The sequence below is a fragment of the Belliella aquatica genome (genome assembly GCF_014637795.1).
In the GTDB taxonomy this organism is placed as follows: domain Bacteria; phylum Bacteroidota; class Bacteroidia; order Cytophagales; family Cyclobacteriaceae; genus Belliella; species Belliella aquatica.
In genome coordinates this window covers 156,189-213,859 of the sequence record NZ_BMFD01000001.1, presented here as the reverse complement: position 1 = coordinate 213,859, position 57,671 = coordinate 156,189, and the positions used below count along the sequence as shown (strand labels likewise).

54 protein-coding genes (1 of these 54 only partly in view) are annotated in these 57,671 nt (G+C 37.1%); 38 read left to right on the top strand and 16 right to left on the bottom strand.

Annotated elements, in window-relative coordinates; translation table 11 throughout:
• Window positions 1-64: 64 nt before the first annotated feature.
• Together IEV57_RS00935 and IEV57_RS00930 are read right to left on the bottom strand one after the other, a co-directional pair.
• Entirely contained in the window at window positions 65-1,429 is a 1,365-nt protein-coding gene (locus IEV57_RS00935) for a fasciclin domain-containing protein (RefSeq protein ID WP_188438686.1), read from the bottom strand.
• 138 nt (window positions 1,430-1,567) lie between these two features.
• Entirely contained in the window at window positions 1,568-2,533 is a 966-nt protein-coding gene (locus IEV57_RS00930) for a fasciclin domain-containing protein (protein ID WP_188438684.1), read from the bottom strand.
• 459 nt (window positions 2,534-2,992) lie between these two features.
• Here IEV57_RS00930 and gldB point away from each other — a divergent pair, with 459 nt between their 5' ends.
• Complete coding sequence (gldB, locus tag IEV57_RS00925; RefSeq protein WP_188438682.1) at window positions 2,993-4,003, top strand: gliding motility lipoprotein GldB; 1,011 nt, start codon at window positions 2,993-2,995, stop codon at window positions 4,001-4,003.
• On the opposite strand, the gene IEV57_RS00920 is transcribed toward gldB, so the two are convergent.
• The 3 genes from IEV57_RS00920 to nth are packed head-to-tail and all read right to left on the bottom strand — an operon-like array spanning window position 3,972 to window position 7,654.
• Window positions 3,972-5,192 (bottom strand): glycosyltransferase family 4 protein, encoded by a 1,221-nt coding sequence (locus IEV57_RS00920; RefSeq protein WP_188438680.1) that lies wholly within the window; start codon window positions 5,190-5,192, stop codon window positions 3,972-3,974. The genes gldB and IEV57_RS00920 overlap by 32 nt on opposite strands.
• Window positions 5,189-6,979, bottom strand: coding sequence for an asparagine synthase (glutamine-hydrolyzing) (gene asnB / locus IEV57_RS00915; protein ID WP_188438678.1), 1,791 nt, complete (start codon window positions 6,977-6,979; stop codon window positions 5,189-5,191). Before asnB ends, IEV57_RS00920 begins: the two co-directional genes overlap by 4 nt.
• 3 nt (window positions 6,980-6,982) lie before the next feature.
• Window positions 6,983-7,654: an endonuclease III gene (gene nth, locus IEV57_RS00910; RefSeq protein WP_188438677.1), complete on the bottom strand. Its 672-nt coding sequence runs from the start codon at window positions 7,652-7,654 to the stop codon at window positions 6,983-6,985.
• A gap of 396 nt (window positions 7,655-8,050) precedes the next feature.
• Between nth and IEV57_RS00905 the strand changes: the two genes are divergently transcribed.
• Window positions 8,051-8,929, top strand: a complete 879-nt coding sequence (locus tag IEV57_RS00905; RefSeq protein WP_188438674.1) for an alpha/beta hydrolase — start codon at window positions 8,051-8,053, stop codon at window positions 8,927-8,929.
• A gap of 71 nt (window positions 8,930-9,000) precedes the next feature.
• Here IEV57_RS00905 and IEV57_RS00900 read toward each other — a convergent pair whose 3' ends face one another.
• Entirely contained in the window at window positions 9,001-9,234 is a 234-nt protein-coding gene (locus IEV57_RS00900) for a hypothetical protein (protein WP_188438672.1), read from the bottom strand.
• Complete coding sequence (locus IEV57_RS00895) at window positions 9,209-9,811, bottom strand: RNA polymerase sigma factor (RefSeq protein WP_188438670.1); 603 nt, start codon at window positions 9,809-9,811, stop codon at window positions 9,209-9,211. Before IEV57_RS00895 ends, IEV57_RS00900 begins: the two co-directional genes overlap by 26 nt.
• A gap of 454 nt (window positions 9,812-10,265) precedes the next feature.
• Here IEV57_RS00895 and IEV57_RS00890 point away from each other — a divergent pair, with 454 nt between their 5' ends.
• Together IEV57_RS00890 and IEV57_RS00885 are read left to right on the top strand one after the other, a co-directional pair.
• Window positions 10,266-10,625 (top strand): DUF3127 domain-containing protein, encoded by a 360-nt coding sequence (locus tag IEV57_RS00890; protein WP_188438668.1) that lies wholly within the window; start codon window positions 10,266-10,268, stop codon window positions 10,623-10,625.
• A 99-nt stretch (window positions 10,626-10,724) separates the two neighbouring features.
• The gene (locus IEV57_RS00885) at window positions 10,725-11,180 is read left to right on the top strand and encodes a hypothetical protein (protein WP_188438666.1); all 456 of its coding nucleotides are present in this window, start codon (window positions 10,725-10,727) and stop codon (window positions 11,178-11,180) included.
• A 1-nt stretch (window position 11,181) separates the two neighbouring features.
• Here the strand turns inward: IEV57_RS00885 and IEV57_RS00880 are convergent, their stop codons facing one another.
• The 3 genes from IEV57_RS00880 to IEV57_RS00870 form a co-directional block, all read right to left on the bottom strand.
• A complete protein-coding gene (locus IEV57_RS00880; RefSeq protein ID WP_188439406.1) occupies window positions 11,182-11,379 on the bottom strand; it encodes a hypothetical protein in 198 nt (65 codons plus the stop codon).
• A gap of 158 nt (window positions 11,380-11,537) precedes the next feature.
• The gene (purE, locus tag IEV57_RS00875; RefSeq protein ID WP_188438663.1) at window positions 11,538-12,053 is read right to left on the bottom strand and encodes a 5-(carboxyamino)imidazole ribonucleotide mutase; all 516 of its coding nucleotides are present in this window, start codon (window positions 12,051-12,053) and stop codon (window positions 11,538-11,540) included.
• Between the two features lie 3 nt (window positions 12,054-12,056).
• Window positions 12,057-13,196: a 5-(carboxyamino)imidazole ribonucleotide synthase gene (locus IEV57_RS00870; protein WP_188438661.1), complete on the bottom strand. Its 1,140-nt coding sequence runs from the start codon at window positions 13,194-13,196 to the stop codon at window positions 12,057-12,059.
• A gap of 300 nt (window positions 13,197-13,496) precedes the next feature.
• On the opposite strand from IEV57_RS00870, the gene katG reads away from it, so the two are divergent.
• Both katG and IEV57_RS00860 read left to right on the top strand, forming a co-directional pair.
• Window positions 13,497-15,731, top strand: a complete 2,235-nt coding sequence (katG, locus tag IEV57_RS00865; protein WP_188438659.1) for a catalase/peroxidase HPI — start codon at window positions 13,497-13,499, stop codon at window positions 15,729-15,731.
• Window positions 15,732-15,842: 111 nt separating this feature from the next.
• Window positions 15,843-16,238, top strand: coding sequence for an STAS/SEC14 domain-containing protein (locus IEV57_RS00860; RefSeq protein ID WP_188438657.1), 396 nt, complete (start codon window positions 15,843-15,845; stop codon window positions 16,236-16,238).
• A gap of 44 nt (window positions 16,239-16,282) precedes the next feature.
• Here IEV57_RS00860 and IEV57_RS00855 read toward each other — a convergent pair whose 3' ends face one another.
• Window positions 16,283-16,435 carry a lmo0937 family membrane protein gene (locus IEV57_RS00855; protein ID WP_188438655.1) on the bottom strand — a complete coding sequence of 51 codons (153 nt, stop codon included), beginning with the start codon at window positions 16,433-16,435 and terminating at the stop codon, window positions 16,283-16,285.
• 60 nt (window positions 16,436-16,495) lie between these two features.
• Window positions 16,496-18,262, bottom strand: coding sequence for a MutS-related protein (locus IEV57_RS00850; RefSeq protein ID WP_188438653.1), 1,767 nt, complete (start codon window positions 18,260-18,262; stop codon window positions 16,496-16,498).
• Window positions 18,263-18,453: 191 nt separating this feature from the next.
• On the opposite strand from IEV57_RS00850, the gene IEV57_RS00845 reads away from it, so the two are divergent.
• A complete protein-coding gene (locus IEV57_RS00845) occupies window positions 18,454-19,617 on the top strand; it encodes an AIR synthase related protein (RefSeq protein WP_188438651.1) in 1,164 nt (387 codons plus the stop codon).
• A 52-nt stretch (window positions 19,618-19,669) separates the two neighbouring features.
• Window positions 19,670-21,001: an alkaline ceramidase gene (locus IEV57_RS00840; RefSeq protein ID WP_188438649.1), complete on the top strand. Its 1,332-nt coding sequence runs from the start codon at window positions 19,670-19,672 to the stop codon at window positions 20,999-21,001.
• Between the two features lie 59 nt (window positions 21,002-21,060).
• Here IEV57_RS00840 and hflX read toward each other — a convergent pair whose 3' ends face one another.
• Window positions 21,061-22,320 (bottom strand): GTPase HflX, encoded by a 1,260-nt coding sequence (gene hflX / locus IEV57_RS00835; RefSeq protein ID WP_188438647.1) that lies wholly within the window; start codon window positions 22,318-22,320, stop codon window positions 21,061-21,063.
• 157 nt (window positions 22,321-22,477) lie between these two features.
• Between hflX and rfbC the strand changes: the two genes are divergently transcribed.
• The 13 genes from rfbC to IEV57_RS00770 all read left to right on the top strand — a co-directional run bounded on the left by rfbC (window position 22,478) and on the right by IEV57_RS00770 (window position 37,831).
• Window positions 22,478-23,026: a dTDP-4-dehydrorhamnose 3,5-epimerase gene (gene rfbC, locus IEV57_RS00830; protein ID WP_188438645.1), complete on the top strand. Its 549-nt coding sequence runs from the start codon at window positions 22,478-22,480 to the stop codon at window positions 23,024-23,026.
• Window positions 23,027-23,779, top strand: a complete 753-nt coding sequence (locus IEV57_RS00825; RefSeq protein ID WP_188438643.1) for a tyrosine-protein phosphatase — start codon at window positions 23,027-23,029, stop codon at window positions 23,777-23,779.
• Entirely contained in the window at window positions 23,776-24,738 is a 963-nt protein-coding gene (locus IEV57_RS00820) for an SDR family NAD(P)-dependent oxidoreductase (protein ID WP_188438642.1), read from the top strand. Before IEV57_RS00825 ends, IEV57_RS00820 begins: the two co-directional genes overlap by 4 nt.
• 145 nt (window positions 24,739-24,883) lie before the next feature.
• Window positions 24,884-26,299, top strand: coding sequence for a tetratricopeptide repeat protein (locus IEV57_RS00815; RefSeq protein WP_188438640.1), 1,416 nt, complete (start codon window positions 24,884-24,886; stop codon window positions 26,297-26,299).
• Between the two features lie 31 nt (window positions 26,300-26,330).
• Window positions 26,331-27,101 (top strand): phosphosulfolactate synthase, encoded by a 771-nt coding sequence (locus IEV57_RS00810; protein ID WP_188438638.1) that lies wholly within the window; start codon window positions 26,331-26,333, stop codon window positions 27,099-27,101.
• A 50-nt stretch (window positions 27,102-27,151) separates the two neighbouring features.
• Complete coding sequence (locus IEV57_RS00805) at window positions 27,152-28,087, top strand: DUF368 domain-containing protein (protein ID WP_188438636.1); 936 nt, start codon at window positions 27,152-27,154, stop codon at window positions 28,085-28,087.
• Window positions 28,084-28,824, top strand: a complete 741-nt coding sequence (locus IEV57_RS00800) for a shikimate dehydrogenase family protein (RefSeq protein ID WP_188438634.1) — start codon at window positions 28,084-28,086, stop codon at window positions 28,822-28,824. Before IEV57_RS00805 ends, IEV57_RS00800 begins: the two co-directional genes overlap by 4 nt.
• Window positions 28,825-28,849: 25 nt before the next feature.
• Window positions 28,850-30,103 (top strand): pyridoxal-dependent decarboxylase, encoded by a 1,254-nt coding sequence (locus IEV57_RS00795; protein WP_188438632.1) that lies wholly within the window; start codon window positions 28,850-28,852, stop codon window positions 30,101-30,103.
• Window positions 30,104-30,912: 809 nt separating this feature from the next.
• Window positions 30,913-31,374: an IS200/IS605 family transposase gene (gene tnpA / locus IEV57_RS00790; RefSeq protein WP_188438630.1), complete on the top strand. Its 462-nt coding sequence runs from the start codon at window positions 30,913-30,915 to the stop codon at window positions 31,372-31,374.
• Window positions 31,375-31,642: 268 nt separating this feature from the next.
• Complete coding sequence (locus IEV57_RS00785) at window positions 31,643-32,644, top strand: radical SAM/SPASM domain-containing protein (protein WP_188438628.1); 1,002 nt, start codon at window positions 31,643-31,645, stop codon at window positions 32,642-32,644.
• 167 nt (window positions 32,645-32,811) lie between these two features.
• On the top strand, window positions 32,812-35,436 hold the full coding sequence (locus IEV57_RS00780) for an SLBB domain-containing protein (RefSeq protein WP_188438626.1): 2,625 nt from the start codon (window positions 32,812-32,814) through the stop codon (window positions 35,434-35,436).
• Window positions 35,437-35,441: 5 nt separating this feature from the next.
• Complete coding sequence (locus tag IEV57_RS00775; RefSeq protein WP_188438624.1) at window positions 35,442-36,509, top strand: GumC domain-containing protein; 1,068 nt, start codon at window positions 35,442-35,444, stop codon at window positions 36,507-36,509.
• A 14-nt stretch (window positions 36,510-36,523) separates the two neighbouring features.
• Complete coding sequence (locus IEV57_RS00770) at window positions 36,524-37,831, top strand: oligosaccharide flippase family protein (protein ID WP_188438622.1); 1,308 nt, start codon at window positions 36,524-36,526, stop codon at window positions 37,829-37,831.
• A gap of 204 nt (window positions 37,832-38,035) precedes the next feature.
• Here IEV57_RS00770 and IEV57_RS00765 read toward each other — a convergent pair whose 3' ends face one another.
• Together IEV57_RS00765 and IEV57_RS00760 are read right to left on the bottom strand one after the other, a co-directional pair.
• Window positions 38,036-39,196 carry a hypothetical protein gene (locus IEV57_RS00765; protein WP_188438620.1) on the bottom strand — a complete coding sequence of 387 codons (1,161 nt, stop codon included), beginning with the start codon at window positions 39,194-39,196 and terminating at the stop codon, window positions 38,036-38,038.
• Window positions 39,193-40,350, bottom strand: coding sequence for a DUF4221 family protein (locus IEV57_RS00760; RefSeq protein WP_188438618.1), 1,158 nt, complete (start codon window positions 40,348-40,350; stop codon window positions 39,193-39,195). The genes IEV57_RS00765 and IEV57_RS00760 overlap by 4 nt, the downstream gene beginning before the upstream one ends.
• A gap of 133 nt (window positions 40,351-40,483) precedes the next feature.
• Here IEV57_RS00760 and IEV57_RS00755 point away from each other — a divergent pair, with 133 nt between their 5' ends.
• The 12 genes from IEV57_RS00755 to IEV57_RS00700 all read left to right on the top strand — a co-directional run bounded on the left by IEV57_RS00755 (window position 40,484) and on the right by IEV57_RS00700 (window position 51,250).
• Window positions 40,484-41,278 (top strand): M57 family metalloprotease, encoded by a 795-nt coding sequence (locus IEV57_RS00755; RefSeq protein ID WP_188438615.1) that lies wholly within the window; start codon window positions 40,484-40,486, stop codon window positions 41,276-41,278.
• Between the two features lie 80 nt (window positions 41,279-41,358).
• Window positions 41,359-42,303, top strand: a complete 945-nt coding sequence (locus IEV57_RS00750) for a glycosyltransferase family 2 protein (protein ID WP_188438613.1) — start codon at window positions 41,359-41,361, stop codon at window positions 42,301-42,303.
• A 44-nt stretch (window positions 42,304-42,347) separates the two neighbouring features.
• Entirely contained in the window at window positions 42,348-43,223 is an 876-nt protein-coding gene (locus tag IEV57_RS00745) for a class I SAM-dependent methyltransferase (protein ID WP_188438611.1), read from the top strand.
• 83 nt (window positions 43,224-43,306) lie between these two features.
• Entirely contained in the window at window positions 43,307-44,695 is a 1,389-nt protein-coding gene (locus IEV57_RS00740; protein ID WP_188438609.1) for an O-antigen ligase family protein, read from the top strand.
• Window positions 44,685-45,821, top strand: coding sequence for a glycosyltransferase family 4 protein (locus tag IEV57_RS00735; protein WP_188438607.1), 1,137 nt, complete (start codon window positions 44,685-44,687; stop codon window positions 45,819-45,821). Before IEV57_RS00740 ends, IEV57_RS00735 begins: the two co-directional genes overlap by 11 nt.
• Window positions 45,814-46,521, top strand: coding sequence for an acyltransferase (locus IEV57_RS00730; RefSeq protein ID WP_188438605.1), 708 nt, complete (start codon window positions 45,814-45,816; stop codon window positions 46,519-46,521). The genes IEV57_RS00735 and IEV57_RS00730 overlap by 8 nt, the downstream gene beginning before the upstream one ends.
• Window positions 46,518-47,276, top strand: coding sequence for a class I SAM-dependent methyltransferase (locus tag IEV57_RS00725; protein ID WP_188438603.1), 759 nt, complete (start codon window positions 46,518-46,520; stop codon window positions 47,274-47,276). The genes IEV57_RS00730 and IEV57_RS00725 overlap by 4 nt, the downstream gene beginning before the upstream one ends.
• 4 nt (window positions 47,277-47,280) lie before the next feature.
• Window positions 47,281-48,444 carry a glycosyltransferase family 4 protein gene (locus IEV57_RS00720; RefSeq protein ID WP_188438600.1) on the top strand — a complete coding sequence of 388 codons (1,164 nt, stop codon included), beginning with the start codon at window positions 47,281-47,283 and terminating at the stop codon, window positions 48,442-48,444.
• Between the two features lie 54 nt (window positions 48,445-48,498).
• On the top strand, window positions 48,499-49,101 hold the full coding sequence (locus IEV57_RS00715) for a glycosyltransferase (RefSeq protein ID WP_188438598.1): 603 nt from the start codon (window positions 48,499-48,501) through the stop codon (window positions 49,099-49,101).
• A gap of 12 nt (window positions 49,102-49,113) precedes the next feature.
• Window positions 49,114-50,247: a DUF1972 domain-containing protein gene (locus IEV57_RS00710; protein ID WP_188438596.1), complete on the top strand. Its 1,134-nt coding sequence runs from the start codon at window positions 49,114-49,116 to the stop codon at window positions 50,245-50,247.
• Between the two features lie 164 nt (window positions 50,248-50,411).
• A complete protein-coding gene (locus tag IEV57_RS00705) occupies window positions 50,412-50,777 on the top strand; it encodes a GxxExxY protein (protein ID WP_188438594.1) in 366 nt (121 codons plus the stop codon).
• Window positions 50,778-50,869: 92 nt separating this feature from the next.
• On the top strand, window positions 50,870-51,250 hold the full coding sequence (locus tag IEV57_RS00700; RefSeq protein WP_188439378.1) for a RidA family protein: 381 nt from the start codon (window positions 50,870-50,872) through the stop codon (window positions 51,248-51,250).
• Between the two features lie 23 nt (window positions 51,251-51,273).
• Here the strand turns inward: IEV57_RS00700 and IEV57_RS00695 are convergent, their stop codons facing one another.
• The gene (locus IEV57_RS00695; RefSeq protein WP_188438592.1) at window positions 51,274-51,732 is read right to left on the bottom strand and encodes a DUF2867 domain-containing protein; all 459 of its coding nucleotides are present in this window, start codon (window positions 51,730-51,732) and stop codon (window positions 51,274-51,276) included.
• A 147-nt stretch (window positions 51,733-51,879) separates the two neighbouring features.
• Here IEV57_RS00695 and IEV57_RS00690 point away from each other — a divergent pair, with 147 nt between their 5' ends.
• The 5 genes from IEV57_RS00690 to IEV57_RS00670 form a co-directional block, all read left to right on the top strand.
• Entirely contained in the window at window positions 51,880-52,275 is a 396-nt protein-coding gene (locus IEV57_RS00690; protein WP_229744189.1) for a hypothetical protein, read from the top strand.
• Between the two features lie 79 nt (window positions 52,276-52,354).
• On the top strand, window positions 52,355-53,755 hold the full coding sequence (gene fumC, locus IEV57_RS00685; RefSeq protein WP_188438588.1) for a class II fumarate hydratase: 1,401 nt from the start codon (window positions 52,355-52,357) through the stop codon (window positions 53,753-53,755).
• A gap of 25 nt (window positions 53,756-53,780) precedes the next feature.
• The gene (locus IEV57_RS00680; RefSeq protein WP_188438586.1) at window positions 53,781-54,098 is read left to right on the top strand and encodes a hypothetical protein; all 318 of its coding nucleotides are present in this window, start codon (window positions 53,781-53,783) and stop codon (window positions 54,096-54,098) included.
• Window positions 54,099-54,379: 281 nt separating this feature from the next.
• On the top strand, window positions 54,380-55,216 hold the full coding sequence (locus IEV57_RS00675; protein ID WP_188438583.1) for a UbiA prenyltransferase family protein: 837 nt from the start codon (window positions 54,380-54,382) through the stop codon (window positions 55,214-55,216).
• A gap of 443 nt (window positions 55,217-55,659) precedes the next feature.
• Window positions 55,660-57,671, top strand: the 5' end (the start) of a protein-coding gene (locus IEV57_RS00670; RefSeq protein WP_188438581.1) for an ATP-binding protein. The gene runs 2,176 nt beyond the window's last position; only the first 2,012 of its 4,188 coding nucleotides appear in the window; the start codon lies at window positions 55,660-55,662; its stop codon lies beyond the right edge, outside the window.

The window sequence follows — 57,671 nt, the reverse complement described above, 5'->3', positions numbered from 1 at the left end:
AGAGGAACGCAGAGAATAATTGTGTTCATCTGTGTTTATCCGTGGTAAAAAAATTTCCGATAGTTTAATCTTCTGGGATCAGGACTTTGTTAATTCCGTGGAGGACACCATTTTGGCCATGAATATTCAGGAAATCCGAAATAAGGCCAGATTCATTGATTTGGAGTTGTGCTAAATTTACGGTGAGTGTTTGTCCGCTGATTAGCGTTGGTAATGTGGCGCCTTCCCTTAAGTCTTGGGAGAAAAGTCTTTGAGGGGATAAGTTGTATTGCAAGATTCGGCTTAAGGTTTCTGCAGGGATGTCATCAAGTCCAGATACTCCAAGTTTGACGAAAAGCGCTTCAAAGGCCTCATCAGTTGGGGCGAAAAGCGTCACATTATCTTCAAAACCTCGATTCAAACTTGCTGTCAATCCCGATTTTTCCAAGGCAGCATACAAATGCATGAATTGTGGTGATTGAGCTGTTGTAAATTCCAAAATCAATTCAGACAGGGGTTTTGTTGGGGAAAAGATGATATAATCAATGACGTGTACAAGTCCATTATCAGCACCAATGTTGGTGGAAGTTACTCGTGTATTTCCATTGATCCATATGGCTCCATTTGGTGCTATACTGATGAAAATGGGGTCTTCTGTAGCAGAAATATAGGCTCCTGATTCTAGCCCCGCGGCAGGAATTATTCCTCCCAAGAGGTGAGTTTTAAGGATGTCTCCCAAGTTTGGCAAAGCTAAAAGTTCAGCAGAAGTCAAATCATTGTCATTGAGAAATCTTGTAAAAGCGGTATTGTTTGGAGCTAAAAGTGTGAAAGGTCCTTCGTTTGCTAATTCTTCATCAAGATCTGCTTGGAATATGGCATTGAGTAAACTAGAGAAGCCATTGTTTTCTATCACATCTAATATGGAATTGGATGGTGGAAAAAGAACTTTGTCAATTTCGTGAATCATCCCATTTCTTGCCTCGATGTTTCTGGTGATAACTCTTACAGAATCATTTAAAACAATATTTCCTCCTGTTCTGCTAATATTGAGGACTATATTTTCCAAAAATGTCTCGACATCTCCTGTTGGAATTTGGTTGGAGAGGATTCTTCCGGGGATAACATGGTAAACAAGTAGCGCAGCTAGGTTGTCTCTTGGTATATTTTGAATAGAAGAGGCTCCCAAAAAGCGTAAAGTCTCTAGAAAGGCTTCATCATTAGGAGCAAAAATGGTGAAAGGCCCTTGATCAGAAAGGGCTTGTCTCAAGCCTGCATGATCGATTGCTTGTACAAACAAAGATAAATTTTCTCTTTCAGCTGCTGTTTCGATCAGTAGTTGTTCATTGCTTGGAGGAAGATCATGTACATCGTTGCAAGCTATGAACGCAACTGGAAAAATCAATATCAGAAATATATTTTTGAAAAAGGAAGCGGGTTGGAATTTCATCATGACTCAAATAAACGAACTTTTGAACTTGCTGCAGTATTTATACCAAAGTTACCAAGTAATAGTTTTCAATTAGAACTTATTGAGCATAAAAAAAGGGTTGCCATCGACAACCCTTTCTGAGAACTTATTTTTAATAAATTATTCTGGTAATAATACACTGTCAATTACGTGTATCACACCATTTGTTGCATGTACATTAAGAAGGTTTGTAACTAGACCAGATTCATTGATTTGCAGGTTAGCCAAATCAACAGTCAAGTTTGAGCCTGCTAAAAGTGTAGGAAGCGATGCACCTTCAGTTAAATCTTGAGAAAATGCCCTTGTCTCTGGCACCACATGATACCTAAGCACATTTGTTAACAATCCAATTTCAATATCATCGATACCATTAACATCTGGACCTAGTGCGTCATACAGCGCTTCAAAAGCAGCGTCAGTTGGTGCGAATACAGTAAAATTGTCATCGATTCCACCCATGAATGCGTCTACCAGGTCAGCTCTAACCAAGGCAGCAACTAATTGCGTAAATTGTGGTTCATCAGAATTTGCAAAACCAGTAGCTATTTCAGCAATGTTTTGCGTTGGGGCTACTATTACTTTGTCCAACACATGAATGATACCGTTCGAAGCTGCGATATCTGTTTGTGTAATCTCAGCGGATCCATTAATCCATATTCTTTGATCTGGATCAACACTTACATAAAAAGGAGAACCTTCAACCGTATTTACTCTGCCGGCAGCTACATCGCTTGACCCTACAGAACCACTAACTACATGGTAAGTAAGAATATCAGCGAGGTCAGGATTTGCCAATAATTGATCAGCAGTTAAGCCATTAGCGTCTAGGAAACTTCCAAAAGCCTCGTTTGTAGGAGCGAATACCGTGAATGGACCTGGGCTTGATAAAGTAGCAACTAAATCTGCTCTATCCACTGCGGCTACTAGTGTAGAGAAGTTAGCATTTCCAGAGGCAACGTCTACAATAGTGTTTGTTTCGATCATTGGGGTATCATCGTCATCATTACAAGCGACAAGACCAAATCCCAATGCAATTGCAACCGCAGTAATCTTGAGATTCCAATTGAATAAACTGTTCTTTTTCATAATTTTTGTTGGTTTAGTTAAAATTAAAAATACAATACATAAACCTAGGCGCTACTCGTTTTGTTAGTTATTATCGCAAATAAATATGGTAATTGTATTTAAAATGCCTAATTAAGTAAATGAATAGTATAAAAAAGTTTATTTATTATATTTTATTCGCAATGATTCTATGCGGTGTTATACTAAAGTTAAATACAAATAAGCATATTCATCTTATAATAATTATATTTTCTCTCTATGACACAAGTATGTGATTCTATTACAAATAATCTTTCAGATAATTGTCGAAGTGCTCGGTCAACAGTTGAAAGGCCACAGGAGCAGCAGATATAGTTTTAAGTGGCTACTTGATAGAAAGCGGATGTACCAGTTTTATTTAAGCAATTTATACCTACTCTGCCAAAAATTATGACTTTGTGTAATTTGTCTCTTACATTTGGGTTTAAATAGCTGATTAAAATGAACACCAAATCTTTACATTTTATTCTTACCCTATCTTGCGGTTTGTTTCTGCTATCATCTTGTGGTAATACTCAAGAAAAATGTGAACTAGATGAAAAAATTCTTGATGTTCCCATCGACTTATCAATCGTGAGATTGGAAAAGCAATTTTATACCGCCTCTACTGAGGAAGAGTTTTTGTTTCTCCTTGAAGAATATCCTGATTTTGCCAAAGATTACTTGGAAGTAGAACTTTACGAATCCAAAGAGCAGCTTGCTCAAGAATTGATGTTCATCAATCAGGACACTTTAATGCAGGAACTTTATGCAGAGGTTCAAGAAAACTATCCTGATCTAAATCAATTAGATCAGGATTTGAGTCATGCATTTGCTTACATCAAGTATCATTTTCCTGATTTCAATACACCGAAGGTATATACATTTCTGACTGGGTTTAGCAATGACCTTTACATCAGCGATGAGATGATTGTGATTGGACTAGATTATTTTTTACCCAAAGAGCATGAATTTCAACCGACAGATTTGCCGAGATATATTTCAGATCGGTATGATCGAGAATATATAGTTCCCATGGTGGTGACAGCCATTTCTTCCAAATACAACAAGGTAGACCCCAAGCAAAACACTCTGCTGGCAGAGATGATTTTTTATGGAAAAGCCTATCATTTTACAAAAAGTATTTTGCCTTGCACAGCAGATGATTTTATCATTGGATATACCTCTGAGGAAGTGGTAGCTTGTTTCGCCAATGAAGAATTCATTTGGTCACATTTTATAGAGAATGATTTGCTTTATGAAACGAACCCTTTTGAGATCCGAAAATATACGGGTGAGGCACCTGCAACAGATGTAATCAGTCAAGATGCGCCGGGCAGAGTTGGCAGGTGGCTTGGGTGGAATATTGTAGACGATTACCGATTCAATAATGACATTTCATTGGATGAATTGATGGAAATGGAAGATGTTGAAAAATTATTTAGGCAGTCAGGATATAAACCTCGTCAGTAAATTCATTTCCAAATTTCTTTGAATCCAAAACTGCTAATACACGTTTTACGGCCATTTCTTTTGTAAAAAATTGTAGGGCTAGGCTGCGTGCGTTTTGCTGAAATTTTGGGAGGTCCGAAGCGTTTTCAAGCATTTTTTCAATTTTATCTAGTGTTTGCTCAGGCTTGGTCGGATTGTGATAAATACCGAGTTCATATTTTTTGGTAAGCTCACATACCCAGCCTTTATGATTGACTAAAATAGCTTTGCCGGCAGCCAAGGCATCAAAAAACTTATTTGGGCTGTTGGTTTTCAATACCGGCAGGTGGTCAAAGGAAATAAAAGCCATGTCTGATAGGTTCAGCAAGTAGCGCACTTTTTCTTTGTTGCCAAAATCAAAGAATCTGAAATTATTCAAAGCTAGCTTTTCAGCTTTTCGAAGCACATTGGGCAGTTGACTTCCTTTTCCCATGACGAGAAATTGGTAATCTTTGCCTCTATCCATGGCAAGCTTTGCAATATCCAGCAACTCCTCTACAGCATTGACTTGACCGATTGCGCCTGCATAGAGTATGGTAAAACTATCTTTGAGCTTGAGTTTGTGTAATAATTGAGGGTCTTTTTTCTCTGGAGTAAAATAAGCTGTGTCTCCAAAGTTGGGGATAATGGATATCGGTGTTTCGGTCCTTTTTCTGATTTCATTTGTTATACCTGGAGAAAGGGCGATACATTTCAATGCATGTTTGTAAATCCGCTTTTCTAGTGCATAAAGTATGTTTTTCAGAATCGGATTTCTGATCGCCCCAACTTGGATGGGTGCATCAGGCCAAAGGTCCCGTACCTCAAATATATAGGGTAACGCAAACTTCCGCTTTGCCCAAAGCCCTATCAATCCGGTTGTCAGTGGCGTGGAGGTAATGTACAAATAATCTGGTCGCGGCAATTTGGCCACCCACTTTCTAGCCAAGTGGACAAAATGAATAAATGATTTGATCCTTTTCACAAATCCCCACTCTTGACTGTAAGCGACGGGAAGATAGTGTACATGAATCCCATCGATAATTCTCAGGTCATAATAAGGCTTATTGTGTGTAGTAATCATATCCACAGCAATTCCAGCCTCTACCATTCCTTTGGCAAGGTGGTAAGAGCGAATGGCGCCTCCTTCTTCGGGCGTCAAAAAATACTGATGGATATAGATGATTCTCATTGCTTATTTTTCAGCCAGGATGCTAAGATAAACATATTCCAAATCAATAGAAACTGGTCTTTTGAGGCTTTTTGAGGTTCTTTCGTTAAAGGCTGCATGGCTTGTGGAAAATATCTCCCCCAAGTGCCGTGCATATTTTTGATTTCGGAATAAACCCAATTTCTAAACTTTGGATTTTCTGAAAACCATTCTTTGAGCGGAAGGCCAAAACCGATCTTTTTCCTGTTTGCGATCTTTTTCAAACCCCGATTTTCTAATGCGGTTTTGATCAGCTTCTTTCCAGCAAAAGCAATGCTTGATGCCTCAGAAAAGCTCTTGGTCCATTGAATCAATTCAAAGTCTAGGTAAGGGGCTCGTCCTTCGATGCCGTGCGCCATGCAGGCATTGTCATGGATTTTGAGCACATCATTGATGAGGTAATATGTTCTGTCAAAGTGCAGCGCATTTTGGAAATTTGATTCCTCTTCAGGATACCAAGCTAAGAATTTTGAATATTCTTCTTCAGGGATATTTTGTAGAGAACTGAAGTTTATAAAAGTTCTTCGAGGATCTTGATCAATTCCAGATAGGAATTTTTTTAGAGATGCTGGAAGCGGAAATCCTGCTGTAATTCCTTTTAAATTTTTATAAAGTTTTGGTCTTTGAAGGTATTTCAAAAAGGCCAAATGTCTGTTGTATCCTGCGAAAAGTTCATCAGCCCCTGCGCCCGAGATCAAAACTTGAACCTCTTCTTTTGCTTCTTTGGCCAACAGCCAAGTTAGAATGCTAGCGCTGTCGCCAATAGGTTGGTCCAGGGTGTTGATATATTCCTGCCAGTTCTCCATAATCTTCTCTGGCGTGACCAAAATTTCATGATGATAGCCTTCAAATCTATTGGTCAGTTTCCGGGCAAAAGTCGGATCAGCATATTTTCCTTGCAGCTTCTTGTCAAATGCCACCGTGAAAGTCGGCATAGGCTGCCCCGTTTCTTCTAGCCAAAGTTGGTAGAGTAAACTGCTGTCTGCACCTCCGCTGAGGATCACTCCCACTGGTCTTTCGGTGTGGAAATTTTTCAGGACCGCATCCTTAAGTCTGCTTTCAAACTCAGCTTGGTTAGGGCTGGTGTTTGCTAGTTTCTGATGCGTCCAACTGAGATTTTTGAGTAGATTTCCTTCAAAATCGATCACATATCCTGTGCCAGGCAGTACTTGATGTACTCCTTTGAAGAAACTTGCATCCGGGAAGCAGTGTCTGGAATAGAAATATGGCAAAAATTGATCTTGATTGATTTTTGATTGAGAAATCAAAGCCGAATTAATTCCCCTTGCTTCAGATGAAAAAAGCCAGCTTTGATCGTTTTGGTAAAAATAAAGTGGTTTTTCACCAGACGGATCACGCGCTACAATGATTTCTTTTTTCGCTAAATTGATAAAAGTGAAAGCAAACATGCCTTGAAGCTCGGTTATTTTTTCTTCACCATAGTGCTTGAGCCAAAGTAAGAAAACCTCAGAATCTGAATTCGTTTTGAAAGTGTAGCCCAAGTCTAGTAATTGATTTCTTAGATCTTGATAATTGTAAAGTGCTCCGTTCCAAACCAAGACCGCCATACGATCATCTGACCACATGGGTTGATTAGAGGCCTCACTGAGATCAAGAATTTTGAGCCGATTTCCTGCTATCCAAACTTGATCAGTGATTTTACAGAAGTCAGAAAAATCAGGACCACGGTGTGCTGTAGAAAGCATCATTCTCTCGATTGCCTCTTTTCCATCACACTCAGGCTTGATAATCAGATTGATTCCACACATAGTTTATTCTGGTGTAGAAGTCGACACTTTGACCTTGTTGGCTTTCTCAAAATATCTGCAAAAATGAGTTATTGTACATTCTTCGCACTTAGGTCTACGCGCCAAGCAAACGTACCTGCCGTGCAGAATCAACCAATGATGTGCTTTGTGGACATATTGTGAAGGGATATTTTTGATCAATTGTTTTTCAACTTCAAGAGGGGTTTTTGCATTGAGCGGTACCAAGCCTAATCTTTTGGAAACGCGGAATACATGCGTATCCACAGCCATGTTGGGCTGATTCCAAACTACTGAGGTGATGACATTGGCAGTTTTTCTGCCCACTCCGGGCAGTCTAACCAATTCTTCAACTGTTGATGGAACTTCGCTGTTGAAGTCATTGACAAGCATTTTTCCCAATCCGATGAGGTGTTTCGTTTTGTTATTTGGATAGGAGATGCTTCTGATATAAGGAAATAGCTCATCAAATGTCGTAGCAGCTAGATGTTCCGCTGTAGGGAAATGTTGGAAAAGTGTTTTGGTGACTATATTGACGCGCTTGTCTGTACATTGGGCACTGAGGACAACGGCAACGAGCAATTGAAATGGGTTTTCATAGCTCAACTCCGTTTCTGCAACGGGCATGTTTTCCTCAAAATGATCAATGAATGTTTTATATCTTTCCTTTTTCAGCATATCTATTTTTTTTTAAATGATTATCCGAGATGACACCAATATGTGAATAATCGCCAGCTACGCCGTGGCGCAAAAGAGTCCATAGTCAAGAGATCACAGCTGATTGAAATGAACTACATACAATATTATAAATGGCTACTGGTAAGAAAGCGGATATCCAATTTTTTTTATAATTATTCTCATTGACATCAGCATATTATATTAGCACAAATCATCTTGCGGATAATTTGTCAACTAGGCACACAAGCGTCGACGGCTAACGGTCCAATGTATTCCAAATATAGGATTTAGATTATTTTAAATGGTTACTGGTGTATAAATGGAAATACATATTTATTAAATTACAACAAGAACGAGAAGAGATCGTTTAATTTGAAATTGTAAAACAGGTTAGCAATGCAAAAGATATCCAATATGTTCTCAAGAGGCTTAATTTTTTTACTTTTCACTTTTTTGATGTTAGGATGTGCTGAGCAGGAAGAAGTACCTTTAAACCTAGACCCAAGCGTAGCGGCGGAAATCATGGATGATGCTTATGGAAACCATCCAAGACAGAAAATAGATGTTTATCTTCCTGCCAATCGCTCAACTGATAAGACAAAATTATTTATTTGGGTTCATGGTGGAGCGTGGACGGATGGAGATAAATCAGAATTTGGGCAATTCAAACCCTGGTTGGAAGCGGAATTAGGAGATTATGCATTCGTCTCCGTCAACTATCGCTTGTACAACATCACTACAGGAAGCAATAAATTTCCAAATCAAGAAGAAGACATTGAAAACATGATGGAGTATGTCAAATCCCGACTAGCCGACTGGGATGTGGGTTCTGATGTGGTCCTAGCAGGAGGCAGCGCAGGAGGGCATTTGGCCTTATTGCATAGTTACAAAAACAATACGGATGGTTTGGTGAAGGCAGTGGTGGCCTTTTTTCCACCCACAGATTTCCTTACATTTTATGGGTTCAACTTTCTCACTACCGCTTTGTTAGAGGCGCTGATTGGAGGAACACCAACGAGTAATCCTTCGGGCTATGCGAATTCAAGCCCAACCAATTTCATCAATTCAAGCAGTGTTCCGACCGTATTTTTTCACGGGACGTCAGATAATGTTGTGCCTATTCAGCAAAGTCAGTTGCTGGAAAATAAATTAGAAGCTGCACGTGTTCCATTTTTGCGTGAGTATATTCAAAATGGTGCTCATGGGTTTTCACCAACTGTGAATCAGGATTTGATTTCCAAAGCTGCTGTGTTTTTGAAAACGAAGCTCGATTGATTTGGATTGGAGAAAGATCATAAAAAAAGCCTGAGTTTTTCGACTCAGGCTTACCGGTTTATTTAAAAGGTTCATACTCTTTCGAGTCCTGTAGATTTAGCTTTCCGAAGAATTGCGTTTACTACTTTTTCGGAAGGATGAAGAATGATTTCGTCCAACTTCTCAATCGTGCTCAGCATGTATAAATATTCTTCCATCAAAGACTCGTCTTGATGTAAGGCCTGCACTAGAAGTTCATTCTCACCCTCACTCATTTCTTGGTAGATATATCTAACCAAGTCATTTGGGGTAAATATTTTTGTCATAGGCAAAGTTTAATTGTTTCATTTTTTTTCTCATATTGATCAAGGCATATCGCATTCTTCCTAGGGCAGTATTGATACTGACTCCTGTTTGTTCTGCGATTTCCTGAAAGCTCAAGTCCATGTAATGCCTCATGATCAATACCTGTTTTTGTGTTTCAGGTAATTCATCAATCAATTTGCGGACAAGGTTAAGGGTATCTTCTTTAATTTGAAGATCTTCCACTGTTTCTTCCGCAAACCTTAAGGTATTGAATAAATTTGCGCCATCTTCCATAATGATGGTTGGATAGCGTTTACTTTTTCTAAAATAATCAATGGCTAGGTTATGTGCGATTCGCATTAACCATGGCTGAAATTTCCCCTCTTCGTTGTATTTATCTGAGTTGAGTGTTTGGACCACTTTGATAAATACATCTTGCAATAAATCTTCTGCAACTCCTTGATCTTTTACGATCAAATAGATGGTGGTATATACCTTTGATTGATATTTTTCCATCAACATCTCGAATGCAGCTTCGCTTCCACCTCTATACTGTGTTATTAGTTCGCTGTCTTTAGGACCAATCCTTTTACTCATACTGTTTGACTTTTAAATAACGTAGAGGTTTATGCCATATTATATTTTTTGGGGTGAAACAATAATTACGAATGCTACCAAATGTATAGATTCAAAAACACTCTTCCAAATAGATGAATTAAATTTTTTAAAGCTATCCTTTTTGTAAATACATGTTTAGAGGCATTATTCAGATGTTTAGATTAATTTTGAAAAAATTAAATTTGGTTATTTATACATGTTTTAGGTGTGGTGATCCTTCATGCAGAAAGTTGGTTTATGAATATTCAATAAAAAATTGTTGAAAATCTTGGTCTGATTATATGATTGAGTTTTAGAAAAATTTTGTGAAAATGTGATATCTTGACAAGGAATTAGTGATTTTTAACTGCACACATCAGGTTGAATAATGGTGTTTGTTGCCTGATTTTATTACCTTCGTTTTTCAGAGGAAAACAATAAAATAGCTATATATATGGAAATCAACGGAAAAATTGTTCAGGTAATGGCTGAGCAAAGTGGAAACGGCAGAAATGGTGTTTGGAGGAAAAAAGATTATATCCTTGAGACAGAGGGAAATTACCCTAAAAAAGTGGCTTTGGCTGTTTGGGGAGATAAAATTGATTCATTCAATCTTCAACAGGGTGATCAAGTCAACGCTGGAATTGAAATTGAAAGTAGAGAATATAATGGTAAATGGTACACGGACGTCAAAGTTTGGAAAGTAGATAGACAAGGTGGAGCAGCAGCAAGTCCTCAGTCTCAGAACAACTCGGCAGCGATGCCTGATGTGACTTCATTTTCAAGTGATGAAGGTGATGTTTTGCCATTCTAAAAAATAAGTAACTGTCTCTTTTCTAGAACCTTTTTAACAAATTAGAAAAGAGACAGTTCAAATTTTTGATTAATTTTTAAATTATAATTGTTTTTTGCTATGTGGGATGATTTTAATGACAATGACTTCAATGAAGAGGATGCGGAAGAGTTTCGAAATGAACGAGACAAAATGAAAAACCATCCACTACGAACCAAATCATTAGAGATTTTTGAATTGACGCATGCATTAGTCGGCTCTCTCGATGAAGCTAGGAGAGAGCTCTATGGAACATTGATGATGGAAAGTGCTGGTTTGCTTGGAGCAAAGTTTTCCGCAGCCCATGGAGTAAATGACTACATTTTAAAAATGGAGAATGCGGTCATCATGAAGGTGCATGCAAGAAGTTTGGGTAGCATGACTTATCAATTGGCATTGGAAGGAACCCATGCAGAAGAGCATTTGCAGTTGCTTCGTGATGCTATTGTAGAATTCAAGGATCTGTTCAGAGTCTGGGTAAAAGGATTTGATGCAACAGAACGCTATGATGATGGCTGGGGACTGTTTTTAGATTAAGTTATTGGAGGTTTTCGCCAAACTTAAAACCCATAAAAAGTCCACCAATAATCATTGCTAAAGTGATGCCTCCAAGAAGTAGGATAACGCCCAAAGGCATTTCCCAGTCTTCTTTTCCAATTTTGAATTTGATGATTTTATTGAAATCCATGTTGTTTTTGATGATTGTCCGCTTTGACAACAGTTGCTTATTTTTCATAAATATTCTTGCGGATAATTGTCAATAGTCCACGGTCAACAGTCTACAGCACACCAAATATAATATTTACATTATTTTAAATGGCTACTGGTATGAAAAAGTATATACTAATAGTGTAGTAACTTTTTACTAATCCCCAATATCCAATTAACTAATTATTAATCCCCAAGGCTTTCTTTCCAACCTTTGAGCTCAAGTTCTCTGGCAGAATCTTCGACTTTTTGTTTGAGGTCTTTTTTGAAGTTATCCATGTTTTCAGCAACTTTTGGATCAAAAGCTCCGATAATCGATGCGGCTAGAATGCCGGCATTTTTTCCACCGTTGAGCGCCACCGTTGCCACAGGAATTCCTGCAGGCATTTGAAGAATAGATAAAATGCTATCCCATCCATCAATAGAATTGGAAGAGAGAATTGGTACACCAATAACTGGAAGGGAAGTTAATGAAGCGACCATTCCAGGCAAATGTGCAGCACCACCTGCACCTGCGATGATGACTTTGAGGCCTCTTTTTCTGGCGGATTCAGCATAATCTATCATTCTCTGTGGCGTACGATGTGCAGAGACAACAGTCAATTCATAAGTTACTCCCAATTCTTCTAGGGCTTTGGCTGCTTCTGACATGATTGGAAGATCAGACTTACTTCCCATGATGATTCCTATTTGCTTGGTCATAATTTATGCTTTTATTTTGATCAATTCTTTGATTTCTTTGGCTCTTGCTTTTAATACATCGAGATTTTCATCCAACAAAGTCACATGTCCCATTTTTCTGAATGGCTTTGTGATTTTCTTTCCATAAAGGTGCACATAGATGCCTTTTTCTTTCATGGCATCATCCAATCCTTCTAACAATGCGTCTCCAGTATATCCTTCTTCACCCAATAAATTCACCATCGCAGCAGGCATTCTCAATTCAGGGTTGCCCAAAGGCATATTCATCACTGCTCTGAGATGCTGTTCAAATTGAGAAGTGAAATTAGCTTCAATGGTATGGTGTCCGCTGTTGTGCGGCCTTGGGGCGATTTCATTGACCAAGATTTCTCCTTCTTTGGTCACAAATAGCTCAACAGCTAGAATCCCAATCAGATCCAATGCTTTAATAACTTCAATAGCTACTTTTTTTGCTTTTTCCTCTATTTCGGAACTGACTGTAGCTGGCGCAAATAAAAATTCAACCAAGTTGGCTGTTGGATGAAAAGCGCACTCCACTGATGGATAGGCGATCAAATCACCCCTTTTGTTCCTCGCAACAATTACTGCTAATTCCTTATCGAAATCTATTAATTTCTCCAACAGACTTGGTGCTTCAAAGGCATTTTCTAAATCTGCAGCTGTTCTCAAAATCTGAACGCCACGCCCATCATAGCCTTCTTTTCCCAACTTATTAACCGCTGGTAGGAAATCTATATTAGAGGTTACATCTGCTTTATTCTCTGTCAGAATAAAATCCGCTGTTGGGATGTTATTGTCTTTGTAAAATTGCTTCTGTTCTCTTTTGTCTTGGATCAACCTGATCAAATGTGGTTGAGGATACACTTCCTTACCTTCCTCTACCAACTTTTCAAGTGCATCCGTATTTACATTCTCAATTTCGATGGTAATGACATCGCAATTTTGTCCAAATTCATAGACAGTATCATAATCTGTCAATGAACCTCGGGTAAATTTATGAGCGATAGCCTTACATGGCGCATCAGGATCGGGGTCCAAAATGTGGATATCTATATTATAATTGATGGCTGATTGGATGACCATTCTTCCTAATTGTCCACCACCAAGGATTCCTAATGTCTTTTGTTGATAATTCTGTTGCACTACGGGGTCTTTTGTTCGGTCAAAAATAAGGAAAAAAGATTTGGGATGATACTTTTCTCTGTCTTGATGTTTTTTGTGAAAAAGTAAAGTTCAAGAGTTTCTTGTTTCAGCTAGGTAAAATTTTCCTGCCGTCTATCATTTTGATCTGATGATTTATATGTTAGGTGAAACACTTTTACTAAATTGTAAGAGACATGAAAGCATAGAACACCCATAGATTTTATCAATGGAAATAATATTTCATGCTAAAATATTTTTGGTAAATTGTAAGTCTAATTGAAACAATAAATCTAAAACAATATGGAACACATCAATGAAACGGGCAATACAGCCTATAATGTAAATGGAGGGGGTAAGTGCCCTGTCATGCATGGATCCAATACACAAATCGGTAGTAGTGGTGCGATGAATAAGGATTGGTGGCCAAACCAACTTAATCTCAATATTTTGCATCAACACGCTCCAAAGTCAAACCCTTTAGGAGAGGATTTTAATTATGCGGAGGAATTCAAAAAACTTGATTTGCCGCAAGTAAAGAAAGATTTAGAAGAAGTATTGACTACTTCTCAGGATTGGTGGCCTGCGGATTATGGACATTATGGACCATTTATTATTCGATTGGCTTGGCATGCTGCGGGTACCTACCGAACAGGAGATGGTCGTGGCGGAGCAGGAACTGGCAACCAAAGATTTGCACCCTTGAATAGTTGGCCAGATAACGGAAACTTGGACAAAGGGAGAAGATTGCTTTGGCCAATCAAGCAGAAATATGGCAATAAGATTTCATGGGCTGATTTATTTATTTTAGCTGGAAATGTGGCTATTGAGTCTATGGGCTTGAAAACGTTTGGTTTCTCTGGTGGTAGAGAGGATATTTTTCAGCCTGAAGAGGATATTTATTGGGGAACAGAAGACACTTGGTTAGGAAATAAAAGATATACAGGTGATCGTAACTTGGAAAATCCATTGGCGGCTGTGCAAATGGGTTTGATTTATGTCAACCCAGAAGGTCCAGATGGCAATCCTGATCCTTTGGCATCAGCAAGAGACATTCGAGAGACCTTTAAGCGTATGGCGATGAATGACTATGAAACTGTTGCTTTGACGGCAGGTGGACATACATTTGGTAAGACGCATGGTGCGGGAGATGCGGCTTTAGTCGGTCCTGAACCAGAAGCGGCACCGATGGAACAAATGGGTTTCGGCTGGATTAGCAGTTTCAAGAGTGGAAAAGGAAGAGATACCATTACAAGTGGACTCGAAGGTGCATGGACGCCAACACCAACTACTTGGGATATGAGTTATTTCGATGTGCTTTTTGGTTACGAATGGGAATTGACAAAAAGCCCGGCAGGTGCACATCAGTGGGCGCCAAAGAATCTTGCCGACAAGGACAAAGCACCAGATGCAGAAGATTCCAATATCAAAGTGGGCATCATGATGTCTACAGCGGATATGGCGATGAAAATGGATCCTGAATACAGAAAGATTTCTGAGCATTTCCATAAGAATCCTGAAGAATTTGCAGATGCATTCAAAAGGGCTTGGTTCAAATTGACGCACAGAGACATGGGTCCAAAAACCCGTTATTTGGGTTCGGAAGTTCCTGCAGAAGACCTTATTTGGCAAGATCCTATTCCTGCCGTGAATCATGATTTGGTTGATAGCGAAGACATCGCTTCTTTGAAAGGAAAAATCCTTGCATCAGGTTTATCAGTGTCAGAGTTGGTATACACAGCTTGGTCTTCTGCTTCTACTTTCCGTGGGTCAGATAAAAAAGGTGGTGCTAATGGCGCTAGAATTCGCTTAGCTCCACAAAAAGACTGGGAAGTAAATCAGCCTGAGCAATTAGCGAAAGTGTTAAATGTTTTAGAAGGCATTCAAAACGATTTCAACAATTCTCAATCAGGAAATAAGAAAGTTTCAATTGCTGACTTAATTGTCTTGGGTGGTTGTGCCGCGATAGAAAAGGCCGCTAAAGACGGTGGTTTTGATATCACAGTGCCTTTTACTCCAGGTAGAATGGATGCAACTGAAGAGCAAACCGATGCGGAATCATTTGATTGGTTGAAACCGGAAGCTGATGGATTCAGAAATTACAGAAGAGCAGCATTTACCGTAGCGGATGAAGAGATGTTGATCGACAAAGCACAATTGCTTGAGTTGAGTGCTCCTGAGATGACTGTTTTGGTAGGAGGTATGCGTGTATTAGGAGCGAATTATAAAAATTCGAAACATGGTGTATTTACGAGCCGTCCAGGTACATTAAGTAATGATTTCTTTGTCAATTTGGTTGATATCGGAGTAGCTTGGGCACCTTCTCGCAAGGAAGCGGATACATTTGAAGCACATGATCGCAAAACAGGAGAGGTTAGAAGAACAGGTACCAGAGTAGATTTGGTGTTTGGGTCTAATTCTCAGCTGCGTGCCATAGCAGAAGTATATGCGCAGGACGATGCCAAAGAGAAATTTGTAAAAGACTTTGTCAAAGCTTGGGACAAAGTGATGAATCTTGATCGTTTTGATCTAGTTTAAACAAATCGAATACATGAATGTAAAAGGTGATCTGGAAACAGGTCACCTTTTTATTTTTCTCTAATTTAGAACAAGCTGAAAACCATTTTCTTATTGTAGGGTTTTTGAAATATGAAGAAATACGCCAGCATAGACCAAACCAGAAAACCCATTGTACAAATTACTTTTACGGGTGAGCAAAGTACAGATGAAAATTTTCAAGCATATTTAGACGAAACGAAAGCCTGCTATGCGGATCAGCAGAAGTTAGCTATGATTTTCGATGCCTCGAATGCTAGTTTGCCATCACTTCGTCACCAAAAAATGCAGGCGGCATGGCTAGATGAAAATACAAAACTAATGGAAGACTATTGCTGTGGAACGGCTTATGTGATTTCAAATTTGGCCATAAGAGCGATTCTAAAAATGATTTTTTCTTTCCAAAAGCAACCTGTTCCTTACAAAATTTGTGAGAAGCAAGAAGAAGCAGAAGATTGGGTACAGCTTCAATTGAATGCTAAGGCATAAAAAAAGCTCCCTGAGGAGCTTCTAATATAATTGAGTAAGTGTGTTTAAATTCTTCGACCGCCGATCAATCTAAGAACAATTGAAATAACAGCAAGCACTAAAAGAATGTGAATCAGTCCACCGGCGCTATACACAAAGAATCCTAAGATCCAGCCGATTATCAAGATCACTGCGATTAAATATAATAAAGAATTCATAGTATGTTGGTTTAGTAAATAATTGATTTACATACCCTTAATCAAGTACTATGCCAACAACTAATTTTCATTAAATCTGATCCCCATCAGTTCCATCAACTTATGAGCATTGAAGCTTGGGCAGGGACCTTCTTTGATAGTATAATCAAAATGAATCTCTTTGTCGGTGATTTCGCTGTGGAAACTTTTGTTCACCAGATAATTCAATTTTTCTTCCAATCCACTCAGCTCAATGTCATGGGTAGAAATGATTCCTTTGCCTCCTGCGGCATATAATTGATGAATCAGAGCTTCACTTCCCATAATTCTATCCGCAGTGTTGGTTCCTTTTAGAATTTCATCCAACAAAAAGAATACCTTCACTCCAGATTCGGCAGTGTCAAGCAAAAGCTTTATTCTCGCCAATTCTGCATAAAAGGAGCTGACACTTTCCCCTAAATTATCGGAGTTTCGCATGCTTGTGAACAGTTGAAAACTCCCCATTTCAAAAGATTTCGCAAAAGGGCTAAGGCCAAGGTTAGCCAGGACCATGTTGATTCCTAAAGTCCGCATAAAGGTGGTTTTGCCAGACATGTTTGCTCCAGTCAAAAGCACGATGTGATTGGAATCAGACATGCTAAAATTATTTCCAATAGCAATGTTTGGGTGTAGTAATGGATGACAAAGGTTTTCCACTTTTATTTCTTCCCCGTCAAGCCACTCTACTTTGCAGCTGAGCTTTTCTTCTTTGGAAAAAGATGCCAGAGAAATCAAAACTTGCCAATCTTCAAAACTCGTTTCCCATTGATTGAGGTATTTTCCGTTCTTATTTTTCCACAAAATCAGTTTCCACCATAGAAATAAATCAGTCCAGAAAAGTAAATTGAAAATCAAATACATCAAATTCAGCCTATTCTGAATCATGAATGTTTTCTGTTCCAAAGATTTCAAGACTTTTGGGGCTTCGATTTCTTCGTTTTTGAATGCATGCTGAAGGGTTTTCAAATGAGTATCTTGGAATTTTTCATTGACCAAAAGGGAAGACCAAAAAGCGAAGGTTTTCACATCTCCTTGATTGGGCATCAGCATGGCGGCTTCTTGAAGCGGCTTGAAAACAGTCGCGAGGAATACTCCTCCCAAAAGAATCCAAAGTCCAATCCATCCAAATGGCATTCCAAAATATAAGGTGCCGATCAAGAGGGCCAAACCTCCGACCGGACCAAGTACCATTGGGATAAATAGCCAGGATTTAAAAGAAATCGATGATTCTAGCCATTTGTAAAACTCATCTTTGGATTTTTCCTTCTTGATAAATGCGCGTCCCAGGGCTTCAAAGCTTTGAAGAAACTCACCTTTTGTCGAGAGTTCCCTGATACTTGCACTTCGCTCTTTGGCCGTACTTGGATTAAATTGACTTTTCATCCAAGAGACCAATTTTCCCTTACCTCCTTTATTCACAGTATGGTTGAGCATTTGGAAAAGGGAATGCTCCCCAAAAAGATCCAAGTCATTTGCAAAAGGATGGCTTTTTTCTTGAAATTCAATTCCCGAATCAAAAGCGCTCAGTTTTCTTTCTTTTCTCAGTTGAACATCCCCGCGCATGCGGATCAATTCTTTCAAAAACGCTTCCTTATCTTTTTGCTTGTTGAATTGCAGGATAAAATAGACAAAAAGCCCAATCAATATTGGCAATAAAAGTAAAAGTAACCTTACCTCACTGATGCCTACGATAGCAACGACAAAAATCCCAAAGAATAAAATAAGTCTGATAATGGAAAGTCCCGCTGCTTTTTTCTTTGTGTTGCTGAGTGTTATTTCTAGTTTACTAAAGTCTATTTGATCAATCATTCTGCAAAATTAGTGTTTATAAATGATTTCAACAGTTGACAAATCAATATCTGTTGGAATTCCTAAAAGGAAACGCGTAAATAGCCTTAGTGATTTTTTGTTTTTCTGATTTCGATATATTGGCACAGGCTACAGCAATCCACAATTAATCCTTAACTTTGTCTTCCATATAACCAACCCATCAATCCCCCATGAACGAAAGGTATATGCAGCGTGGTGTTTCTGCTTCAAAAGAAGATGTTCACCAGGCAATTTCTAAGTTGGATAAAGGACTTTTTCCCAAAGCATTTTGTAAAATCGTAGAAGATACACTTGGCAATGACCCTGAGTATTGCAACATCATGCATGCAGATGGTGCAGGTACGAAGTCCTCTCTGGCTTACATGTATTGGAAAGAAACTGGGGATCTGAGTGTTTGGAAAGGTATCGCCCAAGATGCCATCATTATGAATACCGACGATTTGCTTTGTGTGGGTGCGATCAATAATATTTTGGTGTCATCGACCATTGGTAGAAACAAAAACCTTGTACCGGGAGAAGTGATTTCTGCACTTATTGAAGGAACAGAAGAAGTTCTTCAAATGCTTCGAGACAGTGGAGTAAATGTGGTGTTAACTGGTGGTGAGACAGCAGATGTGGGAGATTTGGTCAGAACGATCATTGTGGATAGCACGGTGACTTGCAGAATGCGCCGGGATGAAGTGATTTCAAACGATAAAATCAAAGCAGGAGATGTAGTCGTTGGGCTTTCATCTTTTGGCCAAGCGACATATGAAGAGTTTTACAATGGCGGAATGGGCAGCAATGGCCTGACTTCTGCGCGTCATGATGTTTTTTCTAAAGTGCTCAAGACAAAATTCCCTGAAAGTTTCGATCCTGCTGTTCCTGAGAGTTTGGTTTATTCTGGAAAATATGGATTAACCGACCCAGCGCCAGGTACTCCTGTGGATATTGGGAAATTAGTCCTTTCTCCTACGCGAACTTATGCGCCGATTATGGTGGATGTATTGAAATATCTCAGACCGAAGATCAGTGGAATCGTACATTGCAGTGGAGGCGCACAGACCAAAGTGCTTCATTTTGTGGATAACGTACATGTTATCAAAGACAATCTGTTTGAAACCCCACCTTTATTTAAAATTATTCAGGAGGAAAGTGGAACAGATTGGAAAGAGATGTATAAAGTTTTCAACATGGGTCACCGCATGGAAATCTATTTGGAAGAAAGATACGCAGAGGAAATCATTGATATCGCTGAAGGATTTGGTGTAGAAGCCAAAATTATCGGACGAGTAGTACCACATCAAGGCAAGAAAGTTACTGTTCAGGGTGCTCACGGTACTTTTGAGTATTAGAAATACCAGATTAAGGGCTATGATGAAATAAATATTCATTCCAATTAATATTATGCTTCAAAAAGTCCTTTCTACATTTTTCATCGTGCTTTTTATACTTTCCTTGGTTGGGGTATTGTTGACAAAATCTATTGACCGGTCTGATTATAAGACAAAGGACTATTATCTCGAGACCATTTCAGATCTTGAAAATCTCGAGCCCAACTTTTCAGAAGGGGAATTTTGGCAGGTGGGTTGGTCCAAAGTCAACGCGACTCCTGAGCAACCTGCAAACCTGGTAGGTTACGCACCACGTGGAAAATATGAATTTGTTCTAGATAGCAGTTTTGTGAGGGTTTTGGTTGTTGGAAACGGAGTTCAAAATATTGCGATTTTGAATTACGAGTTGCTGATCGTTCACCCCTATTTAGCAGAGAGGATAAAAACGAGTATAGAAAATCAAGGCTTGCCCATCGATTTTACTTACTTCACTGCTACGCATACTCACAGCGGAATTGGAGGTTATATTCCTGGGTTGATGGGCAAAGTTGCTTTTGGTGGGTATGATGAATTCATCGTAGAAATGCTCGAGCAAAAAACATTGGAAGGATTAGAATCAGCTTTGGCAAGTCAAGATACTGCTTTTATCAATTATCAGATTTCTCAAACAGATACTTTGGTATACAATCGATTCATCAAAGGAGGACAGGTTGATCCTTTTATTCGACAGTTGACATTTCAGAAAAAGTCAGGTGAGCGTGCAGCATTTTTAACATACAGCGCCCATCCGACTACTTTGGCGGTAAAGTTTATGGGCTTATCGGGTGATTATCCACATTATTTGATGGAGAAATTAGAAGATAAAATGTATGATTTTGCTTTGTTTGCAGCAGGGGTGGTTGGAAGCCAAGGTCCTGCTCGAACAGGTAATCAACCGGAACATACAGAGGCTTTTGCAGAAGCCGTTTATCAACAGAGTATCAGAAATGTAAAGCAAATCAGCCCTGTTTCAAAAGAGAAAATTGCATATTCAAAGCTTCCTATAGCACTTCGTGAGGCACATTATAAGTTGGGCGAAAATGTGAGATTAAACCCATGGATATTTGAATCAGCTTTTGGTAAAAGCAATGCTCATTTTGATGTATTGTTACTTGGTAATACACTCTTGCTCAGTTCAAGTGGTGAGATATCGGGTGTATTTATGAAAGATTGGGAAGCCTTAGCAAAAAGTCGTGGGCTTAATTTAATATTGACGACCTTCAATGGGGGTTACATCGGATACATTACTCCTGATGAATATTATGATTACGATTACCACGAAGCTCGAGGGATGAATTGGTATGGACCATACAATGGGGCGTACTTCAATGAGTTGATTAATGGCTTGATTTTGAAAAGCTGGTGATATTTTAGCTCAATTTCGGCTCAAAAAAAAGGGTTTCAATTTCTTGAAACCCCTTTGATTTATTCTTCAAATCCTGTCATGTCTATCTTTTCATCTTCCAGATAGTGCGGATACATTTTCTTATGTTCTTTTTTGACTTCTCTGACCAAGACCTCTCTAAATTCTTCGACATTCTGACCACTTTCCGCGGCCATGAAAACAGGAGAAATACCAGTTTTTTTCTTGTATGCTTCTGCGAGTTTTTCGAAGTCTAGGAAATTACTTTCTTCTAATTCGATTTCAGTCATATTCATTTGTTCCTCTTCGGATGGCATCTGCGATACAAGATCGATTTTATTGAAAACAAGCAACATTGGTTTTTCGCTCGCTCCGATTTCATTCAATGTCTCGTTGACAACAGCGATATGATCCTCAAATCCTGGATGGCTGATATCTACTACATGGATCAAAAAATCAGCTTCTCTGATTTCGTCCAAGGTAGATTTGAAAGACTCAATTAAGTGTGTGGGTAATTTTCTAATAAACCCAACTGTATCAGAAAGCAAGAAAGGAATATTTTCAAGCACTACTTTTCTCACCGTAGAATCGACTGTAGCAAAAAGCTTGTTTTCGGCTAAAATATCAGTTTTAGTGATCAGATTCATCAAGGTGCTTTTTCCGACGTTAGTATAACCCACTAACGAAACCCGAACTATTCCTTTTCTACTTTTACGTTGAGTCACACCTTGTTTTTCTACTTCTTTGAGTTTCTCTTTGAGAAGTGTAATCCTTCCGCGGATGTCTCTCTTATCCGTTTCAATTTCTTTTTCACCTGATCCACCACGCGTGGTTGTCCCACCTCTTTGTCTTTCCAAGTGAGTCCACATATTAGTCAGTCGAGGCAAAAGGTATTGAAATCTTGCCAATTCAACTTGAGTTTTTGCTTGTGCAGTCTGGGCTCTTTTGAGAAATATATCCAAGATCAAGAGTGAGCGGTCATACACTTTTACTTTAAGTTCATTCTCCAAGTTTCTCATCTGTGATGGAGAAAGGTCATCATCAAAAATCACCATATCGACCTCAAAATGTTCGATATATGTTCTGATTTCTTCTAATTTTCCTGTTCCAACAAAGCTCTTCACATCGGGTTTTTCGAGTCTTTGAGTGAATTTATAGACAGTTTTTGCACCCAATGTCTCAGTCAAAAAAGCCAGCTCGTCCAAATAATCATGAACTTGTCTGTCCGACTGCCCTTGCTTGATTAAGGCTACAAGTACAGCAGTATCTTCTTTGGGAGCTGTTTCGTGTAATTTTTGAAGTTTTTTGGAATATTTAGTCATATTATATTTTGAGCGCTGTCATTGAAAAGGAAAAGATCAGCTTTTTAGTTCCTGTTCTATTATCTTACAAAAATACCATCCTCGGATGAATTCCTATTATCTTTGATGCTTTAATGAAAATAAAAGTCCACAAACTTCGTAAACTAAATCAGATCATATGAAAATTAATTCAACGCCCTTCGAAGGAGTTTTTGAACTTGTACCCCGAGTTTTTGAAGATAGTAGAGGTTATTTCTTTGAATCTTTTAAAGCTGAGGCTCTAGAATCACAAGGAATTCATGTGAATTGGGTGCAAGAAAATCAATCTTACTCCCAAGCAGGGACTATTCGTGGACTTCATTTTCAAAAAGAACCCCATGCTCAGGCCAAGTTGGTTCGTGTCATCATAGGAAAGGTCCTCGATGTGATTGTAGATTTAAGAAAGGATTCAAAAACTTTTGGACAATCGTTGAGTATTATTCTTGATAGTAAGATCAACAATGCATTATATATTCCAGCTGGCTTTGCACATGGTTTTTCGGTGTTGGAGACGGCAGTTTTCTTATATAGATGTTCGAACTATTACAATAAAGAAGCCGAGGGAGGAATTCTTTGGAATGATCCTGAGTTAGCTATTGACTGGCAAGTAGAAAATCCAATCTTATCAGAAAAAGACAATACTTGGCCGACATTAGAAGAATTTAAAAGACAAACGGGAGGTTTATAAATGAGTATTTTCGATTTTTTCAAAAAGAGTCCATCCAATACATCTAAAGAAAAGCTTCGGTTAGATTGGATGCAGGTGGATATGCACTCTCACTTGATACCTGGTGTAGATGATGGATCAAAAACATTGGAACAATCCATAGATTTGATCCAAAGGCTCAAAGGTTATGGGTTGAAAAAAATCATCACTACGCCCCATATCATGTGGGAATTTTATAAAAATACGCCTGAGATTGTAGTCAAAGGGATAAAGACACTGAGAGAGGAATTATCAAATCAGGATATCGATATAGAAATTCATGGTGCGGCAGAGTACTATTTGGATGAATTCTTTTTTGAGAAAATTAAAAGAGGAGAGCAGTTGCTGACTGTTTCAGACAATTTGATTTTAGTAGAGACGGGATTTATAGAGAAGCCTGCGATTTTTCTGGAGACTTTATTTGAGCTAGAACTTCAGCATTATAAGCCTATATTGGCTCATCCTGAGCGGTATTTTTATTTGCTGAATGACAAGAAACTAGTTCATGATTTATTGGATAGAGACGTTTTTTTTCAAATTAATCTGCTTTCATTGACAGGGTTTTATTCCAAAGAGAGCAAGTTATTTGCCGAAACGCTGATTGATGAAAACAGGGTGAAGTTGGTGGGTACGGATTGTCATAATGGAAGGTATTTGGATGCTTTGGAAACACTTCCCCAAAGTAAGTATTATGAAAAATTGCAAGCGCTGGACTTGTTGAACAAGACTTTATGAAAATACTAGTTACAGGTGCATCAGGATTGCTTGGGAGTTATATTGCTGATAAGTTTCTTAATTTAGGAGAGATCTATGCGCTCAAAAGGGTAAAAAGCGATACGACTCTTCTTCAGGACAAAAGAATCAATTGGATAGAAGGAGATATCAATGACTATCAATCTCTAGAAGCTGCATTTGAAGGTATGGACATGGTTATTCATGTGGCAGGATTGGTTTCATACCTTGACAAAGACAAGAAGGCATTGATGGAGGTGAACTTGGTGGGTACTACCAATGTGGTCAATGTCATGCTCCAAAAAAACATCAAAAAACTGATTCATATTAGTTCTGTGGCCGCCCTTGGAAGAACACCGGACGCATTTACAGTCACGGAAAATCAGAAATGGACAGAGTCTCCACTTAACTCATCGTATGCCATTTCAAAATATCTGGCAGAACTGGAAGTTTGGAGAGCAGCACAAGAAGGCTTGGATGTCATGGTCGTCTATCCATCTTTAGTTTTGGGAAAAATCTCGGACAACAGAACGAGTACAAAAATCTATGACTATGTGCTCAAAGAAAACTCCTACTATCCATCTGGCATCATTAATTACGTGGATGTAAGAGATGTTGCAGAAGCGGTAGCACAATGTTTTATCAAAGACTCTTGGGGAAAACGGTATATCATCAATGCTGATGCTATTTCATACAAGCAATTTTTCGAAGAATTAGGGAAAGCATTTGGAAAAAAAGCTCCGAATAAACCTATTTGCAATGGAATGTTGAAAATCGTTCTAATAGGCTCTTGGCTTGGAAGATTGTTTGGTTTGAGTAAAATACCTCTCAGTCCTCAATCTGCAAAACTCGCTCAACTCAAATTCAAGATGTCCAATGAAAAGATCAAGAAGGAACTTGATTTTAATTTTAGGACATTGTCTGAAACGCTATCTTGGGCAAAAGAGAACCAATCAGAATAAGCTGTCGTTTGTAAATGTCTTATTTAGAGAATCGCTTCCACATGAATGGAGCACAAATTTATTCTCACAAAGCAAAAAATAATTTGAATTGATTTTGAGACACTAATTTAATTGGTAACTTAAGTTAGAATTTAAAATATAGCCGATGACCGGAGATTTTGAAAACGAATGGAATAACGATAAAGAGTTGGTAGAAAGATTTGAAAACTCCCTCAAAGCCAATTTAGACCTTTATTTTGAAGAGGAGGAGCTGGAGGATATCATCCGCTTTTATTTTGAGAATCAAAAATTCCTCAAGGCACTAAGAGCCTCTTCCCATGCTTTGGAGAAATTTCCATTTAGCATAGAGATCAAGCTACTCAAGGCGCAATGTCTTATTTTCAACGATGAGTTGGAGGAAGGTCTTGAGCTTTTAGAAAATATCAACAACATTTCTCCAAACAATGAAGAAATCATTTTGGCTTTGACCAATGCGATGATGATTTCTGGCAGTATCAAAGAAGCGATTGCCATGCTGGAGGAATTTCTTCCCTTAGCAGAAGACAAAGCTGAGGTTTTTTACTCTCTTGGTACCTTTTACCGAGCAGATGAAAATACAGAGAAAGCCGTTTATTATTATAAAGAATGTGTCAAAGTCAAGATCAATCATGAAGATGCGCTTTTTCAATTGGCGATGATCACAGAGGAAGAAGGGTCATTTAATGAAATCTTAGAATTTTACCAAGAGTTTATAGATCAGGATCCGTATTCTGCTGGTGCTTGGTACAATTTAGGTGTCGTCTACAACAGACTTGGAAGGTTTGAGGATGCGATCAAAGCCTATGATTATGCTTTGATCATTGATGATACTTTTGCTTCGGCATATTTTAATCTCGGTAATGCTTACATGAACACCGAGCAGTTTGAGTTGGCGCTAGAAGCCTATCAAAACACGATCAACTGTGAGGGTACCAATTCTGAGAACTGCTGCTACATGGGTGCTGCTTATGAAAAGCTTGGGCAGATTGATCAGGCTTTCAAATACTTCAAAAAGTCAGCAAAATTAGATCCTGAATATGAAGATGCTTGGTTTGGCTTAGGAATGTGTATGCTGAAAAAAGAGAAATTTTTTGAAGCTATTCATTATTTCAAGAAGGCATTGAAATTGTCTGACGACAATGCTAATTACTGGGTTGGTCTGGCTGATGCGGAATATCAGTTGGGAAATCTTCATGCAAGCTCTGAAGCTTATGAAGAAGCGATCAATTTAGAGCCTGGAATTGTAGAAACGTACATTAATCTTTCCATAATCTATTTTGATCAAAATAGATTCGAAGAAGCAGAAGATGTGATCAAAGAAGGGATAGAAGAGTTGCCCGAAAACTCAGAACTGTATTATCGCTTGGTCGTCTATTTGATCAAAGCGGGTAAATACAAAGAAGCCTTTACTTATTTAGAAAATGCATTAACTTTGGATTTCGAAAAGCATACAATTTTGTATGATTTGATGCCTGAGGTGAAGCACCAAAAGGCTATTTTCAAGATTATCTCTCAATTTAAGGAAGGTTCTTCACCTTCCTAAAATCATTTTATCACCTGAAAAAATCAAGAAAATGAACTACGTTTTAAACAACGTTCCTGTACGTACAGAAAAACCACGTTCTGCAGGATTCACCATGGTCATGGACAAGGGTCTCAGTATCAGAGAAGTTGAGGATTTTGTAGATGCACATGGAGAATTTGTTGATATCGTTAAATTTGGCTGGGCCACATCTTATTTGACAAAAAATCTAGCCCAAAAAATAAGTATTTACCAAGACGCAGGAATCCCTGTTTATTTCGGAGGAACCTTATTCGAAGCTTTTGTAATCAGAAATCAATTTGAAGACTACAGAAGAGTGCTAGAAAAGTATAATTTGAGTTTTGCGGAAGTTTCTGATGGATCGATCAGCCTTGCGCATGACAAGAAATGTGAATTTATAGAGACGCTTTGCAAGGATGTCACTGTATTGTCAGAAGTAGGTTCAAAAGACGCTGCTAAAATCATCCCTCCATACAAGTGGATTGATCAGATGGAAAAAGAACTTCAAGCAGGTTCTTGGAAAGTTATCGGAGAAGCAAGAGAAGGGGGAAATGTTGGGCTTTTTAGAGATTCTGGAGAAGTAAGACAAGGTCTTGTGGAAGAAATTTTAACCAAAATTCCTGAAGAAAAAATCATTTGGGAAGCTCCGCAAAAGGAACAGCAAGTGTGGTTTGTGAAGTTGCTCGGTGCGAATGTCAATCTAGGTAACATCGCTCCAAATGAACTGATTCCATTAGAAACTATCCGACTGGGACTTAGGGGTGATACTTTTGATCATTTCCTTGGAGATATAAAATTATAAAAAACTTGGACTGCTTTATCTCAACAAGGCAGTCCAATTCGTTTTCATTCATGACTCAATTCAAAGATACAGTCCTTACCTTTCTGAAAGGAATGTCAATGGGCGCAGCTGACATCGTTCCTGGTGTGTCGGGAGGATCAATCGCCTTAATCACAGGAATCTATGAAAAGTTGCTCGACAGCATCAACTCCATAGATCAAACTGCACTTAAGTTGCTCTTCAAATTTCAAATCAAAGCCTTGTGGAAGCACATTAATGGTGCTTTTCTAGCAACGCTATTATTGGGAATATTGACCAGCATATTCGCACTCTCTAAGTTGATCACCTATATGATCGAAAACCATCCCATTCCGGTATGGTCATTTTTCGGTGGTCTGATTATCATTTCTGCTATCATTATTCTTCGGGATATCAAAAAATGGTCTTTGGCTGTTGTCGTAGCTATTTTGATAGGAATCATTGGCGCCTATCTATTTACCAGTATTCCACCAGTAAGTTCACCTGATGGATATTGGTTCACCTTTGTTGCTGGCGCAATAGCTATTTGTGCGATGATTTTGCCTGGAGTATCAGGAAGTTTTCTTCTTTTGATGCTAGGCCAATATGAAAGAATATTAGCTGCAGTATCGGAAAGAAATATTTTGGTTATTGCCATTTTTGGAGCTGGATGTATCACGGGGCTTTTAGCTTTTAGCCGCGTTATTTCTTGGCTTTTGAAAAAGCACCATGCCATTACTATTGGATTGTTGTCAGGATTTATGCTGGGTTCTATCAACAAGCTTTGGCCTTGGAAAGTCGTGTTGAGTTATCGCTTGTCTTCTTCTGGAGCTCAGAAGCCACTTTTGACAGAAAATATTCTTCCTCAAAATTACCTTGCTGTAACTGGAGAAGAATCCTTATTTTTACAGGCAATATTGGCTTTTTCTTTCGGTATTCTGTTGGTAGTTGGAATTGAAAGACTTGCTTATTACATGAAAAGACAATGAGAAAATTCGGCTTAATCGGTTATAAACTTACCCATTCCTTCTCCAAAAAATATTTCACTGAGAAATTTGAAAGAGAGGGCTTGTCTGATTGTCAATTTGATCTTTACGAATTGGATGAAATCGAGCATTTGAAAGACGTTTTGGCTCAAAATAAAGAGTTAGAAGGCTTGAGTGTAACCATTCCTTACAAAGAAAAAGTGATTGCTCTTTTGGATGCATTGGATCCTGCATGTGAAAATATCGGTGCAGTCAATTGCATCAAATTGAATAATGGAAAGCTTACAGGGTACAACACAGACTATATTGGATTCAAGATTTCACTTGAAACCTGGTTGGGTGAAGATCGTCCAAAAGCCTTGGTTTTAGGAACGGGAGGTGCTTCCAAGGCAGTTATTCAAGCATTGAAAGACTTAGAAATTGAGTATTTGATTGTGTCCCGCACACCAAGTGATGTGGAAGAATTGATTACCTATCAAGACCTAAAAGTGGATGATAGCATCTTAAAAAGCCATCATCTTATTATCAATTCTACTCCTCTTGGGACATTTCCAGAGACAGAAGTGATGCCTGATATCGATGTGAACTTGATCACAAATCAGCATAAAGTATATGATTTGGTCTATAATCCAGAGAAAACTTTTTTGATGCGTTCTATGGAAGCGCGAGGTGCGGTAGTTAAAAATGGTTTGGAAATGCTACATCTTCAAGCAGAAGCTGCTTGGAAGATTTGGAATTAATTTCTTACCATTTTAAAAAATTATCATGTACTGGAAAAAACTATCACACGAACAAATAAAAGAAATCGTATTCAAAGCCCTTGGTGAAAACCTTGATTATAGAGGCGAAAGACCAATTCTAGGTATTCCCGGGACTTATTTGGACACTTCAGAGTTCTATCCTGACGCTCCTTTTCTTCAGGATGCCCCATTTATGTCTGCTATGGTGCGTAATCCCAATCATATTGGTGTGCACACTTTAAGTGAAAAATCTGTCTTGGAAGTTTTCGAAGGGACACAAAAGATTGAGCGCGATTTAATTCACTTGGTTTCTGAGGAAATTTTCAATGGAGAACCAAATGGCCAAGATGGATACGTCGCTACTGGAGGAACAGAAGCGAATATCCAAGCCATGTGGATATACCGCAATTATTTCATGAAAGAGCATGACGCTCGACTGGGAGAAATCGGTTTAGTCTATTCTGAAGATTCTCACTATTCCATGCCAAAGGGGGCAAACATTCTCAATATTCAAAATATCATTCTTGAAGTAGATTCTGAAACTAGGGAGATCCTTAAATCATCTCTGGAAGAGAAAATCAAAGAAGCCAGTGCGAATGGAATCAAATACTTCATTGTGATTGCCAATTTATCCACAACGATGTTTGGGTCGGTGGATGATATCGATATGTTGGGGGATTTTTTCAGTAATCAAAATGTGGATTTCAGAATTCATGTCGATGCTGCTTATGGAGGATTTATCTATCCTTTTACCAATACGACGAGTCGCTATACATTCCAGAATCCCTACATGAATTCGATCACTGCCGATGGGCATAAGATGCTTCAGACGCCTTATGGCACAGGTTTGTTTTTGATCAGAAAGGGATATATCGAATATGTGAAAACTGACGAAGCGCAATACATCCCTGGAAAAGATTATACCATCAGTGGAAGTCGCTCTGGTGCCAATGCAATTTCGATGTGGATGATTTTAAAAATTCACGGTTCAGAAGGCTGGAAGTACAAAATGGAAACCCTCTGTGACAAAACTGAGCGGATTTGTAAGAAACTGGAGAAAATGGGTGTAGAGTATTTCAGAAATCCATATAACAATATCATCGCAATCAAGGCCAAATACATGTCAGCCGAACTTGCTGACAAATATTATTTGGTTGCAAATTCTTACGAACACAAAGCTGAATGGTACAAAATTGTGGTGATGCCTCACGTCAAGCCCGGTACTATCGATAGCTTTTTGATGGATCTTTCAGGAGAGTTGAAGTCGAAGAAAAATTAAGATAGTTAGGAATAGAAAAAGCGGAGATGTAAGATTCTCCGCTTTTTTTATGCCTAAATCACAAATTGTCTAAAGGTGAAAACGATATTCGATTAATAATATTCATTTTATAAACATGCGACCCTTTTAGGGTCGTTGGGTAGGGTATTTATCCTATGATTTCTATAAACTTATTATCCCTTCGGGATAAATAAAGATAAAATCTTACCGAATAGAGTATGCTTTTTTTAAAGTTAATGTTAGAAATATTACTGATATAGATAAGCTCAATGTAATTTTGGTTAGTTTCTATTATAGATCAAGATTGATAAATCTCGACCTCGAAGAGGTTTTATGTTTCTAGGAAAACCAATATGCACATGCCAACCCAGACCCCACTGGGGTCGAATATTCTCTTTCGACATGGAAATCAGACATAGAATATCCATTGGGATAAATGGAGAATAAATTTTACGCTATGTACACGCTAATTTTCACATGATAGAATTTTATACTATTGAGCTGTATTCAATGCATTCCTGATCTCAAAAATAATCAATAGCACTTCTATATATAAGTTGATAATAGGTAGAATCCCGACCTCGAAGAGGTCATATGTTTGTAGAAAAACCAATATGCACATGCCAACCCCGACCCCAATGGGGTCGAATATTCTCATTCGATATGAAAATCAGACATAGAATATCCATTGGGATAAATTGAACATAAATCCAAATTTTCTAAATACACTTGCATTCAATGGTTTCAAAAACAATACTTTATGTCTATTTTAACATGTAGAAAATTATTTCAGGGTTTAAGCGAAAAAAATGTCTGGTACTTTTTCACAAATTTATATTCAAGTAGTATTTGCTGTAAAGAATAGAGAAGCTTTGATTGAAAGTGCATGGGAGGAAGAACTCTTTAAATATATCACTGGTATTGTTCAAAATAAAGGTCAAAAACTTCTAACAATCAATGGAACACATAATCATATACATATTCTAATTGGTATGAAGCCATCCTGTTGTCTTTCTGATTTGGTCAGAGAAATAAAAAAAGCCTCCACTAATTTAATAAATAGTAGAAAAATGACCAAGTTCAAATTTCAATGGCAAGATGGGTATGGTGCTTTTTCTTATTCACATTCTTCTTTGGATAAGGTTATTTCTTATATTAACAATCAAAAGGAGCACCACAGAAAAAGGAGTTTCAAAGAAGAGTATTATGAGTTCCTGAAAAAATATGAGATTGATTTTAAAGATGAGTATCTGTTTGAATGGATAGACTAATTTATTTTTCAAATCAGTCTTGGCCATTCTTTTTCATTTTAAATCCCAAATAGTAAGCATACCTAGGGTGTTCAAATTTTATAAAGGCCGTATTCCATACAATCCAGACCTTGAAGAGGTCTTAGGTTTCTAGAAAATCAAGATTTACATCCCAACCCCGACCCCAATGGGGTCGAATGTCCTCTTTAGATTTAAAGATCAAGCACTTTATCCCTTCTAGACAAATAACATTTTACTAACTTACCCTCGAATACTTGAAAGATCATTTGTGAACAAACTCATCACCGCGTACAGCTATTGGAAATTACTCAGTTGGAGGAAAATCTCTAACTATTTTTTGTTATTCTCTTCATTTCACTATAGCCGCTGGATCAAAAAACCTATAGTCTGGGGAAAACCTACGACACTCTCTATAGAACCAACCACAAGCTGTAATCTCAGATGCCCGGAGTGCCCAAGTGGCTTGAGGAGCTTTTCCCGTCCAACCGGGATGATACAGGAAGCACTTTTCAAAAAAATTATTGATGAAAATGCAGCTGATCTTACCTATTTACACTTATACTTTCAAGGCGAACCTTATTTGCATCCACAGTTTTTGGAATTGGTAAAGTATGCGAATGAACGAAAAGTCTTCACAGCTACCTCTACGAATGCACATTATTTAACAGACCAAAATGTAGCTAAAACATTGGATTCAGGGCTGAAACAATTGATTGTGTCTATGGATGGGATTACTCAAGAAATTTATCAAGATTATCGGGTTGGGGGGAGTTTGTCTAAAGTTCAGGAAGGACTGAAATTACTGATTGAAAAAAGAGCAGAAAGAAAGCAGCGCTATCCGCGAATCATTCTTCAATTTCTCGTGACAGGAAAAAATGAACATCAACTCAATGAATTGAAATCTTGGGCAATTGAAATGAAGGTAGACGAGTTGCAGCTGAAGTCTGCACAGATTTACGATTTTGAAAATGGCTCTGAGTTAATTCCAAGCGAAGAGAAATATTCGCGATATATATTAGCGAAAAGTGGAAAGTGGAAACTCAAAAAGTCCATTGAAAACAAATGTTGGCGCATGTGGCAAGGCGCTGTCGTGACTTGGGATGGGCGTGTGGTCCCCTGCTGTTTTGATAAAGATGCAGAACATGTTATGGGCCAAGTTAATTATACTCCGATGGCTGAAATATGGCAAAATTCAAATTATCAGCAATTTAGGAAACAGCTTCTTTCAGACAGGAGGGAGATAGAAATTTGTAAGAACTGCTCTGAGTAAATGAAAAAGCCCTTATTTTAGCTGTTAGGCTATTTCTTTACTGCATGGAATAGTTATCTTTACGCAAGTTTTCTCATATTTTATACTGAAAGATTACCATTCTTGCTTCTATGGAGTGAACGTTTTCATTTTCATTGATGCAATTGATCTTAAATGTCCTTACCCTTATGCATTCACCTCTAATTTCATTATTTAGAAACCTTTGTGCTGCAATTATTCTCTTTTCAGCCCTTTTTTTAGTGGTTCCGAATCAAGTTCAAGCCCAGTCTTTATCTGATATTTCTAGTATCAATGTAGAGGAATTGTCTGATGAGCAGATCAAAGAGCTTTTGAGAAGAGCAAGCGAAGCAGGGCTTTCTGAGGCTGAATTGATCCAAATGGCACGATTAAGAGGCTTGTCTGCTTATCAGATTGAAAAGCTACAAGAGCGAATTGAAAAAATAAATTTCGCCGGATCAATGGGTAGATCTACCTCGGGAGGCGCCTCCAAAAGAGAACCACGTACCCAAGGTGACATCAATGAAATTACGCAAGGCATATTCAAGTTTCAACAAAGTGGTGCACTGAAAGAAGAAGAATCTCCTTATTTTGGGACTGACCTTTTTTATAACAAAAACAGGAAATTAACCTTCGAACCTAACTTAAATCTAGCAACTCCAAAAAGCTATATTTTGGGAGCTGGAGATATGATTTATATAGATATCTATGGCCAATCTGAGAAATATTACGAAGCGAATATCAATCCTGATGGGTTTGCGATCATCGATAATATCGGTCCAGTAAGTCTTTCAGGTAAATCGATAGAAGAAGCCACAGCGATATTGAAAAATAGAATATCTGGTTTTTATGAGGGAATGAGAGGATCAAATCCAAACACCTTTATTCAGGTGACCCTAGGGAATGTCAGAACAATAAAAGTCCACTTGGTTGGTGAGGTCAGGTTGCCTGGAACATTTACGCTGAGTGCTTTCAGTTCGGTTTTTAATGCACTTTATGCAGCAGGGGGGCCAAATGAAAACGGTACCATGCGTAATATCAAATTGGTAAGAAACGGGAATGTTGTATCTACGATCGATATTTATGATTTTCTAATCAATGGAAAAGCCAATCTAAATCTCCAAATCCAAGATCAAGACATCATTTTGGTGGAGCCTTTTGAAGGTAGAGCCACGATGGAAGGTGAAGTAAAGAGAAAGAAGATATTTGAAGTGAAGAATGGTGAAAGCTTTGACCAATTACTCAAATACGCAGGAGGTTTTACCGATGAAGCTTTTCAAGACCGAATTACAGTGACGAGGGTGACTGGTAAACAAAGGGCAGTCTCTGATATCTTCAAAAATCAATTTGAAATTTTCACTGTAAAAGGTGGTGATATCTACACCATAGGAAAAGTACTGAATAGGTTTAGCAATAGGGTTCAAATCAAAGGCGCTGTATTCCGTGAAGGGAACTACGCACTCACTGAAGGGTTGACACTTAAAAAATTGATAGAAAATGCTGATGGGATTAGAGGAGAAGCCTTCTTGGAGCGAGCGAGTATCCTAAGAACCAAAGATGACTTGAGTACAGAAATCATCAATGTTAATCTTCAAAATATTTTATCTGGAGCTGCTCAAGATATTTTACTGGAAAGAGAAGATGTTGTCAGAATTTCAAGCATATACGATCTCAAAGAAGAAATCTATGTTCAAATTACAGGAGAGGTAAAAAAGCCAGGAACATATCCTTTTTCAAAACAAATGACTGTAGAGGACCTCATTATTTTGGCAGGTGGACTTAGAGAAGCTGCAAGCACTGAGGATATTGAAATCGCGAGAAGAATTGAAAATCCTGAATCAGGGGTCTTTTCTACCTTGATCCCTATCACCATCAATCAAGATTTGAGTCTTTCAAATGAAACGGAAGTTCTCGCTCCATTTGATAATGTGATTATCAGACGCAAGCCTAATTTCACTTTGGAGAAAATGATCTTTATAGAAGGTCAGGTAAATTCTCCAGGTGCATTTGCCGTGCAATCAGCCAAAGAAAGAATCTCTGATGTCATCGGCAGAGCAGGTGGTTTGACTGCCTTTGCTTATCCAAAAGGGGCAACGTTGATCAGAAGAACAGAATATTATGATACAGAATCTGAGCAACTTAGAAGACAGAAAAACCTGATCGATCTTCAACAAAAACTCCAATTCGACCCGAATAATACTGAAGCACAAGAATTACTTCTTGAAAGGTTATTCAAAGACTTAGGAAATAGAGAAGCAGATCAAAGTAGTGCGGCAGAAAGCTCTGCTGTATCTAATGTAAAAAAGGAAACGATTTCTGGAATCGCCGAAAGTAAAGCTGATATTTCTCCTATTAAGATCAAGCAGACCGAAGCAGTGGCTATAGATTTAGAGAAAATCATCAATAATCCAGGGTCCGATTATGATTTAATTTTGGAAGAGGGGGATATCATTTCTATTCCGAGACAACTACAAACCGTAAGAATGCGTGGTGATGTCGTCTATCCTACAACCGTAAGGTATGAAAATGTAAAAGGGCTGAAACACTACATCAATAAAGCTGGCGGTTTTGACAATAGAGCAAATAGGAAGAGGACTTATGTGGTCTATGCCAATGGGGAAGTATCGAGAACTAGAAATTTCCTAGGCATACGAGCCTATCCGAATGTTGAGCCCGGTGCAGAGATTTTTGTTCCTACAAAAGGACCAAAAGTAATGCTTAGACCTGGTGAGTTAATAGGATTAACGACTGGCTTAGCCACACTAGCATTGATTATCTCACAATTAAGTCAATAAGAAGCATGTCAGAAAAGCATATTTTGGACGATAAGATTACTCTTAAAGAGGTTGTTTTGAGATTTAGATTTTGGATAAATTATTTCCGGAGTCAATGGAAATTGATACTTGGAATTGTTTTGCTTGGGGGAATACTCGGAGCCGCTATTTCAATTGTTAAAAAGCCAGTTTATTTAGCAGAAACTTCTTTTGTATTGGAAGAATCTGATATGGGAGGTATGGGAGGCATGTCTGGATTGGCTTCATTGGTGGGAGTGAATTTGGGTTCTTTAGGAAGTTCAAGTGGCCTTTTTCAGGGAGATAACATCATGGAGCTCTATCGCTCTGACAATATGATTGATAAGGCACTTTTGAGTCCTTTCGATGAAGAATCCCTTTTAATTAATCGATTTATTGCTTTCAATAAGCTCCAAAAGAAGTGGAAAAGTAAAGTAGATTTGAGTGCTTTTGATTTTTCAATCGAAAGAGCTTCCTTTTCTGTGACACAAGATTCTGTTGTGAAGGAAATCACTAAGCTGATTAGAAAAGATCATCTTGGGGTGAATAAGCCTGATAGGAAATTGACCATCATCAAAGTAAGCATTCAATCTAAAGATGAGGCATTTTCAAAAGTGTTTAATGAAACTTTGGTAGAAAAAGTGAATGGTTTTTACTTCGAAACCAAAACCAAAAAAACTGCTGAAAATCTGCAAATTCTGCAAACACAAGCAGATAGTGTTAGAAAAATACTGGACGAAAGTTTAGTGGCTTTTGCCAATACAGCCGATAGAATTCCCAATCCCAATCCGCTTTTGCAATCCGGAACAGTAGATGCCCGAAAAAGGCAAATTGACATCTCTGCTGCCTCTTCAGTGTATTCAGAAATTGTCAAAAATCTGGAAATTGCCAGAGTCAATCATAGAAACAATTCACCCTTAATTCAAATCATAGATTCTCCAAGATTCCCATTACAAAGAATCGAAATCAAATTAAAAAAAGGAATTGTATTTGGAGCTGCCATCGCTTTTATCATGCTTTTGTTCTCGCTTTATTTGACGAAGCTGTATGAAATCTATGTGAGAGAAACCCGATAACCTTTTACTTTTTTATGCTTGAAAAAACATCCCCCTTTCCATTTATCAATCTGTTTCGAAATAAGTCGATTCAGAATTTCATTTTTTTGGCAATTATTCAAGCATCCAATGTTTTAATTTCTTTGATTTCTATGCCTCTGCTTATTCAAGGAATTGGCGTAGATCAGTTTGGGTTAGTGAATTTGGCGCTATCTGTAGTTGTCTTGGCCAATATCTTTGTGAGCTTTGGGTTCAATCTTAGTGCTCCTAGGGATGTAGCGATCAACCAAAAAAACAATACGGAACTTTCTCACTTAGTTTCTAATATTTTTTCAGGAAAGATCATTTTAGCGACTATTGCTTCTGCAATAATTTTGATTGCTATTTTTGGATTTAACTTATTTCAAGAATATCAGATTATCTTGATTTTTTCTTTGTTTATGCTGTTCTCAGAGGCAACTATGCCGCTTTGGTTTTTTCAGGGAATGGAAAAAATGAAGTTGATATCTATTGCAAATATCTTCAGCAAGCTCCTTTTCTTGATGGGGATTGTCTTATTTATCCACAGTCCAGATCAATCCAAATGGGTTAATTTTCTGTTGGGAGGAGCAGGATTTTCGATTAATCTTTTACTGATTTTATATATTCATTATGAATTGGATATTACTTTTTATAAACCGAGGTTGAAACAAGTATTTCAGTCTATTCAATCCAATACTTTGTTTTTCTTTTCCATGCTGGCCTCTCATATTTCGGTCAATGGAGGATTGATTATTCTTTCTTTTTTTGCCAATTCAAACACTTTAGGGATGTTTAGCTTGGCTGAAAAGATCGGATTGGTTTTGAGGATGTTTCCCGCATTAGTTATTCAAGCTACCTATCCAAATGCTTCCAAACTCTATCAAAATGATAAGGAAAAATTCTATAGATTCTGTATCAAAATAGCTGGCTGGGCATTGTTAATTGGAACATTTATTTCCTTGACCACTTATTTTCTTGCACCAATCATTATTAAAGTACTATCAAAAAAAGAGCTCCCAGAAGCAGTAACCTTCTTAAAAGTATTGGCTTTTGTACCCTTTCTAGCCTGTCTTAACAATATCAATGTGATTCTGTTTTTAGCCAAAGATCAAAAAAACTTAATGTTTAATTCTTCTTGGATAATGTGTTTATTTATGGTTTTATTGTCCATCGCTTTGACACACTATTATGGTGGAGTAGGTCTTTCATTTGCATTGATTTCAACAGAATTATTTGTGTTTTTTATCTGCATTATGCTCAACCTCAAACATAATAGAAAAGAAGTGACTGATATTTTTAAAATTATTTCTGCCCAAAAATAATTAAAAGTATATCAAATTCGACTTTTGAACTTTAAAACCACCAATAATGATAATATTTTAAGTGAATAAGGTTTAGTGCCATAAATTCACAGGGCACCTGAAAGAGTTGCAGATAGTCTTCTCCAGTTTGATGGCTGGAAAATTAAAAACAGCGAGTCTAATAAAGCAATTGGTAATACTTTACTGTAAAGAAACTTGTATATTTTAATAAATAGATAAGTATTCAGATATAGGTAAAATAGATAATTGGATCTCCCCATCTACTGTTTTTACAAACTTTAAATTGCCCCGATTGTCAAAATCCACATAATCAATATCTTTAAATTGTTTCAGCGACAAAGAGTTGTCTGTTACTGTTAACAGATAATATGGATCTGCTAAACCCTCATACCTTTTTTTTAAATTCATATTAAGTATTAAAAATTTGGTTTCGTTTTCAAAGTAAAGAGATTTTATAAAACCGGAATCCCTAAGTCCATTTTGAAATCCCTTTGGAAATAATTCATTAAACAGTGTTTGATTATTACCAAAGGTATCTATTCTTTGAAAAAGATCTTTTTCTACTAGTAAACCCGCTTTAATATCATATGTTGCTAAAAAATCCGCTTTAGAATCTCCTAGAAGCAATTTATTGTCGAATTGACTAATCACTAATTTATTGATAGGAACTGGAAAATTCACTTCAAATGAATTTATAAAATCTCCGGACGAGAATTCAAGCACATTAAAATTCCAATTCTGTTTACCATCACTTCTTTTGATTATCAGAATTTCATTTTTCGATTTTTGGAAAAGGAAATAAAAATTCAAAAAATTACTTTCAAATAATTCGTTTAATTCATAATGTTTTTTTTCTTGAAAATTTTCATCAAACAATTTTATTTGGTTCTTACCTAATAATAGAAATCCATATTGATTGTTTTGAACCCAGAAATCACTTAACATCCCTTGAGGATAATTAGCAGGCTTTTTTTGAGTATCTAAATTGACCCTTGAAATTACCTCACTAGTTATAATATTACCTAATGAATCAGACTGAAGAAATTCGTTTTTATTAGTGATCAAATAGATATTTTCCCCATCAAATTCCCATTTCAAAATATTTGTGTTGGGTTGGTACAGAGTAGATTTTTTATCGATGGTCAACGTCAACCAAGTTTCTTTTTTTTCTAGAATAGGAATTAATATTTCTCTGTCTTTATTTGAACAAGAAAAATTTGAAATAATTAATAACACTAGTACAGCTTTTTTTATCATTTCAATTTCAAAAATACTTTGGTGTTCTTCAATCCTTTCTCTAATCTCTTTTTCTAAACACTGAAAAAAGAGTAGAGAGGTTATAAAAACATAAGATATATATTTCATATGCTTAAGTCAAAGATGTCAATTCTTAAAGAGTCTTCCTTGAGAGTTTGATCAAACTGATTATTTTTCATAAGTAGAAGTCCTTTCTTACTGACTGAAATATTAAAATGATTATAAACTTTTCCGGGGAAAAACACTTCTTTTAGTAAATTAAAATCTTGATCTAAAGTTAATATAGAAAACTCTTGTTCATAACTGTTGGGAAAATATTGCTTCCCATCAACATCACTTAAGGGTAGTACCGCAACTCTATAATAAAGACTCTTCCAAGGATCATATATGATCGCTCTATATCTTAATGCCGATAAAGTGGTTTTATCTGCCTGATCCCCTTTTGGTGCGCCCGTATAGGGTCTTGGAACCTCTTTATCCAAATTACTCTTTGCGGGTTTTTTTGATACTTTACCATTTTGCAGATCATATATAAGCAAATAATCTAATAGTGGCCATGAAATCACGGTTTGCTTCTTTTCGTTAAAAGTTCTAGAAAATGTAAGATCAAAGATAGACCAAATTTCATTTTGATAGAATGTAGGATAAGTTATCAAAGAATCGAATTCAAGTTCCTTTTTTGCTAAATCATAGCTCAGAGATAGAGGATATTGGTCGTTTATATTAGAAGGATTATAAGTATCAAAAAGTGGATATCGCATAAAATAAAGCTCATCATTTATTTTCACTGTCGGATTAGACCCATTTGTAGCGTGATTAATTAGGGTTCTCGCCTCTGATTGTACATCCCTATGACGTAATCTGTCAATAAACTTCCCTTCATCATTTATGATAATTCCACCGCTAACTTTTCCTTTTATAAACAAAAAAATTGAATCTGAATTGTGATAAGTAAATCCTTGTAAAATCCCAGTAATACCTTCAGGACCATCTATGGGCACATCTATTCTTTTCACTAATTCACCTGACTCCAAAGAGTATTTATCTACAGAGTTTGTTATTGGATTTAAGGATAAAAAGAAATTTTTAGCAGAATCAGAGTAGGTATTGATGAAAAAAAAATCCAAGGAGGTAGAATCATCTAAACTTAAAGAAACTTGACCCTTTAAATAATCATCATAAACCAAATAACTATTTGGTTTATCATTTTGACATGAAATTATGGTAAAAAGAAGAAACAATATTGGGATTAAGTTTTTCATATATATGCTTTAAAAAGCTTTACCCAAAAAATTTATGGGTATGGCTAGGAAATATTTTGTCAATAAAGAACCTAAAAAAGTAAGAAGCAAATTTTTAGTTTAAAAATTTTTACAGAATTAAAAGTGTTATTTTATGGGGGTTTTAAATGATCCCAGTTTAGGTAGTCTAATAGCTAATGCTAAGTGGCCAGAAGATGGAAATCCAGGGCATACTATAAAAATAAATTTATCTTTTACTCTGCTTAATGATCAAAGAACATATATTATGGCTCACGAAATTGGGCATACATTAGGATTTAGACATACAGATTGGGATCAAAATGGAGAATCTATTTCAAAATTTGTTCCTAATTCTAATTCAACTTCCGATGGAGCAAATCTTGTTCCTGGAACTTGGAGTGATGATCCTCTTTCTATTATGAATTCAGCTTCATATAATTCTTTCTACCCCTCTTGGCAGGACTTTTCTTATACGGATTATTTAGCAATCAGAACTACTTATCCTTTAAGTCTTTCGGAAAAGCCATTATATACGTATCAAACAGTTAGCACTGGTGGTGGAAATTATACTACTGACTTTAGTGTTTATGAATATTCAAATAACGGAATGATTTACAAAGGCTGGGGAGGATATATATATGATACCCAAGTATCTGGTTCTATACCTATTTATAAATATTATAGTCCTTTAAGTACATGGTATGTAATTTCAACTGATCCAGGAATTCATATAAATTTCCCAGGATGGGAGTTTGTTGAAATTTTGGGATATGCATTTAGCAGTAGTGGACCAAATAGAATCCCTATATACGAATTCTACAATCCTTCAAAAGGTTTTTATCATTCTTCCAATTTTAATGAGGATCAAGCTTTAGGTACAGGATGGGTTAATAATGGAATTAAATTTTACACCATGGAATTGCTTTAATTTATTTAAAAAAACCCAATTAGAAAACCTTGCTTAAACTTTATAGTTTTTGCGAGGTTTTTTTATAATTTTATTTTCCAATGAAAAATAATTCAAATCCTTCTGTAGCTATAATCCTGGTTAACTGGAATGGATTTGAATTTACTCGGGCTTGTCTTGTCTCCCTTTCTAGAATCGACTATTTAAATCATCAAATTTTTGTTGTAGACAATGGCTCTACTGATGATTCCGTACAAAAACTGAAAGAAGGGTTTCAAAATATCACGTTATTGGAAAATAAAAGTAATCTGGGTTTTACTGGAGGGAATAATCTTGGTATCAATGCTGCTATACAGGCCAATTTCGATTTAGTACTTCTCTTAAATAATGACACAGAAGTGGAGCCCGATTTTTTATCTAATTTGGTGGATTTTCAACAGGCGAATCCAGAGTATGGCATCGTTCAACCCTTAATTTTATTCAATCAAGAAAGAGATGTCATTTGGAGTGGTGGTGGAAAATTCCAAACTTGGTTAGGAAGATCAAAAACGATAGCTGATAGAGATCCTTTAAATCAATATTCAAATGAAGTCCATAAAGACCTTGATTGGGCAACTGGATGTTGCATGCTTGTACCTGCTTATATTTTTAAAGAGGTAGGTCTGTTAAACGATGCCTTTTTTGCTTATTTTGAAGATGTGGATTTCTCTCTTCGCGTGGTTGAATTTGGCTACAAAATTGGTCTTGAGCCGAAAGCTGTAATTTATCATGAAGCAGGAGCTGCCTCCAAAAAGCAATCTTCAGAAGGTCAGTTGAGCCCTACTGTTTTCTATCTTACTGCAAGAAATCAGCTTTTCCAATTGAGACTTCATACCAAATTTCCACATAATCTAATAGCATGGCCATATCAAATCTTCAAGTTTCTGATTTGGATAACTTATTTTTGTCTCAGATTACGGATTAGGAAAGTTAAAGCTGTTATTTTTGGACTTTACGATGGGTTAAGCAAAGACCCAAAATCTCAGGAATTGTTGCCTCCTCGGTAAACAATTTGATTAGTTTTACTTCTTAATGATTAATAAGCCATTTAATGATTATCCATAAAAATTGTCCAATCTGTTCTTCTTCTAACATTGTCGGAGATGCGATCGACCTTCATCGATTCGGACCGCATATTTCAAGAGCAAGATGTAAAGATTGTGGGTTAGTTTTTGCCAATCCAATGGCTGATGCGAATGACCTATTTCAGTATTATAACAACTATTATGATAAAGATATTTATCAAAGTACAGATTACAAAAGCACAATAAAAGAGGAGATTTTAAAAGTTAAAAGTCTGGATAAAGGTGAGATTTTCAAAAGTGCACCTCACTTCAGTATTTATGAAAAAGTAGGGAAATTTTTGGATGTAGGTTGCGGACTTGGAATGGGCTTGGCTTATGCTCATCAACTTGGATTTGAGCTATATGCTACAGAATTTGATCAAGGAGCGATAGATTTTGTAGAAAGTGAATTTCCTGTCAAGGTTTTTAAAGGGGAGTTATCCACAGCTAATTTCCCAGACAATTATTTTGATTTTATCCATATCAGCCACGTTATTGAGCATGTATTGGAGCCTAAAGCTTATATAGCTGAAATGAAGAGGATATTAAAGCCAGGAGGAACACTAGCTATAGGAACTCCAGATATGTCAAGTCTACTCTATAAAAGCTACAAATGGCTGAATCACCTGCAACTCAAAGTTCCTCGAATCATCGATGGCCTAGAGCATACATTTATTTTCCCTAAACACCTTTTGGCTGCTTTAATCAAAGAACAAGGACTTCAAATCAAATTGCATTATTCACATACCTTAGGAGATAAATATAGTAATCTGATAAAATACAAAATGCCTCTGAAAAATAAGCTTACACGAGTAGTTCAGAATTTCTTCAAAATCAATCAATGGATAGTCTGTGTAAAATAGGCATTACAAGAAACCATTATTTTTTTTCTAGTTGGGAAATAAGAACTTTACTTCCCTAAATTTGAGCTAACAACATCCACTGAATGCATTTTATTATTTTTGTAATCTTATCCACACTGCTCTTACTGACTATTTTTTGGACAGGTAGAAATGCTATTCTGCAAGGAAAATGGGAATATATCATCTACTTTCTTTTGATTTATTTTCCAATTTATACAGTCTATCTTAGTGTCACTTACGCATCAACTGAATCGGTATTCGTAGTCAAATCACTGCAGTTCTTCAAAGATTTGATTGTGATTTTTGCTGTTTTCATTTTTGTGCTTTTTCAGAAAAATATCTTTCAATATCCGTTTCGGCTTACACTTGTGGATAAGTTATTTGCTGCATTGATCCTATTAGCAGTATTTTTTCTTTTCGCTCCTATAGGAGAAGCTACCTTCTCAGGAAAAATCTTCTATTTTAAGGGAATGATTATTCCAGCCATGGTCTACTTTATGGGCCGAAACACCAAATTCAATGATAAAGAAGTGGCGTTGGTATTTAAAATTATTTTTGGGTTAACGGTAATTGGTTTTGCAGTCAACTTAATGGAAGTCGTTTTAGACACACATTTTCAAACGTTTACCGGTTATGCGAGTTTCAATCAGGTTATCAACAATGTAGAGCCAAGTGGGAATTTTGGGCTTTCTTGGACCTTTGAAACACAAGCGATGACCAAGAGGCTAGCTTCTGTCTTTTCAGATCCTTTAGAACTATCAAGTTCCGTCTTGATGGGATTCGCAGCTGGGTTAATTTGGTATTTGACGAGTAAAAGAGAAGATTCAATTCCTTACATTTTTATCATGCTTTTTGCAATGGCAAGCTTGTTTTTTGCTGCATCAAGAGCCTCTTTTGCATCTTTCTTTGTGATGCTGTTTTTTATTGCAATCACTTTTAGACTTTATACCTTGATCATGATTGGCTTTTCCATGGTGGTCTCTTTTGTTGTTTTCGTAGTTTTCTTTGCTTCTGAAGACTTTTATTTCTTCGTCATAGATACACTCACTTTCCAAAACCTCTCCAGTGTGGGGCATCTCGTTGAGTGGCTTGTGGCACTAGAGGGAATGATAGAAAATCCTCTTGGTGTAGGGTTGGCTATGAGTGGAAATGCCGGTAGTGTTACTGATGATTTGAGGATTGGTGGTGAAAATCAATTTTTGATCTATGGTGTACAACTCGGTTGGATTGGAATGATTATATACATTTTACTCTTAACTTTTTCAATTATCCACAGTATTCGTGTTTTTAGAAATACAGACAATGTGATGACTGCGAGAGTCGCTTTCACAGGTGCAGCTGCCAAAACAGGATTAATCCTTCCACTTTTTACCGCCAATGCAGAAATGTATTTATATATCAGCTGGATTTCTTGGTGGATGATCGGCTATGCAATGAACAACTACTCAAAACTCAAAACCGATGAAGCCTAGGAAAAGAGTATTGATAGATGTGTACTACCTACATGTAGCCCAAACGGGCATAAAAACTTACATCCTTTCTATTTGTGAAGAAGTTAAGAAAAATACCAATTCAGAGCTTGAGTATATTATCAGTCCTGATTTTGAAAGTGTAAGTCAAAGCACTTTTTTCAGAGGAAAAACTCCAAAATGGAAAAATCTTCTTTTTCAATTGTTATACCTTTTTAGGAAGCAGCTTATTCTTCCTTTGCTTTCCTTCTGGCATCAAGCAGATCTTATTTTCAGTCCTGATATTCTAAGTCCAATGTGGGGAAGAGGTAAAAAAGTGTCTGTCATCCATGATACTTTCTTTTGGGACAATCCTGAACATTATCAAAAATCATGGCTAAAATACTTTTTATATTTCCTCAAAAAAGGTCTCCAAAAAAATGCTTCTGTGTTGACAATTACAGAATTTTCTAAGAGTCGTCTCCGAAACATGAATGAATTCAGGGATCTAAGAATCGATGTTGCCTATCCATCTTCTGCCTTAGGTAATACTGTGGATAACCCATTAAAACCTATTTCAAAATTGCCGGAAAGGTATTTTTTACATGTGGGTGTCCTAGAGAAAAGGAAGAATCTTAGCATGTTGATCAAAGCATTTTCAGAACTTATCCACATTCCTGAGTATGCAGATTTCAAACTTTATCTTGTAGGACAAAGAGGCCCAAGAGAGTCTCTTGATGATTATGATAACCTGATCGCTTTAGTGAAAAAGTACAAGCTAGAAGAGCACGTTATTTTCCCAGGCTATGTCAGCCAAGGACAGTTGCGCATCTATTTTCAACATGCACTAGCTTACATTTTCCCTTCCTCTAATGAAGGGTTTGGTTTGCCTGTTTTGGAAGCGTTTTCATTTGGTTTGCCTGTAATTGTCTCCAATCAAGGTGCACTGAAGGAAGTAGCTGGAGATGCTGCATTAATTTTGGAAGAAAATACTTCTGAAAATCTGCTCATTAACATGATCAAATTAATTGAAGATGAGCATTTGAGAGAAAGTTTAGGAAAGAAAGGGATTATGAGGTTAAAGAAATTTACAACGAAGAAGTTTTTCTTATCTTTGAACCAAACTTTCAACGATATTTTAAATGAGTAATTTCCTAGGGAAAAGTATTTCAAAAATCACTGGAATTGACCTAAGCGAAAGGTTTGGTGATGATTGGGATAGTTTATCCACATTGGGAGTGTTTTTTCGAATGAGTATTTGGCTGATCCGAGGTACATGGTATAGATGGAGATTAAAGTCAGTGAAAGGTGTTTTTTTAGTAGGGAAAGGTGTGACATTAAGGCAAGCCCAGTATATTGAAGTGGGACGAAATTTTATCGCACAAGACCATTGCGAAATCAATGGACTTTCGCAAAAAGGCTTAATTTTTGGAGACAAAGTGACTGTAGGCAGCTATGCAATTATCCGACCTACAAATTTGTATGGTGGTGAAGCTGGTGTTGGTCTAAAAGTTGGGAATAACAGCAGTATTGGTCCGTACAGCTACATTGGTTGTTCAGGGCATATCGAAATTGGGGATAACGTAATGATGTCTCCTAGAGTCAGTATTTATTCTGAAAATCATAATTTTGAGGATGTGGATAAGTCCATGATAGAGCAAGGTGTTACACGATCTTTTGTGAAAATAGAGGATGATTGTTGGATAGCAGCGAATTCTATTATACTTGCCGGAGTTACGGTGGGAAAAGGTTCTATTGTAGCAGCAGGGTCCGTGGTAACGAAGGATGTTCCACCATTCAGCATTGTTGGAGGAAATCCCGCAAAAATTATTAAATCTAGATTAAAATGAAGCGTGATTCTTTAGATAATTGGAAGAAATTTGGGAAAACAGACCCTTACTTTGGCGTACTTTCAGATGAAAAATACAAAACAGAAAACATTACAGAAGATGGATTGAATGAATTTTTTGAAACAGGAGAAGCGTATGTAAAAGAAACTGCTGAGAGAATTGAACAAGCATTTTCTATTTCTTTGGAGCAAGCTTCTATTCTGGATTTTGGTTGTGGAGTTGGACGATTGGCTATACCTTTTTCGAGAGTGACTCGCAAGGAAGTCGTCGGCTTGGACATTTCTCCAGAAATTATTGAAAAGGCTAAAGAACATGCCCTTACATTTGAAAGAGAAAATGTAAGATTTCAAGTGTATGATGGAAAAAACCTTCCAGAGCTCCCTTCTTTTGATTTTGTAAATTCTTATATCGTCTTACAGCATATTGAAGTCGATCGAGGGCTTGCTTTACTTCAGCAGCTATTGGATAAGGTGAAAATTGGTGGAATTGCGCATATACAGGTTACTCATAGTCATGAATTGCCAACAAGATCCTATCTGAACTTTTATTTGAGAACAAAAGTACCAGCATACAACTTTTTATATTCTTCAGTCAAAAATAGAGAGTTTACATTTGAGCCAGTAATGCAAATGAATCTATACAATACCGATTTACTCAAAAGTCTTTTTGCTAAATATTCAAGTGATGTTAAAGAAGTAAAAACGAATCATGGTGGTATTTTAGGCAGTTTTTATATGATCAGAAGAGAATATTAGATCCATGAAAGAAGGAAATCAAAGGATATTGATGCTTCATAGTTCTTCAGATCTCTATGGTGCTAGCAAAATGTTTCTGCTGTCTATTACTTCGCTCAAAAATAAGGGCTTTCAGCCTATAGTGGTGCTTTCGGAAGAAGGGCCGTTGGTACATGCTATTCAAAAGCTTGATACGGAGGTCCATATTCAAAAATTAGGAATTCTTCGAAGAAAGTATTTCCACTTATCTGGCCTGATCAACAGAATTAAGACAATTTCAGCTGCAAAACGGTACTTATCCACATTGGTTAAGGAGAGAAAAATCGATCTGATTTACTCCAACACTTCAGCTGTTTTGGTTGGTGGTTGGGTTGCTAAACAAAACCATATTCCACACATTACCCATCTTCATGAAATCATCCAATCACCAAATTGGTTGAGAATGTTTTTAGGTAAGATTATCAATAAAAATTCGAACAAGGTTATTGTTGTCTCGCAAGCTGTCAAAGACAATTGGATTGATCAGATTGTGTCAGAGAAAATCACACTATTGTACAATGGGATTGATTTTCAATACTATCAACAGGTTCGTGATGACATCTTAGATGAATTGCCTGAGGTTATCCCAGGTACAATAGTTATAGGAATGATCGCACGTGTAAATCACTGGAAAGGGCAGAACTACTTTATAGAAATTGCGCAACTGCTTTCGAGAAACTTTGATCATTTACATTTTGTGATTGTAGGAGATGCTTTTCCTGGAACGGAACACTTTATTGATGAATTGAATGAAACAATAAGTAAATCAGGGATCAAAGAAAAAATCAGCTACTTGGGCTACAGGAAAGATATTCCTGAGATTTTGAATACATTGGATATTTTTGTTCTCCCTTCTATTCTTCCAGATCCATTGCCCACAACTGTATTGGAAGCAATGGCTTCTGGTAAACCGGTGATCGCTACTGATCATGGTGGAGCGCGGGAGATGGTGATCAATGGCGAAACGGGCTATTTGATTCCTCATGACAATGCGAATCGGGCTGCTAATATCATGCAAGATTTGATAGAGAAAAAAGAGAAAAGAATAAAAATGGGTATTGCGGGGCAAAAGAGAATCAAGGAATATTTTTCTATAGAAGCTTATTTGAAGAGCTTCTCAGAGGAAGTAACATCATTAGTTTCTAAATGAATTGAATAAAGACCACTATATTTAACAACCACTAATCGCCACTTCATAGAATAAATGGAAAAAGACCAAACTACCCAAAGCAAACAATTTAAAATAGATTACCACCCTTTTATAGAACCGGAACTTGATGCTAGATACTATTTACAGTTGCCGCCTGACAAAGAAATATTGACGATGATGGCACCGTTAAAAGCTGGGTTTGGTCATTTTTTCTTTTTGGAAATTGCTAAACGAGTATCTGAAATTTTCCCAAACACACATTTTTTGATTGTCAGTGATGAAGTAGATTCCGCCTTTGAATTAAAATTGAAATCAAAGAAAGCGGAGCTTGGACTTAGAGGAAAGCTAGATTTTATAAAAATGAAGAAGGATATTCCTGATGCGCTAAAGGCTTCTAATCTTTTTTTATTACCAGAAGCCGTTGTTGACCCTTCAACAGTACTGTTAAAAGCGATGGCCACGGGATTGCCTGTGATAAGTACAAAATGTGAAACCGCAGAAATGATTGTAGTAGAGAATGAAACAGGCTTTTTGGTCACTAATGGCGATTTGGAAAATACGATAGAGAAAATTAGCATCATTATCAATGACAAGTCTTTAGCCAAACAAATGGGCAAATCAGGTCAGGAAAGAGTTATTCAACATTTTGGCATCTAAGAAAGGAAAGAAATGTCTTACTCGACTCCCAGCAAGAAATTAAAAGTAGCGATCCTAGGCGCAAAGGGTTATCCTTATGTTTATGGTGGCTATGATACTTTGGTAAAGGAACTTGGGGAAAGACTTCAAAAGAAAGGTGTTGAAGTTACCGTATATTGTCACAGAGCACTTTTTAAAGAAAGACCACCTTATGTCAATGGAATAAAATTGGTGTATACACCTGCCATCGAAAAGAAAAGCTTAACGCAGCTGACGCATTCTTTTGTTTCCATGCTACATGCTTGTTTTTCAGATGTAGATGTGATTTTTGTTGTCAACTCAGGCAATGGTCCTTTTGGATTGATCTCCAAAATTTCCGGAAAGCCAACAGCCATTAATGTTGATGGTTTGGAATGGTTGAGACCAAAATGGAAAGGCTTAGGATCAAAATATTTCTTTTGGGCATCAAAAATGGCGACGAAATTCTACGATCAGATCATCAATGATTCTGATGAAATGCAGCGCATTTATCAAGAGTTATTTGGAGCCAAATCGAAGGTGATTGCTTATGGGGCTAACCCCGCCTTAAGTTCTGATGCGACCAAAATCAAACAATGGAATTTAGAAAAAGAGGGCTATTTTCTTATCGTAGGTAGATTAGTTCCTGACAACAATGCGGATATCATCATTGAGGGATTTGCCAAATCAAGTTCAAAAAAGAAGTTGGTTATCGTGGGAGATGTTCCTTATCAGGATGATTATGTGGATAACTTACGGAATATTCAAGATAACCGCTTAATATTCACTGGTTATGTAACTGATCCTGAGGAGTTGAAAGCACTATATCATAATTGTTATGGTTACTTCCACGGCCATGAATATGGAGGTACAAACCCGGCCATGTTGAAAGCTTTAGGTTATGGTTGTGCTATTTTAGCATTGAATACTGTATTCAATCAAGAGATGCTACAAAACGGGAAACATGGCTGGTATTTTGAGAAAAGCAGCAATTCGGTGAGAGAAATTGTGGATAAGTCTGAAAATTCTCCAGAAGAGATGAAGCATCTAAGAGAAACCTCCCGCTCCGGCCTCACCCAGAAATACAACTGGGACCATGTCACCGATCAATATTTGGAGGTATTTTTTACCCTAGCTAAAATGAGGTGAACCACAGATAAACACTGAAAACACAGATAGATTTTTATTTTCATCTTATATTATCTTCAATAGTGAAAATTCAAAATAGCAACAAATTGAAAGAAGAATAAATTTAAACGTTTAAGATTTATTAAAAAGAAATTTTCTAATTAGTTTAAGAGAAAACTGAAAGCATGAATGATTTAAATCAGATTTCTAAGATAATTGTTGGAGCCGCATTTGAAGTCTCTAATAGACTTGGATGCGGTTTTTTAGAAAAGGTTTATCATAATGCCTTGATTGTTGAGCTAATTCATCAAGGACTGTCAATAGAAAGTCAAAAAATGTTGCCGGTTTATTATCGAAATGAACTTGTGGGTGAATATTTTGCTGATATCCTTGTTGAAAACAAGGTCATTGTAGAATTAAAAACTGTCAAAGAGATTGAGTCCATTCATTTTGCACAACTTTTAAATTATCTTAAAGCAAGTAATAAAACACTTGGCCTATTGATTAACTTTGCCAAACCAAAAGTTGAAATAAAAAGAGTTATCAATTAATATGATTTATCCAGAAAAACCGTGTTCATTCGTGTTTATCTGTGATAAAAAATTAAAAATCTGCGAAATCCGTGGAATCTGCGAGAGAAAATATGGAAAAAGAAATCATTTATACATCAGAAGCGCCTGCACCGATTGGGCCGTATAGTCAGGCAGTGAAAGCTGGGAATACACTTTATATTTCTGGACAAATTGCGCTTGATGCAGAATCAGGCGACTTGATCAACGAAAATATCACTGAAGAAACTCACGCTGTGATGAAAAACTTAGAAGCTGTCCTGAGGCAAGCTGGATATGGATTCGATAATGTAGCGAAGTGCACCATCTTTATCAAAGACATGGGTCAGTTTGCTACAATCAACGATGCATATGGCCAATATTTCAAAGTTAACCCGCCTGCAAGAGAAACTGTGGAAGTCAGTAGACTCCCCAAAGATGTCAATGTGGAAATCTCCTGCATTGCAGTTAAATAAAATACAAAAGGTGGCTCGTTGAGTCACCTTTTGTATTTGATGATGGAGCGAAACATCCCGTTGAACATCAGATAGTGTAGAGGTTTTACCAAAATCCAATAAATACGTCCATAGTATGCATAGGGCTGAAATTCTACTTTTTGTAAAAACTGACTTCCTTTGATTTCAAAAGTTATCCACACTTTGCCTGGCAACTTCATTTCAGCTTCCATTTTCAGGGTTTTTTTAGAGTTATCCACATGGATTACTCTCCAGAAATCTACCTGATCACCAGCTTTAAGAATTCCAGCCGGTCTTCCTTTTCGATAGCCAACTCCTCCAAAAACACGATCTATTAATCCTCTTATTTTCCAAAGAGATGTTCCAAAATACCATCCCCTATCACCACCTATATCACAAATATTTTCCCAAACCTGATTCTCCCTCCCCTTGACAGATTCTTTCCATTCTTCAGTTAAAGTCTCTCTTTGGTTTGACGGCATACTTCTTCATTTTATGAATTCTAAAAACTAATTTTGATACAACGAAGTTTAGAACTTATGCCATTTTTCCCCCACCAAAGCGAAATTTTAGTGTCTCCCCAAACCAAAACTGAGGTGATGCGCAATCTGGGGAAAGTTACAAAAAGCATGAATTTTCTAGCTTATGATGCTTTGAAGCAAAATACACATCTTTTCAATGGAACAATCAAGGAAAACAGCTTTAGTATTTCATTAGTCATTGATAGAGCAGATAGCTTTCTCCCTTTAATAAAAGGAAAAATAGAAGACACTCCGATGGGTTCCATATTGTTTCTTTCCTATTCATTATTTCCAAGTTCAGCATTCTTTTTAGGTTTTTGGACAGTTGTATCACTTTTGTTGTGTTTGTTTTTTGGTTTAAACTCAGAAAAGTATGTGTATTCAGCCCTTTCTTTTGGTTTTGCATTATTCAATTATGGCTTTGCATGGGCCCATTTCAGGAGGAAGATCAAGTTGTCTCAGGCGGTATTTCATGAAATTTTGGAAACGAAAAAGACCGAATAACAAATAATTTATATGGATTGTGGGACCTAGGTCTTAATTTAGCACACAGAAAAGTAAAACTCTTAAATCTAACAATATAATGAGCATCAGAATAGAAAAAGACACCATGGGGCCTGTTGAAGTTCCTGCTGACAAATATTGGGGCGCGCAGACTCAAAGGTCGATCAATAATTTTAAAATTGGAGGTGAGCGTAACCGCATGCCGATAGAGATTATCAGGGCCTTTGCCATTTTGAAAAAATCAGCAGCATTTACGAATGCTGAATTGGGTGTTTTGGCTCAGGATAAAGCAGAGATCATCGGCAAAGTCTGTGATGAGATTTTAGCCGGTCAGCATGACGATCAATTTCCATTGGTAATCTGGCAAACTGGTTCTGGCACGCAGTCAAATATGAATTCTAATGAAGTCATTGCTTACAGAGCGCATGTTTTATTAGGAGGATCGCTAGAGGATGAAAAGAAGAAAATCCATCCGAATGATGATGTGAATAAGTCTCAGTCGTCCAATGATACTTTCCCAACTGCCATGCACATTGCTGCTTACAAGATGGTAGTGGAGACGACAATTCCAGGAGTTGAGAAGCTGAGGGATACGCTGAAAGCCAAGTCTGAGAAATTTATGAATGTGGTCAAAATCGGTAGAACACATTTTATGGACGCAACTCCACTTACTTTGGGGCAGGAATTTTCCGGTTATGTGGCACAGCTTGATCATGGCTTGAGGGCATTGAAGAACACGCTTTCCCACCTTTCTGAACTAGCATTAGGAGGTACTGCGGTTGGAACTGGCTTGAATACTCCAAAAGGATATTCAGAATTAGTTGCTAAGAAAATCGCTGAGTTCTCAGGGCAGCCTCTTGTCACTGCGCCAAATAAATTTGAAGCATTGGCAGCACATGATGCAATTGTTGAATCGCACGGTGCTTTGAAGCAACTTGCAGTAAGCTTGATGAAAATTGCAAATGATATCAGAATGCTTTCTTCAGGACCAAGGTCAGGAATCGGAGAAATCTTAATCCCTGAAAACGAGCCAGGATCTTCCATCATGCCTGGAAAAGTAAATCCAACGCAAGTAGAAGCCATTACCATGGTCGCTGCACAAGTGATGGGCAATGATGTAGCAATATCTATTGGTGGATCCAATGGGCACTTTGAACTGAATGTATTCAAGCCTATGATGATTGCCAATTTCCTTCAATCGGCGAGACTTCTAGGCGATGCCGCAGTTTCATTCAATGACAATTGTGCCATTGGAATCGAACCTAATACACCTTTTATCAAGCAACACTTAGAGAATTCTTTGATGCTTGTGACAGCTTTGAATCCACATATCGGTTATGAAAATGCTGCTGCGATCGCCAAAAAAGCGCACAAAGAAGGGACAAGCTTGAGAGAAGCGGCAATTGGTTTAGGATTACTGACCAACGAACAATTTGACGAATGGGTGAAACCTGAAGATATGATTGGTAGTTTGAAATAAAAGAAATCAGATTAAAATTTAGGGTATGAAAAAAGTTATCAACACATTATTTATGGCAGTAATGCTGACAAGTTTGACAGCTACTGCTTCATTTGCAGCAAAAGATAAAGACAAAGAAGCAAAAGAAATCTCTGCCGAAGATCTTAAAAGATTGGAGGAAATCGATGCTAGAGTTTTAGAAATCAAAGAAATGGATTTCAAAGAAATGAGTAAAGCAGAACGAAAAGAAATCAGAATGGAACTTAAGGAACTCAATAAAGAGGCTACTGAAAGAGGGAATGGTGTTTACATTTCTACTGGGGCGCTAATTATCATTTTGATCCTGTTGATCATTTTGCTTTAAGAATTTTAAGCTTCTACGCAAAGAATAAAAAGAGCGGTAGTTTTTAAGAATGACTACCGCTCTTTTTTATTTAACACCTCCTTTTTTTTGGATAGTTCGCAGGTGTTTTTGGCTTTTCAGCTAAGGCAAAATAGTTATGGGTATTCTAAATCATCTGATGTACTGAAAGCTCGTCTCCTGTTTATCGATTACTATTTTCTGCATTCATTAAACTGGTTAAATTTCTTAGAGGGATATCTGCAGAGATTCGTAATTCCAAAAATGAATAGTAGATTTGAAAAGTGAAATCGCTCAAAAATCTTTATAACTACTTCAATCTCCTTTCATTTGATGTTGTAATTGGCGCCATCGCTGGAATGCTATTTTTCGCACATATCCTCGGCCTTACATTGAATATTGAAATAGTTGTCGTTTTGGGTCTGACGGTCTGGGTCATCTATACCCTTGATCATTTGATGGATGTCAAAAAAACCAATAGCCAGCCCAATTCTCCGAGGCATGTTTTTCACTTTCAAAATGGAAAGGCGCTTCAAATAGCTGTTGGAATCGCTTTTGTTTCCGTACTTATACTTCTTATTGCCTCGCCTACCCTTCAATTTGTAATTGTTCCAGGGCTTATTCTTGCTGCTATTATTACCTGCTGTCTAGGATTAATTTATTTTTATGGGAAGAAAATTGCCTTTGTAAAGGAGTTTTTAATCGCAGTCTTTTACGTCTTAGGCATTGCACTCGCTCCTTGCTTCCTATTTGAAAAACCAATTCCAGCATCTTTTTATTCTCTACTAGTTTTATACTTTTTGGTTGCATGGATAAATTTGTTAATTCTATCCTATCTGGATAAAGAGTCAGACCAAAAGGATGGTTTTGATTCTGTCGTCAACTGGATCGCCCCTAGAAAGCTAAAAAAATTTATACTTGGTCTCGGAAGTTTAGGAATCATTTTATCCCTTTATCTACTTTTTAGTCAAAAGTCTTATTTTAATATTTATACCAGTGTCTTACTCTTGATGTTGTTGATTCACCTGGTTTATTTTTTGGATAAAAAAAATCAAAACGTATCTGTTAGAAAAATTTTAGAGGCCAGTTTTCTACTTCCATTTTTGGTTTTATTATTCTGATTATATGCATATCCCCTTTCATGTCAGTAGCCATCCAAAATAATGTAATCATCAGATTATCGTTTTCCGCGGACTGCTGATCATTATCCGCTATAATTATAAGTAATATTTTCACTTACTGATGTCATTGCTATTAATCCTATTGATTGGCTTTCCAATTGTAATCTAAAATCAAGAAAAAGATAGGTTCAAAATTGATTTTTTAGCAAAAATAAATCATTCTCTATTAAATCTTATCTTACTCATTATCAATGAATAATGATGTTTAATACAATTTGAAGAAAATAAATTGAAATTCTATGAATTCAATTTATTTTCAAATATTATATGGATTTTTCAGGTTAATTCTACTTAAATTACTGATGGTTTACGGTTGGTGGCACTTTAAATTTTTAGTGAAGTGCAATTGTTTTATTAGTATTAAATATTTAAAAAAATTGTTGATGCAGTTTTTATATGTTTTAAGATTGTTTGTTTCTTTTTTACTGCTGCTTGTGTTTTTTCAGGTGCAAGCTCAGTCTGATAATATTGCTTTGGGAGCATGGCAAACACAAATCTCTAAGGACAAAAAGTATCTTAGTGAAAAATGGAGTCTTCAAAATGGGCTTCCGGTCAATAATATCAATCAGATGTATCAAACGCCTGATGGTTTTATATGGTCAGCCACCTTCAACGGTCTTTTGAGATTTGATGGGGTGAATTTCAAGCTTTATGATGTGAGTAACACACCTGAATTACCGTCAAACAGGATTACTACAATTACAGCTGGTCAGGGAAATAGTTTTTGGCTAACCACCGAGCAACACCACCTGATTCACTACGAGGGAGGCAATTTTACAGTTTTTGAAGGGATTTTAAATGCTCAAGAATTACAAGTGGTTGTAGACGGAGATTCTTTGACATGGGTTTTGGCACAAAACAGAGTGAATCAGTTTGATGGTCAGACCAAGGAACTTGAACCCATATCGCCTGTATTTTCAAAAGAAAATGAAGCTAATTCACTTATTAGATTAAAAAATGGATTTATACTTATCGGCTTTGGAGAAGAGGGAAAAGTTCTAAAAACCAAATATCCTTATGTCAATTTTGATACCGTACAAACTTTTCATAAAGGTAAAGCAAGCATTCTTTTTGAAGATAGTAAGGGACGACTTTGGGGAGCACACAATAGAATCAACTTTGCCGAGAGGGATCGAATTGTTGATTTTGCAAATGAACCGGAAATTTATTCAGGCTGGTCAGAGGTATCAGCATTTTATCACGGGATAAAAGAAGATAATAATAACCATGTCTGGGTGGCTTCAGAAACGGGATTGTACAAAGCCACTGATGGAAAATTAGAATACATTTATAAAAAGCCATTTTCTTTTGCTCCAGATATCAGTGTGTGGCGAGGAGCAACGATGACTCAATGTAGAGACGGGTCAATCTGGAATATACAAGACAATAAAGTTTTTCGAAATGGGGAGTTGCAGTTTGAAACCGAATCACTTGCAAGTTGTATTTTGTGTGATTTGGAGGATAATATCTGGGTTAGTGTATTAAGAAAAGGATTTCAAAGGTATAGATTGTCAATGATAGAAAACATTGTTGTTGACGAATATGAGAATAACTTCTATGGTGTGTATGAAGATTCGTCCGAACGATTATGGTTTGGATCGTGGGTTCATGGGATGCATTACAAAACTGTAGATGGACAGTTAGTTTCATTTCCATTTGGTAGAATAAGAGGAGCTTTAGCATCTTTTCTTGAGGGGTCAGACGGGACTATTTATGCTGGCAGATTGAAAAGTAGTTTGAAGGATGGGAATTCCCTTGGTTTAAGAGAAAGTTTTGAAGAAATAAAAGGGTTGAATGAAAGCGTTTTTGCAATAAAAGAATCCAAAGACGAGACTATTTGGTTTGGAGATAAATTTGGTTTGCATCGTCTAAGAAAAGGGAAAAGTGAGGTTGAGTCAGTGAAGTTTGCCAATGACAAAGTGAGTTTTCCTGTCAGGTTCATACTGGAAACGAGTGGCAACACACTTTGGATGGCAACAAATGGCGGGGGGATACGAAAGTATAATTATGAAACTGGAGTGTTTGCTCTCTATGATATTTCACATGGTCTATCTAGCGACAATGTTAGGGGGCTGATGGAAGATAAAAAAGGAAATATATGGATTGCTACTGAGGATAAAGGACTAAATAGGCTCAACCCTAACACTGGGGAAATTAATGTTCTACGATCAGCAAATGGACTTTTTCATGATGGACTGCATAATCTCATTTTGGATGATTTTGGAAGGCTTTGGATGAGTACGAATCACGGGATTTTTTGGGTTAATTTTAAGGAATTAGAAAATTACTTTGACAAAAAAATCGATAGAGTCAAGTCGATCGCCTATACCGAGAGAGACGGAATGCTAAATAGAGAAGCTAATGGAGGCTTTCAAAACTCGGCTTTAAAAAGTAG

Excerpts from the sequence above, each read along its gene's own strand:
- IEV57_RS00795 (WP_188438632.1), top strand. The coding sequence starts at position 28,850 with ATGTACTGGAAAAAACTATCACACGAACAAATAAAAGAAATCGTATTC.
- gldB (WP_188438682.1), top strand. The coding sequence starts at position 2,993 with ATGAACACCAAATCTTTACATTTTATTCTTACCCTATCTTGCGGTTTG.
- IEV57_RS00825 (WP_188438643.1), top strand. The coding sequence starts at position 23,027 with ATGAGTATTTTCGATTTTTTCAAAAAGAGTCCATCCAATACATCTAAA.
- nth (WP_188438677.1), bottom strand. The coding sequence starts at position 7,654 with ATGCTGAAAAAGGAAAGATATAAAACATTCATTGATCATTTTGAGGAA.
- IEV57_RS00730 (WP_188438605.1), top strand. The coding sequence starts at position 45,814 with ATGAGTAATTTCCTAGGGAAAAGTATTTCAAAAATCACTGGAATTGAC.
- IEV57_RS00680 (WP_188438586.1), top strand. The coding sequence starts at position 53,781 with ATGAAAAAAGTTATCAACACATTATTTATGGCAGTAATGCTGACAAGT.
- IEV57_RS00770 (WP_188438622.1), top strand. The coding sequence starts at position 36,524 with ATGCTTGAAAAAACATCCCCCTTTCCATTTATCAATCTGTTTCGAAAT.
- IEV57_RS00815 (WP_188438640.1), top strand. The coding sequence starts at position 24,884 with ATGACCGGAGATTTTGAAAACGAATGGAATAACGATAAAGAGTTGGTA.
- IEV57_RS00930 (WP_188438684.1), bottom strand. The coding sequence starts at position 2,533 with ATGAAAAAGAACAGTTTATTCAATTGGAATCTCAAGATTACTGCGGTT.
- IEV57_RS00880 (WP_188439406.1), bottom strand. The coding sequence starts at position 11,379 with ATGAAAAATAAGCAACTGTTGTCAAAGCGGACAATCATCAAAAACAAC.
- tnpA (WP_188438630.1), top strand. The coding sequence starts at position 30,913 with ATGTCTGGTACTTTTTCACAAATTTATATTCAAGTAGTATTTGCTGTA.
- IEV57_RS00710 (WP_188438596.1), top strand. The coding sequence starts at position 49,114 with ATGTCTTACTCGACTCCCAGCAAGAAATTAAAAGTAGCGATCCTAGGC.
- katG (WP_188438659.1), top strand. The coding sequence starts at position 13,497 with ATGGAACACATCAATGAAACGGGCAATACAGCCTATAATGTAAATGGA.
- IEV57_RS00855 (WP_188438655.1), bottom strand. The coding sequence starts at position 16,435 with ATGAATTCTTTATTATATTTAATCGCAGTGATCTTGATAATCGGCTGG.
- IEV57_RS00890 (WP_188438668.1), top strand. The coding sequence starts at position 10,266 with ATGGAAATCAACGGAAAAATTGTTCAGGTAATGGCTGAGCAAAGTGGA.
- IEV57_RS00690 (WP_229744189.1), top strand. The coding sequence starts at position 51,880 with ATGAATTTTCTAGCTTATGATGCTTTGAAGCAAAATACACATCTTTTC.
- IEV57_RS00845 (WP_188438651.1), top strand. The coding sequence starts at position 18,454 with ATGAACGAAAGGTATATGCAGCGTGGTGTTTCTGCTTCAAAAGAAGAT.
- IEV57_RS00720 (WP_188438600.1), top strand. The coding sequence starts at position 47,281 with ATGAAAGAAGGAAATCAAAGGATATTGATGCTTCATAGTTCTTCAGAT.
- IEV57_RS00765 (WP_188438620.1), bottom strand. The coding sequence starts at position 39,196 with ATGAAATATATATCTTATGTTTTTATAACCTCTCTACTCTTTTTTCAG.
- IEV57_RS00840 (WP_188438649.1), top strand. The coding sequence starts at position 19,670 with ATGCTTCAAAAAGTCCTTTCTACATTTTTCATCGTGCTTTTTATACTT.
- hflX (WP_188438647.1), bottom strand. The coding sequence starts at position 22,320 with ATGACTAAATATTCCAAAAAACTTCAAAAATTACACGAAACAGCTCCC.
- IEV57_RS00745 (WP_188438611.1), top strand. The coding sequence starts at position 42,348 with ATGATTATCCATAAAAATTGTCCAATCTGTTCTTCTTCTAACATTGTC.
- IEV57_RS00800 (WP_188438634.1), top strand. The coding sequence starts at position 28,084 with ATGAGAAAATTCGGCTTAATCGGTTATAAACTTACCCATTCCTTCTCC.
- IEV57_RS00900 (WP_188438672.1), bottom strand. The coding sequence starts at position 9,234 with ATGACAAAAATATTTACCCCAAATGACTTGGTTAGATATATCTACCAA.
- fumC (WP_188438588.1), top strand. The coding sequence starts at position 52,355 with ATGAGCATCAGAATAGAAAAAGACACCATGGGGCCTGTTGAAGTTCCT.
- asnB (WP_188438678.1), bottom strand. The coding sequence starts at position 6,979 with ATGTGTGGAATCAATCTGATTATCAAGCCTGAGTGTGATGGAAAAGAG.
- IEV57_RS00905 (WP_188438674.1), top strand. The coding sequence starts at position 8,051 with ATGCAAAAGATATCCAATATGTTCTCAAGAGGCTTAATTTTTTTACTT.
- IEV57_RS00750 (WP_188438613.1), top strand. The coding sequence starts at position 41,359 with ATGAAAAATAATTCAAATCCTTCTGTAGCTATAATCCTGGTTAACTGG.
- IEV57_RS00885 (WP_188438666.1), top strand. The coding sequence starts at position 10,725 with ATGTGGGATGATTTTAATGACAATGACTTCAATGAAGAGGATGCGGAA.
- IEV57_RS00820 (WP_188438642.1), top strand. The coding sequence starts at position 23,776 with ATGAAAATACTAGTTACAGGTGCATCAGGATTGCTTGGGAGTTATATT.
- IEV57_RS00700 (WP_188439378.1), top strand. The coding sequence starts at position 50,870 with ATGGAAAAAGAAATCATTTATACATCAGAAGCGCCTGCACCGATTGGG.
- IEV57_RS00805 (WP_188438636.1), top strand. The coding sequence starts at position 27,152 with ATGACTCAATTCAAAGATACAGTCCTTACCTTTCTGAAAGGAATGTCA.
- IEV57_RS00695 (WP_188438592.1), bottom strand. The coding sequence starts at position 51,732 with ATGCCGTCAAACCAAAGAGAGACTTTAACTGAAGAATGGAAAGAATCT.
- IEV57_RS00775 (WP_188438624.1), top strand. The coding sequence starts at position 35,442 with ATGTCAGAAAAGCATATTTTGGACGATAAGATTACTCTTAAAGAGGTT.
- rfbC (WP_188438645.1), top strand. The coding sequence starts at position 22,478 with ATGAAAATTAATTCAACGCCCTTCGAAGGAGTTTTTGAACTTGTACCC.
- IEV57_RS00725 (WP_188438603.1), top strand. The coding sequence starts at position 46,518 with ATGAAGCGTGATTCTTTAGATAATTGGAAGAAATTTGGGAAAACAGAC.
- IEV57_RS00935 (WP_188438686.1), bottom strand. The coding sequence starts at position 1,429 with ATGATGAAATTCCAACCCGCTTCCTTTTTCAAAAATATATTTCTGATA.
- IEV57_RS00715 (WP_188438598.1), top strand. The coding sequence starts at position 48,499 with ATGGAAAAAGACCAAACTACCCAAAGCAAACAATTTAAAATAGATTAC.
- purE (WP_188438663.1), bottom strand. The coding sequence starts at position 12,053 with ATGACCAAGCAAATAGGAATCATCATGGGAAGTAAGTCTGATCTTCCA.
- IEV57_RS00735 (WP_188438607.1), top strand. The coding sequence starts at position 44,685 with ATGAAGCCTAGGAAAAGAGTATTGATAGATGTGTACTACCTACATGTA.
- IEV57_RS00895 (WP_188438670.1), bottom strand. The coding sequence starts at position 9,811 with ATGAGTAAAAGGATTGGTCCTAAAGACAGCGAACTAATAACACAGTAT.
- IEV57_RS00780 (WP_188438626.1), top strand. The coding sequence starts at position 32,812 with ATGCATTCACCTCTAATTTCATTATTTAGAAACCTTTGTGCTGCAATT.
- IEV57_RS00760 (WP_188438618.1), bottom strand. The coding sequence starts at position 40,350 with ATGAAAAACTTAATCCCAATATTGTTTCTTCTTTTTACCATAATTTCA.
- IEV57_RS00920 (WP_188438680.1), bottom strand. The coding sequence starts at position 5,192 with ATGAGAATCATCTATATCCATCAGTATTTTTTGACGCCCGAAGAAGGA.
- IEV57_RS00705 (WP_188438594.1), top strand. The coding sequence starts at position 50,412 with ATGAATGATTTAAATCAGATTTCTAAGATAATTGTTGGAGCCGCATTT.
- IEV57_RS00850 (WP_188438653.1), bottom strand. The coding sequence starts at position 18,262 with ATGATTGATCAAATAGACTTTAGTAAACTAGAAATAACACTCAGCAAC.
- IEV57_RS00740 (WP_188438609.1), top strand. The coding sequence starts at position 43,307 with ATGCATTTTATTATTTTTGTAATCTTATCCACACTGCTCTTACTGACT.
- IEV57_RS00755 (WP_188438615.1), top strand. The coding sequence starts at position 40,484 with ATGGGGGTTTTAAATGATCCCAGTTTAGGTAGTCTAATAGCTAATGCT.
- IEV57_RS00810 (WP_188438638.1), top strand. The coding sequence starts at position 26,331 with ATGAACTACGTTTTAAACAACGTTCCTGTACGTACAGAAAAACCACGT.
- IEV57_RS00860 (WP_188438657.1), top strand. The coding sequence starts at position 15,843 with ATGAAGAAATACGCCAGCATAGACCAAACCAGAAAACCCATTGTACAA.